Genomic DNA, 52692 nt, shown 5'->3' with positions numbered 1-52692 from the left:
TCGAGGGATGGTTGCGGTCTCTCCGGACCATCCATTCCAGTTGCGCCAGATAGTCCGGTGCGGGATTGAACAGGCGGTTTTCGCCCATGACCAGGAAGCCCAGCCGGTCGCACCAGTCCAGCACCTCCTTGGCGGGGGCATTGTGGGACATGCGAATGGCGTTGCAGCCCGTCGCCTTCAGGCGTTGCAGGCGCCAGAGCGCCAGCGCATCCGGGATCGCGGTGCCGACGCCGGTGTGGTCCTGATGGATGCACACGCCCTTGAGCTTGGTCTCGACGCCGTTGAGGATCATGCCGCGTGCGGGATCGAAGCTGACGGTGCGGAAACCGATGAACTGGCGCCGCGTATCGACCACTTTGCCGTCGTGCAGCAGGTCTATTTCGACGCTGTAGAGCACCGGGGTGTCGGGCGACCACAGCTTGACCGCGCCGGGGTTCAATTCCGCCGTGAACTTGCCCTGTTCGAGCGGCGCGACCGCCACGCTGCCAGCAGTGCGGCTGATTTCGCGGCCTTCGGGGTCGAGCAGGCGGGCGACGATCTCGGCCTGTCCGGTGTCTTCGCCGACATTCGACAGGCTGACTTCCACCGGCACGCGCCATGTGCCGTCTTCCCGATGGACGGGATCACAGTATAGGCCGTCCGTCTCGATCGACAGGGCAGGGCGGCTGACCAGCCAGACGTGGCGATAGAGCCCCGCGCCTTCGTACCACCAACCCTCGCGCGCCGTGGCATCGACGCGGACGGCGATCCAGTTCACTTCGTCGCCGAACCGGGCAAAAGGCGTGAGATCGACGATGACGCTGCTGTAGCCCGACCAGGAATGGGCCACTTCGCTGCCGTTCACCCAGATCGTGGCGAGCGTGGCGATGCCGTCGAAATGGAGTTCGAGGCGGCGGCCCTTCTGGCTCTCGTCCAGCCGCAGCAGGCGGCGGTACCAGCCGATGCCGCGCGGGCGGTAGCCCTGCGAGACATTGGCGCTTTCGCTCACGTCCTGCGCGATGGCCCAGTCATGGGGAAGATCGACGGCCTGCCAGTCGGAATCGTCGAAGGCGAGTGCCGCCGCGCCGCGCGCATTCCCCGCTTTGACGGAGAGGTAGGTGGCGTTGTGATCGGCGGGTTCGGCAACCGCGACATCGCCTTCGTGGAAGCGCCACCCGCGTTCGAGCAGCGTGCGCGAAGGGTCGGTTTCGGGCAGGCGAGGCGAGGGGCCGGGAAGAGGGGGCGGCATTGGCAAGCCGTCCGGCATGCCCGGTCCGAACTTCGGCGTCGGCGCCGCAAGGGAGGACGTGGAGAGAGCAGGCAGCAGAGTGGCGACGGCACCCGTGGAAGCGCCGCGCAGCAGCAGTTCGCGTCTGTTCATGAACCCTCGATCAGCTCGGCCACGAAGTCGTAGGAATCGCCGCGATAGTAGGAGCGGGTGAATTCGACGATGCGTCCGTCGCGCAGGAAGCCGTGGCGCTCGATCAGCAGGCCGGCATGGCCGGATTCCACGCCCAGCATCTTGGCGTGCTCCGTGCCGAAGGGCACCGCGCGCAGACGTTGGAGTGCACGGACCGGGCGGTTGCCGCTCTTCTCAAGCGCCGCGTAGAGCGAATCCCCGACGACGTCGAGGCTGGCGAGACCGTATCCGGCGATCGTCGAGATTTCGAGCGCGAGCGGCTCGTCGTCGGCGTAGCGGATGCGCGTGAAGCGCAGCACGCTGCTGCCCGGAGCCAGGCCCAGCGCCATCGACTCCTCGGGATTGACGGCGCCGGTCATGCGCGAGACCCAGACGCTGGAGGCCCGCTTACCGCGCGCTTCCATGTCCTCGCTGAACGAAGTCAGCTTCGAGAAGCTCTTCTCCACGCGCGAGGCGACGAAAGTCCCCGCGCCGCGCCGCCGCGTCAGCAAGCCTTCCTCGACGAGACCGGCGATCGTCTTGCGCACGGTGATGCGCGAAACGTCGTATTCGACCGCGAGATTGCGTTCGGGCGGAATCGCCTCGTTCTGGTCGAGCACGCCCTTGGATATCGCGTCGCGAATGATCTGCTGAAGCTGGATATACAGCGGCGCAGGATTGTCTTCGCGCAAGCGACCGATCCGGTCGGAAAATGACATTCGATCCCCCTTCGATCCATCTCTGGTAATGGCTTTACATTGGGTATGTCACGCTGACAATCGCCGCAAACGGTCGCGGTTGAAGCGCGTTTCGCAGGAAAATAATAAGACCTGTTGCGGGAAAGGATATATTTTGGTTACATTTCATTTCAAGTAGAACATGGTGAGGGCAGGTATGGGCGCGATGATGAAGGCAGGGTGCCGAATGGGGGAATGGCTGCGAACCGGCGCCATGGCTACCGCTTCGATCCTTCCGGCACTTGCGCTCGCTGTCCCGGCCCACGCGCATTCTTCTTCTTTGGCGCTCACGCCCTGGCCTGCTTCGGTGGAGCAGGGCGGGGGCAGGTTGCAGATCGTTACGGGATCCGCCGTGGCCGTGCCCTTGGGCGATGCCGACGCGGCCGATGCGGCAAAGCTGCTGGTCGACCATGCGAGACGCGCGAACGGCCTCGTGCTCTCGGCCGGTTCTTCTTCCGATAGCGCGCCCATCCGGTTCGAACGTGATCCGGCGATCTCGGGAGCGGAGGCTTACCGGTTGACCGTCACGTCGAGCGGCGCGGTCATCGCCGCTTCGGGCAAGTCCGGCTTCATCTACGGCGCGATGACGTTGATGCAACTGCTGACGGCCGATGCGGGGGCAGCGGGCGGGGGCGTTTCGATCCCCGTGCTGACCATCCAGGATTCGCCGCGTTTCGCCTGGCGCGGGGTCATGGTCGATCCCTGCCGCCATTTCCAGCCGATCGAGTCCATCTACGCCATCGTCGACCGCATGGTCGAGGTGAAGCTGAACACCCTGCACTTCCACCTGTCCGACGATCAGGGCTGGCGTTTCGAGGTCAAGCGCTACCCCGAACTCACGCGCATCGGCGCCTGGCGTAATGGGCCCGACACCGGCCATGGACCCGGCGAGCGCAACGGCGGATTCTACACGCAGGAACAGCTCAAGGCGCTCGTCGCCTATGCGGCTGCGCGCGGCATTACCGTAGTGCCCGAGATCGACCTGCCCGGACATGCGCAGGCGCTCGTCGCCGCCTATCCTGAACTGGGCGTGCCGGGGGCTCGGCCCGAGGTGTCGAACGGTTGGGGCATCTTTCCCTGGCTGTTCAACCCGAACGAAGCCGGGATGACTTTCGTGCGCAATGTGCTGGACGAGCTGATGGAGGTCTTCCCCTCGCAGTACATCCACCTCGGCGGCGACGAGGCGGTCAAGGACCAGTGGGAGCGCTCGCCCGAAGTCCAGTCGCAGATGCGCAAGCTCGGCATCGAGAGCGAGAATGCGATGCAGGGCTGGATGATCGACCAGTTCGGCAACTATCTGGCGAAGCACGGCCGCCGCCTGATCGGCTGGGACGAGATCCTCGAAGGGGGCCTCCCCGCTTCCGCCTCGGTGATGAGCTGGCGCGGAGAGAAGGGGGCGGTCGATGCGGCCAATGCCGGGCACGACGTGGTGCTCTCGCCCGCGCCCACGCTCTATCTGGACAATCTGGAATCCACCCTTCCGGACGAAGCGCCGGGGCGCATCTCGATCCAGTCGATGGAAACCGTCTATCGCTACGATCCGATGCCCAAGGGGATCGATGCGGCCAAGGCGAAGCACGTCATGGGCCTGCAGGGCAATGCCTGGAGCGAATATATCGTCACGCCTTGGCAGTTGCAGCACAAGCTGTTCCCGCGCGTGGGGGCCATCGCCGAAACCGCATGGTCGCCGCAAGTCGGGGGCGCGAAGGACTATGCGGGCTTCCTTGCGCGCCTGACGCCGCAGATCCGGCGCTGGAAGCGGGAAGGTTTCGAAGTGTCGGACAGCGCCTTCGGCGTGGCGTTCACGCCGACGCAGACGCGCGGCGCGGCGCTCGATGCGAAGAGCATCGGCGTGACGCTGACCACGCAGGCGCCTTACGGCACGATCCGCTACACGCTGGACGGCAAGGCTCCCGCCGCGACGTCTGCCGTGTACGCCAAGGCGCTCGTCGTGAAGCCGGGCACTGTCGTGACCGCCGCCAGCTTCGCGCCCGACGGTACGCCGCTTTCCGCCCCGCGCCGCTACGATACCGCACGCGAGACGCTGCTGACCTCGACATCCTCGTCGCTCACGGCCTGCCCGCGCGGATCTCAAGGATTGCGCATCCCGCTGAACGCCGATGCGACCAGCAACGGACCGGCCTACAACGTCAATATCTTCGATACCTGCCAAGCCGACGACCATGCGCCGCTGGCCCATGCGAAGTCGATCACGGTTTCGGTCGCGCGGCTGCCGCGCAACTGGGGCCTCGCGCACGAAGGATCGGCGGTGATCGGGCACTATGCCGTGACGCCGCACGGCGAACTCGTCATCAGCGCAGGCTGCCGTGCGGCGGAAAAGAGCGCCGACCGCAAGCAGAAGGAGCATTCGCCGATGCCGGGCGCCACCGTGCTGGCTTCCTTCCCGCTGCCCGACCCCAAGACCGCGCCGCAGCAGTTCACGTTTACGGCAGCGCTGCCCGATCGCCCCGAACTCGGGGACGAAACGGATGTCTGCTTCCAATTCACATCGCCGCTGTCCGATCCATTCTACGCGGTTGAGAAAGTCGTTTACGGGGAGAAGGCGAAGTGAAATTCGCAAGCAAGGTGATCGCGCTCTGTCTCGCGGGCGTTTCGAGTGCAGTCCTGGCCGCGCCGCCGTCGGTAACGTCGCTGGATGGCGACTGGCAGGCCCGCGTCGCGCCGACTGACACCGATGCGGTCAAGGCCCATCCCAAGGCTGCGCGCTGGTTCCGCTCCCAAGTGCCGGGTACCGTCCAGCAGGATCTGATCGCAACCCGGCAGGTGCCCGATCCCTTCCTCGGCACCAACGAGGCGGCGATCCAGTGGGCGGGTCTCACGGACTGGGAACTTCGCCGCACGCTGGACGTGAGCGCCGAGGCCATGGGCCGCGACAATCTCGACCTCGTGTTCGACGGGCTGGATACGTTCGCCACCGTGTTCATCAACGGCAAGCAGGTGCTCAAGGCCGATAATGGGCATCGGCAATGGCGCGTCGCCGCCAAGCCCTTCCTGAAGCAGGGCCGCAACGAGATTCTGGTGCGCTTCGCCTCGCCGATCCGCACCTTGCAGCCGATGGTCCTGGCAGAGGCGCACCCGCTTCCCGCCGAGTACGATTCCGCTTTCGGGGATGAGCCCAAAGGCAAGCAGACCTCGGCCTATATCCGCAAGGCCAAGTACCATTACGGTTGGGACTGGGGCCCGCGCATCGTCAACCAGGGCATTTCCGGGCCGGTGCGTCTGGAAGCCTGGGACGAAGCGCGGCTCGCCGCCTTCGAGGTGGTGCAGGAAGCGCTCGGCAAGGACGAGGCGCGGCTGGTGGCGAAGTTCCGCGTCGTCGCCGACAAGCCGGGCAGGGCGCGCTTCGCCGCGCGCGTGACCGGACCGGACGGGCAGGCGCTCGCGCCCGTCGAACGCGAGGCCTCGTTCGATGCGGGCGAGAGCGTCGTCACCGTGCCGTTTACGGTCGCCGCGCCGAAGCGCTGGTGGCCGGTGGGTTACGGCGATCAGCCGCTCTACAAGGTCGCGGGCGAGATCGCTTCCGGCGCGGGCGCCGGAGCCAAAGCGGCGCGTAACATCGGTCTGCGCGAGGTCGAACTCGTGCGCGGAGGCGGTGCTTTCGGCTTCCGCGTCAACGGCGTGACGGTCTTCGCCAAGGGCGCGAACCTCATCCCCTTCGACATGTTCCCCTCGCGGGTCACCGATGCGAAGATGCAGTCGCTGCTGGAGGATTCGCGCGCGGCGAATATGAACATGATCCGCGTCTGGGGCGGCGGCTACTATCTGCCGGACAGCTTCTACGACATGGCGGACCGCATGGGCCTGATGGTCTGGCAGGACTTCATGTTCGGCGGCGCGGTGCCGCCCGCCGATGTCGCCTATCGCGAGAACGTGCGGATCGAGGCCGAGCAGCAGGTGGAGCGGCTCGGCTCGCACCCCTCCATCGTGATCTGGGCCGGCGGCAACGAAGTGATCTCCGGCTGGGAGACCTGGAGCGACCGCAAGGCCTGGAAGAAAGCCGTTGGCCCCGACGAACACGAGCGCATGGCCACGGCGATGACGGTGCTGTTCGACCGCGTGCTGCGCAAGGCCGTGACCGATCATTCGCCGACGACGCCTTACTGGCCCGGCTCGCCTTCGACCGACTACGAAGGTCCGGTCGATACCGATGCCGCAGGCGATCGCCACTTCTGGGATGTCTGGTCCGGCTCCAAGCCCGTCGAGAACTATACGCTGTCCTGCCCGCGCTTCATGTCTGAATACGGCTTCCAGGCGATGCCCGTCATGGCGACGATCCGCGGTTTCGCGGGCGATGCAGCGCAGGCGCCGGACAGCCCGGTGATGAAGGCGCACCAGAAGTTCCTCGCAGGCGAGGGTAACGAGCGCCTGAAGTTCTACCTTGATGCAAGGCTGCGCCCGGCGACGGATCTGGCAGACTTCGTATACCTGACGCAAGTCAACCAGGCGCAGGCGATCGATATGGCCGCGCGCCATCACCGTGCCTGCGCGCCTGTGACGCTGGGCTCGCTCTATTGGCAGCTCAACGATGTCTGGCCCTCGATCTCATGGGCGAGCGTGGACTATGACGGTCGCTGGAAGTTGCTGCACTATGCCGCGCGGCGCTTCTTCGCACCCCAAGCAGTGGTGGCCGAGCACAAGGTAGGCGCAACCAAGGTTACTTTCGCTTCGGATGCGACCACCCCGGTTGCAGCGGAGTGGCGCCTGACCGGCTATGCCATGGACGGCACGAAGCTGGGCGAAGCGGGCGGGGCGGTGACGCTCGCACCGACGACAGCGACTACCGTTCCCGATGTGTCGGACGCGCAAGTCTTCGCGAGTGCTGCGGCAGAGGCGAGCTATGCGGTGGCGGAACTGGTGATCGGCAGCAAGACCGTCTCGCGCCAGATCGTCGAGCGCGCCTTGCCCAAGGCCATGGCCTATCCCGCGCCCGGCCTTTCCATAACTTGGGAAGGCAAGGCGGTGACGATCACCGCCAAGGCGCTGGCCCGCGCGGTCATGCTCGATTTCGGCGCGGTGGACGCGCAGGTCTCGGACAATGGCTTCGACCTGCTCCCCGGTGAGAGCGTGCGGATCGAGATCACCTCGAAGGCCGATGCGGCGGCGCTGCGCAAGGCGCTGGTGCTTCGCACTCTGGCGGGAGAAAAGTGATGAGGCCGCTGTTCCCAATCACGCTCGCCATGGTTCTGGCTGCGCCTGCCGCCGCTCAGGACTTGTCGGGTGAGGCCGATCCCGCCGTGCTCGCCGCCATCGCCAAGGCCGATCTGGACGAGAAGGCCGACCAGCTCCAGAGCACCGCGCCCGCCGCCAAGGCAATGGGGCTGCCTGCCTACGACTGGTGGAACGAGGGCCTGCACGGCCTCGCCCGCAACGGCGTCGCCACGGTGTTTCCGCAGGCGGTCGGCCTTGCCGCTACTTTCGATCCGGCGCTGATGGAGAAAGTCGGCACCGTCGTCTCCACAGAAGCGCGCGCCAAGTTCAACGCCAAGCCCGTGGATGCCGACCGGCGCATCTACGAGGGCCTGACGATCTGGTCGCCCAACATCAACATCTTCCGCGACCCGCGATGGGGCCGTGGGCAGGAGACTTACGGCGAAGACCCGTTTCTCACCGGCTCGCTGGCGGTCGGTTTCATCAAGGGTCTGCAAGGCCCTGATCCGCTCCACCCCCGCGTGATCGCGACGCCCAAGCATCTCGCGGTCCATTCCGGCCCCGAAGCCGGACGCGACAGCTTCGACGTGGACGTCAGCCCGCAGGACCGCGAGGCGACTTATCTCCCCGCTTTCCGCAAGGCGGTGACCGAGGCCAACCCGCTCTCGCTCATGTGCGCCTATAACTCGACGCACGGCGTGCCTGTCTGTGCCGACGATGCCCTGCTCAACGGTACCTTGCGCCGTGACTGGGGCTTCAAGGGTTTTGTCGTTTCCGACTGCGATGCAGTGGCGAACATCTGGATGTTCCACAATTACCGCTACGACGCCGCCGAGGCTTCCGCTGCGGCGATCAAGGCGGGGACCGATTTCGACTGCGGCACTACCTATGCCGCGCTTACCCAGTCGGTCGCCCGCGGCCTGCTGACCGAGGCCGAGGTCGACCGCGCGCTCGCCCGTTCGCTCGAGGCCCGCTACAAGCTCGGCATCGCGTTCGGTGCAAAAAATCCATGGGGCAAGATCAAGCCGAGCGAAGTCAACACGCCCGCGCACCGCGCCCTCGCGCTCGAAGCCGCGCGCAAGTCGGTGGTCCTACTCCAGAACGAGAACGGCCGCCTGCCGCTGAAAGCGGGAACCCGCCTCGCCGTGATCGGCACCAATGCCGACGACCTGTCGGTGATCGAGGCCAATTACCACGGCACCGCCGCCGATCCGGTGACGCCGCTCGAAGGCATCCGCCGCCAGTTCGGCGCAGCGAACGTCGCCTATGCGCAAGGCTCTGTGCTGGCTGAGGGTGCGCCTGTCGTAGTGCCGGAAACCGCGCTTCTGGCGGAGGGTAAGCCGGGTCTGCGCGCCGAATATCTGGACATGTCGGGCAAGCGCGTGTTCGTGCGGCAGGATCGCCGCGTGGACTTCAACCTCACCCGCACCGCGCCGAAGGGGCTCGACGCCAAGGGCTTCAAGGTCCGCTGGAGCGGCTCGCTGGTGCCGCCGGGCGCGGGGACCTATCGCCTCGCGCTCGACATTCCGGCCTGCTGGAAGGACTGTACGCGGCATGACGACGTACGCCTGAGCATCGGCGGCAAGCAGCTCCACGCCGGCGTGCTCGGCAAGCAGAGGGTCGAATTCGACGTGACCCTCGACGGCACGTCGCAGCCGATCATCCTCGAACTCGATCATTACGGCGAGGACGAGGGTCTGCGCCTCATGTGGCTCCCGCCCGCCGAGGCCCAGCGCGCCGAGGCGGTGAAGGCGGCTTTGCAGGCGGACGCCATTGTCGCCGTACTCGGTCTCTCGCCCGATCTCGAAGGCGAGGCGCTTCAGGTGCAGGTGCCCGGCTTCGTCGGCGGCGATCGCAGCGATATCGCGCTGCCCGAACCGCAGGCCAAACTGCTGGAGGCGCTCCACGCCACCGGCAAGCCTGTGATCGTCGTACTGACGAGCGGCAGCGCGGTCTCGGTCGATCCGGCCATGGCCGATGCCGTGATGACCGCATGGTATCCGGGCGAGGCGGGCGGCACCGCCATTGCCGAGACTCTTGCCGGAGCCAACAATCCCTCGGGCCGTCTGCCGGTGACGTTCTACAAGTCTACCAGCGACCTGCCCGCCTTCGTCGACTATTCGATGAAGGAGCGGACCTATCGCTACTTCACCGGCAAGCCGCTCTGGGGCTTCGGCCATGGTCTGAGCTACACGACTTACGGCTACGAGGGCGCCAAGGTTTCCGCGCCCGCGCTGGGCCAGCCCGTGACGGTCACGGCCACCTTGCGCAACCTTGGAAGCATGGCGGGGGAGGAAGTGGTGCAGGCCTATGTCGTGCCGCCGGTGATCGAGCCGCGTCCGATCATGACGCAGGGCGTGTTGCAGCGCCAGCTTGCCGCCTTCACCCGCGTTCCGCTGGCGGCGGGCAAGTCCCGGGAAGTCTCGCTGACTATCGATCCGCGCAGCCTGTCGGTCGTGGACCGTCGGGGCACGCGCAAGGTCGTGCCGGGCGACTACAAAGTGTGGATCGGCGGCGGACAGCCGGGTGACGGCGCGGGCGCATGGGTGCAGTTCACCCTGACCGGACAGGCGCAGGAGCTGCCGAAGTGATGAACGACACGATGAACCTCGACCGCCGCAGCACGTTGGCAGGCGCCATGACCGGTGCCGCCGCGCTCGCCATTCCGGCCGCGGCCCGCGCGGCGACCATTCCCATGCCGCAAGGCGGAGGCCGTCCGCCGCTTTCCGAGCGCCGCTACGTCAGCCGCGCGGTGGAGGCCGAGATCGACCGGGTATCGCGCAAGATCGCCGATCCCAAGCTGCGCGCGATGTTCGTGGGCTGCTATCCGAACACGCTCGACACCACCGTCTACATGGACAGCGTGGACGGCCGTCCGGACGCTTTCGTCATCACCGGCGACATCCCCTGCCTCTGGCTGCGCGACAGTACGGCACAAGTGCTGCCCTACCTCCATCTGGTGAACAAGGACCCGGCGCTGACCGCGCTGTTCCGGGGGCTGATCGCCCGCCAGTCGTGCTCGATCCTGATCGATCCTTACGCCAACGCATTCATGCGCGATCCTTCTGCGAAGACCAATCTGTCGTGGGCGCTGAAGGACCAGACCGAGATGAAGCCCGGCGTAGCCGAGCGCAAATGGGAGATCGACTCGCTGTGCTATGCGATGCGGCTCGGCTTCCGTTACTGGCGCCAGACGCGGGACAAGCTGCCTTTCGACGAAACCTGGGCCGAGGCCTCCCGCGCCTGTGTGCGAACCTTCCGCGAACAGCAGCGCAAGGGTTCGTCCGGACCCTACCGCTTCCTGCGCACCAGCAACCGGCCGACCGAGACGATGCAACTCGACGGCTGGGGCGCGCCCAGCCGTTCGGTCGGGCTGATCCACTGCGGTTTCCGCCCTTCCGACGATTCCTGCACGTATCCGTTCCTGATCCCGGCCAACCTCTTCGCGGTGACATCGCTGCGCGAAATGGCCAGCGTGGCCGAGCAGGCGCGGGGCGACACGGCCCTTGCTGCCGATGCTCGCGCCATGGCGGACGAAGTGGAAGCGGCGCTGCGACAATGGGGCACGATGCTGCTGCCGGACGGCCGCCGGGTCTGGGCCTACGAAGTGGACGGCTTCGGCAACGCGATGTTCATGGACGACGCCAACGTCCCGTCACTGCTCGGCCTCGCCTTCCTGGAATGCGTGCCGGCCACCGATCCGCTCTGGCGCACTACGGCAGATGCCTGCTGGTCGGACGCGAACCCCTACTTCTTCCGGGGATCGAAGATCGAGGGCATCGGCGGGCCGCATGTCGGCCTTGGGCAAGTCTGGCCGATGAGCCTGATCGTGCGGGCGCTGTCGAGCAGCGACCCCCAGGTGATCCGCGCGATGCTGCGCATGTTGCGCGACACCGATGGAGGCACCGGCTTCATCCACGAGGCGGTGGACAGCAACGACCCTTCGAAATTCACGCGCGACTGGTTTGCCTGGGCCAACGGCCTGTTCGGCGAACTGCTGGTCAAACTGGCCGATACCCGGCCCGAACTGCTTTCCGCGCCGCTCTGACGCGCGACCGCCTTTACTAAGGACTGACGATGGATTTTTCCCGCCGCCGTTTCCTCACCACTTCCGCCGTCGCGGCGACTGCGATGACCGCCGATGCCGCGCAGGCCGCGCGCCGCGCCGCCGGTGAAGCCGCCGCGCCGCAGCCGTCGGGCGCCGTTCCCTCGGCCCGGCAGTGGAACTGGCACGCGCACGAAATGTACGCCTTCGTGCATTTCGCCATGAACACCTTCACCGACAAGGAATGGGGCTACGGCGACGAGGATCCGAAGTGGTTCAACCCCACCGATTTCGACGCCGATCAGATCGTCGCGGCTGCCAAAGTCGCGGGAATGCGCGGCGTCATCCTGACCGCCAAGCATCATGACGGCTTCTGCCTCTGGCAGACCCGGCTCACCGAGCACTCGATCCGCAACAGCCCCTACAAGCAGGGCAAGGGCGATATCGTTGCGGAAATGTCGGAAGCCTGCCGCAAGGCGGACATGCTGTTCGGCCTCTACCTCTCGCCCTGGGACCGCAATCACGCGGAGTACGGTCGCCCGGCCTATATCGACTATTACCGCAAGCAGCTTACCGAACTCTGCACCCGTTATGGCAAGCTGTTCGAAGTCTGGTTCGACGGTGCCAACGGCGGTGACGGCTACTATGGCGGCGCGCGCGAGGCGCGCAAGATCGACGCGCCGAAGTATTACAACTGGCCCTCGATCGTAAAGCTGGTCCACGAACTCCAGCCTGAAGCCTGCACCTTCGATCCGCTTGGCGCCGACGTCCGCTGGGTCGGCAACGAGGACGGCGTGGCGGGCGATCCCTGCTGGCCGACGATGCCGAACGTGCCCTACGAACAGGCCGTGGGCAATTCGGGCCTGCGCGGCGGCGAGATCTGGTGGCCTGCGGAAACCGACGTGTCGATCCGGCCCGGCTGGTTCTACCATGCGGACGAGGACTCCAAGGTCAAAAGCCCGGCGCGCCTGATCCGCCTCTACGACGAATCCGTGGGACGCGGCACCAACCTCAACCTCAACCTGCCGCCCGACCGCCGGGGCCGGATCGCCGATCAGGACGTGAAGATTCTGAAGTCGTTCGGCGATGCGATCCGCGCGACATTCGCGAAGGATCTCGCGCAGGGCAGCGTCGCCCATGCCAGCGCCTCGCGCGGGGGGCGCTTCGCACCGGCCAATGTGCTGGACGGCCAGCGCGAGACGTACTGGTCCACGCCGGACGCGGTGCTCACCCCGACGCTGACCCTGGACCTTGCGCCGGGCACACGCTTCGATGTGGTTCGCCTGCGGGAATATCTGCCGCTCGGCATTCGCGTCACCCGTTTCGCGGTCGAAGCCGAAATCGACGGACAGTGGCAGCGCCTTGCCGAAAAGGAGTGCATCGGCGCCCAGCGCATCGTCCGCCTGCCGCAGCCGATCGCGCCGCGCCGGGTGCGGCTAGTGGTGCTCGAAGGCAGCACGGCACCGGCAATCTCGGAATTCGCGCTGTTCGCCAGTGTCGCGCCGGTGGACGTACCGGCGATCGTCTCGACCGATCCGACCGTGCTCGACACCACGAAATGGACCATCGTTGCGGCCAGCGCGCCGGGCGCTGAGCGTCTGCTCGACAACGACGCGGCGACCATCTGGAAGCAACCCGCGCCCAAGCCGGGGATGCCTGCAAGCGTGACGGTGGACCTCGGGAGCCGCACGTCTCTGGCGGGGTTCACGCTGACGCCGTCGCGGCAAGTCATGGCCGATGCCGCGCCGCCCAAGGGCTACGCCGCCGAGATCAGCACGGACGGCAAGACCTGGACACGAGCGGCCACGGGCGAGTTCGGTAACATCGCCTACGCTCTGGCCACCCAGCGGATCGCTTTCGCGAATGTGGTGGAAGCACGATACCTGCGCCTGGCGTTCGCGGAAACGGCGCTCACCGCAGGCAACCTCGCCGTGGCGGGTATCGGCGGGTTCATCGCACGTTGAATGGAATTGTGGAGGGCTCGCTCGAGCGTGGGCTCTTTCGCCCGGACAGACTGTCGGCTCCGCAGTGGTTCGGTCGGCCGGCATTCCACCTGGGCGGGCCTCAACCAAGTTCCGTTTGCCGGCGATGGGAGACTCGCCGGCATCCTGAATGCCCTGCGCTGGAAAACTCTGCCTTCCAGACAACTGTGCTCGGAAGACCCAGCGCATCCGCGTAAATGCCTGCACCAGCGCCATGAGCATCTAAATTTCTGGGAAAATTTCTAACCCGAGGTCCACGATAGTCCATGAAAACCGCTTCTGGTGAAGCGCCCATCATGGTCCCTATCGTGGGCCCGGGCTGAAACTTGGACCTACGAGCCGCAGAAAACTGCTGGCCCGTGGCGGAGACGGAGGGATTCGAACCCTCGGTACCCCCTTAAGAGTACGACGGTTTAGCAAACCGCTGGTTTCAGCCACTCACCCACGTCTCCGCATGCGGCCTAGGCCCGTGCACCTACGGTTTCCGGGATTTCTTGTCAACGCAGTACGCGCGAAAAGCGCGTAACCCGCAGAACTCGGGCGCACAGAGCGCGGCACAATCTGTTCACGGGGCGTTCGCGCCAAACTTTTCCACAGCAAACACCCGAATCACCACGAGAAATGGAGGGCTCCATGCCTGACCAGAGCGCTAGGCCGCGCGACCTCATCATCCCGGTCAAAGGCATCTACTTCGACCAGATCGCGGCGGGCTTGAAGTCGCACGAGTTCCGCTTGCAGAACGAGCATTGGACCAAGCGCCTCGAAGGCCGGACCTATCGCCACGTCGTTATGACGCGCGGCTATCCGAAGGGCGGCGGTGTGGAAGGCGTGACCCGCCTGACGAGGGTGTGGCGCGGCTACGACCTGCGCACCATCCAGCATGAGCACTTCGGGACCGATCCGGTCGCCGTCTTCGCGCTCGATGTTTCGGAGGCGGCGGTATGAGCGAGAACCCCTATCTGGAAATGTCGCCTGCCGACGACATCCACGAACGCCTGCGCGCCGCCGTCGAAGTCGAGCAGTCCTCCTACCTTTGGGTTCCGGAGCACTCCATCGCCTTCACCCCGCGCCTTCTACCGGTGATATGCGGTGATGGCCGAGCCTTGTTCAGTATCGCGACGATCAATCAGCGGCCCGCATACTGGATCATTCGGGGATGCAGCACTTGGGGCTGTGGATTGGATCGAGATGATTCGGAAGGGCCCGACTTTGCCGAACTTACCGATGATATCATGTATGCGCTGGAGGATGCTTTCGGGCGCGGCCGATGTGGTTATTGCGGCAACAGCCTGTTCCACCCCCGCGAAGAGCGCATAGAGAACTGCCAGTGCGAGGAATGCGACGACGAATACGTTGCGGAATGGCCGGAGGTCGATGACGAGGGCGGATGCTCATGGTCGCGCCAGGACTGGCCGGACGGCTTCGACGCGGTTCCTCACCCGCTCAGTTCGATGGGCAATCTACTTGCCATCACGGGAGCTATTCGCGATGACCATGCCTGAGACCACCCAGAGCGATCTTGTCGAGCGGCCACGCCGCGTCCAGCTGCGCCGAACGAAGGGATGGCGGATGCCGGAGAACACCGTGAAGGTGGATCGGACGCACCAAACGTTCGGCAACATCTTCACCGTGGGCTGCAACCCCAGGCATTTCAGCGCTGCGCTGCCTGACACCTGTGAAACCGTAGAGCAGGCCGTAGAGTGCTTTCGCTACTATGCCAACACTTGGATGGCCCTGACGCAAGGGAGGTGGATCGAACCACTTCGAGGAAAGAACCTCGCCTGTTGGTGCAGACCGGGCGCGCCCTGCCACGCAGATATTTTGTTGGAGCTAGCCAATGCTTCCTGAACGCTACGAAACGAAGATTGATCGCGAAACGTCTTCGGGATGCTGGATTTTTACCGGGTCTGTCACGGCTAACGGATATGGCAGGGTTTGGAATGGCACCAAAACCGATTGGGCTCATCGAGTTTATTACCGTTTGGTACGAGGTGAAATACCATCCGGCCTAGTTCTGGACCACCTTTGCCGCAACAGGCGCTGCGTGAACCCCAGCCATTTAGAGGCTGTATCCGATAGAGAAAACACAATTCGCGGTGATTGCCCCGATGTGACACGCCAGCGGCATCGCGCCAAGACGCATTGCAAACGTGGCCATCCCCTGTTCGGCAGCAACCTCTATCGAAATCCTAATGGCCGCCGCGTCTGTCGAGCCTGTAACGCCGATCACAAAGCGACGTACTTGGCACGCAATTCCGACGTGCTCCTGGAACTCGCGAACAAGGAAGCCCACTTATGACCCCTAACCCCGAGCGATCAGAGAGGCTTCTTGCGCTGGCGGCGCGGTGCGAGGCGGCAGAAGGGCCGGATCGCGACATTGACCGCGCGCTATGTCCGCTTGTCAGCATTCGCGTAGTCGACGAAGGGCGCCTGTTGGGGCGTTGCTATTACGATGAGAACGGGCACGGCGTCCCGCTTCCGCTATTCACCTCCTCCCTGGACGCGGCGATGACGCTGATCCCCGCCCAATACCGCCTCGGGACGCTCATGGAGTTCGACAGCGAAGGACGGTGGGCCGCCAAGCTGTTCAACCGTGGCAAGCCGGGCGGGTTGCCTGCTGCCGGCGGATCGTCGGCTGCGCTTGCGATCGTTGTCGCGTGTCTCCGCGCCCGCGCCGGCCAAGCCACCCCACACACGGCAGAGGAATGATGAGCCGGAGGCACAGGCTCCGGCTCATCCCAGGCTTATGCGGCTCGCATCAGTTGTTGCGGATCGTCGCCGTAAAGGTCTCGCATCCAACTGTGGATCTGCTCATTCACGATCCGATGTAGCACCTTCAGACGCTTCACGTCGGATGGATGCGCCTTTTCGGCTTCTGCTTTCGCTATCGCCTGTTCCAAGCGCTTGCGCTCTTGGCGCAGAAGTGTGAACAGCCTTTCCTGCATGGTCAGGCCTCCCGGGCATCAAGGCTGCGCATGGCAGACATTATGTCGACGAGACGGACTGGTTCGGACGCGCCAGGCGGTCGCCTCAGATCAGGACGATCTTCGACTGCACGGGCGTCGGAAGCCCACGACGCCAAGATTGCGCGTTTGACTTCCGGCTCAAGCTGGGGGCGTTCCATGAACTCGAATGGATGATGAAATTTGGAGAGGGACATGCGTTGCCTCCTTTCTTCCAACTCTCCTCACATTGGCGGTGATTCCGCCGCGCAAAATATTTGCATTCTGGATCTCGAGGTCAAGGGCCTTTGCGCAGTTCCTTCAATCTGCCCGTAGCCCATTCTGCGCGGAGGTGCCCAGAATGATCGTCACCACTCACAAGAGCGATGGCGTCGCCGGTGGCTGCTCTCCTTGGCGCATGAACCAACGCTCCAGCGTCCGATCAACAATCAACGGCCCGGCCCAAGTCTGGCAGAGCGCAAATGCTTCGTCCGGCGATCCGTCGGTCCACGTCGCCCAGTCCGCCTCCGCGAGGATCGTCGGCATGCGATCATGGACGTCGGCCATCTGCTCGCAACCATCCACCATCACCATCGAGTAGGTGTTCCCCCATTCATCGGTCGGCCGCCAGATCCCGGCTACGGCAAACAGCTCCTGATCGGGCAGGGAGTACCAGGTGCGCGTCATCTGCCCGGCGGCGCCCTCGGCCTCAGCCCAAGCCGTAACCGGGATCAGGCAGCGTCGATCCCGGAAGCTGTCCCGCCACATCGGGTTGCCCCGCAACTTGTCGTCTCGCGCATTGTTCGTGGCAGTGGGCTTCAGGGGCTTGCCGGTCTTCTTGCTCACAGCGTGGCGGGGGAAACCCCACGTCATGGTGCGCACCTCGCCCTCAGCGACGACGATCCCGGTGTACTTCGGATAGACCTCGGCGGCGAAGTTCGGCGCCCCCACGCTTTTAGCGCGAAACAGGTGCGCTACGGCATCGGAAGGCTTGGTCATCCTGTACAGATTGCACATCAACCGATGCTGCGCCGCTTCACAAGAAACGTCAACTAAGCCTTGAGTTGTGGCGAATTGGCATAGTCGCGCCGCAGTACCTTGAGGGACGCGGCTGCAAATTCGCGCATGATCCGCTGCCAATAGGGCCCAGCGTCCTCCCACGGGCTCCAGTCTGTGTGGGTGTCCGCGCTCTCTTGCGTGGACCACATGGCCTCCGCCATCTGCTCGACCAGCGCTTCCTCGTCGTTCGCGGTGCAGATACGGCAGGTCATGACCTTCGCCTCTCGTCCTCGATGCGCTTTCGCACCTCCGCGAACATCATGAGGGTAGGCGTGTCATTGACGCCCTTGGCGCGGGCAGCCGTTTCGATCAGCCGCTCGGCTATCTCGATCGGCAGGTTCACAGTGCGCTCCACGACAAACTCCATATGAGAACGAATAGTGAACATGCTATAGGACGGGAACGCTGATTCGTGAAAGGGCCTTCCCATGGCAATCGACCAATTGACGCTTCCCCTCTCGGATGAAGACCTTGTAAGGCTGGCCGAACACCGGCACGCGCAGGCCGACCGCGAAGGAGCGACAATCGACGATTACGTACAGCTCGCGGACATATTCCCGGCGGTTCTTCAACGGCTCCAGGATAAAATTAAGCAGGCGGGGGAGTTCATTGAGATCTCTCGGCTCCGCGACGCTGAGTTCGAGAGCATCTGCTACTGAAAGAGGCCGCCCCCCGAAAAGGGGGCGACCTCTGACTTGGGCGGGCCGGGGGAGGTGTACCGCCGAAGCAGGGATTAACATGTCGCAAGGGCGGTTGTTCCCAGCCCGGCGAGTGATACATTTCTGAGGCTGAACGGATGGACGTGTCAGCAGCTACCTCTCCCACGCCGCAGCGCCACCCCGCGCTGCGGCGTTTCTCGTGTGATGTCCTTCAACAGCGGGTCACAAAGATGTGGTGATTTTTAACCACTCGTTTCTGAATGGTCGTGCTGGTATTGCTCGATCCAACTGCGGCAGCGCGGAGGGACGCGCCCCTTCAGTGAACAGAGGGGCGGGCGTGTGGGGGGCGCTCGCCAGCCGGTATCAAGCCCGGCCCGCAGCTAACTCTCCGGCGCCACAGCCTCATCCCTCGTTACAGCGTCATCGCTAAACCCCGAAAAGAGCCCGGGGCATACACCGCCCCGGGCATTCAGGATTGGGTCGTCGTGCGCGCTTGCGCAGATAGATCGGCTTGTCTGCCAAGGAGTTACCCTCGCATTAGCCGGCGTTACAACTCCAAAGGTCGATAAAGGTTCCCGGGTGATATAAATATGTGAATTGGGCGACTAGCAGCGCGTGGTAATCCGATCGCTCTAAAGAAAGTCGGCGAGGAGAATCGTGATGTGGATTAATCATTTCGGCATTCTTCTAGCAGCCGTCGTTTTGGGAATTTCCTTAGCGGCTACAGGCATACTCGCCGACCAAACGTTCAATTCACGCATCCGCAGAGCAATGGCCGCTTGCGGTTGCTGCGTGATCTTGGTTGGCGTTGTGGCACTTTGAAACAAAAAAGCCGCCCCCGAGAAGGCACGGCCTCGTATCAACCGGGGGGGCACCGGTCGATAAACCATGACAGCCGGCGTTCTTGCAAGGAAGCCTCGGTTCGCGCTTGAGATCGCGGGCCGGGGCTAGTTTTGGGTCGCAGCGCGCCGGAGCGCGCGTGAGTCGCATCAGGGGGAGGGTGTACCTGATTACGCCCGGTCACCTTGTGCGCTGACTGTGACACAGTTGCGAATTGCAATTCGTTAATCCTGGTGCGTTGAGGCGCGAGCCTGCGCATCGTGATCCCGGATCGCATCGATCTTGGCCGCGCACTTGTTGAACGCCTTGATGTAGATGCCTCGGCTCTCGATGATCGAAGCGACCGTCTCCTGCGGCACGTCCTGCACGGTGCAGCGCTCCATCAGCCCGGCAGGAATGCCGTGATAGGCCGGGGGCGGCGCCGACGCGATATCACTTCTGCTGTTCGAGCACGCGGCGCAGGTCATCAGGCAGGCGGCGAGCCATGAGTTCGCGAACTTCCGCATTGCTTTTCTCCAGTTGCTGGATCTGGGCGGCCGAAGCAACGCCTTGCTTTTCGATGAGGGCGAGCTTGTCCTGAAGCAGGAGCGCGTTCTTCTGTTCCAGCGCGCGTAATCGATCCTGCTCGGCGATCCGACTGGCCCAACCCTTGTTCGCGGTGACCAGCTCGGCGTTCCGCTTGTCGAGCGTGCCGATCTGATCATTCTGTCGCTGGATATGCAGATAGCCCGCGATCGTCGCTCCTATGCCGCAAACGGCCAGCACGCCGACCATGGCGAACAGTTCGGACTTCCAAGGGGTCAGAAAGCTGATGAGCCATTTCACGGCCTGTCCTCCTCGTGAGCTTTCGCGGCCGCCACCCTCTTGTCGGTGTTGGCGCGCAGTTTGACCCCCAGCTTTTCGTAGACGATGCGTTCGAGCATCCGGATCGTGACGTTGGCCCCCAGCCATCCGAACAGACCGACGATCGGGCCGGTCCACAAAGGATCTAGGCCCATCGCCAGGCAAAGCAGCATAACGAGGAAGCCCACAAAGCCGGACGACACGGCCTCGGTCATGGCCCGCAGCCAGTTTAGCTTATTGCCCTTGTCGTGCTCGCGCATGGCGTGCCCTAACAGGCCGCCGACCGCCGCAAGCAGGGTGTAGGCCGCTGCCGTGAGCCAGTCGGATAGTGAAAAGTGTTCCATGTGCCCCCGTGGTGGCTCAGCGAGCCCATTCGCCGGTCTTGCCGTGCAGCCAGGTCAGGAACTGGCCGACGGTTTTGCCCTTGAGGATCGAGGGGTTCGCATTCGTCGCTGCGGTGCCGGCAATCAGGTCCGCCCGCGCGTCGACGTCGGAGCCGATCACCTTGGCAGCCATGCCCGCGCCGAAGAAATGGGCCGCGTAGAGGGAGGCCTTGTTGATCGGGATGCCCTTCGCCTTCAGGATCGCGACGTTCTTCTCGGTGAAGGTCTTGGCGCGGGCGGTCTGCTCGCTTTCCGGCGGGGTGAGGCCACCGAACGCCTTGCTCGCATCCGCGCCCCACTTGCCGCCCTCGCCGATCCAGGTCGACTTGATGAACTGGTAGAGGCCGGACGCAGTGGAGGTCTTCGCCTTGATGTACGGGCGATTGCCGCTCTCGATCTTGGAGAGCATAGGCCAGTAATCGTCGGGAATGTCGGTCATGGGTACCTCTCTGGGCACTCCGGCCCGGTCGAGCACGGCGTGGATGTCATCCACCTGCATTTGGGTGAAGCCAGCGCCTTTTGCTGTACGCGCTGCGGCGAATATCGGATCGCGAGGGTCGGCCATCCCAAGGGTCCATGCGCTTGCGAACAAACCGTGATTCTGCTAGGAAAAACGGGCCGGAAACGCTGTTTGCACCAGCGCCCGGCCCTAACCAAAACGCTACTTGGAGAAGCGATATGGCTCCCCGCGAGATGCCCAGCAAAGAGGAGCTTTGCAAGCTTCTCGACTACAATCCTGGCACCGGCACGCTGACTTGGCGGCCGCGGCCCCGCGAGATGTTCAGGAGCGCTCGTGCTGAATGGGCATTCAAGGTGTGGAACAAACGCTACCCTGGCACGAAAGCCTTCACGTTCGTAATGCCAAATGGGCATTTGCAGGGTCGCATTGGTGACGTTGGTTATCTCGCCCACCGGGTAATTTGGAAGATGATGACCGGCATCGATCCCGTTGAGGTCGATCACATCAATGGGGTACCCGGGGACAATAGATGGTCCAATCTCAGGGAGATAACTCACCTTGAGAACGGCCGAAATCTCGGTCGCGGAAAGCACAACACCAGCGGCACAACGGGTGTGAGCTTCAGTAAGGTCATGCGCAAATGGCAAGCTTACATCCAGGACGAGTCCAGCAGGCGAGTTGTTCTGGGCTATTTTGACCGAATCGAAGACGCCGTGAAAGCGCGCCGCGAAGCCGAGGCCCGTTATGGCTACCATGTCAACCACGGGCGCCGCCCAAGCTATTCGCTCCAATAGCAAGGACGTTGCCGGGATCGTTGAACAGGCCAGGCCGGGAGATGGCGCGGACGGCATCGAAGGCGGCCTTGCGCGGATCGTCCATGGCAATCAGGCTTCCGTCTGCGCGTCGACGATCGACTGAATGCGGGCCACGTCTCCGTCGATCAGGTTCCGGGTGTTGGTGATGACACTGATCACGTTGCGAGCCTGCTGGTAGGCCATGCTCGCAGGGGAGAGGTCGGCGATGAGCGCTTCCAGGTCTTCAGCGAGCGTCGCAACCTTGCCAGCCTTGAGGGCGGCGGCCACGGCCTGCGAGCCTTCGAGCGACTTGATGTCGCGTTGGCGCTGAAGCTCGGCAATCTGGGCGTCGATTTCGGAAACGGTGGGATCAGCCATGGTCAGGCTCCTTCGGGCGGATAGAGCAGGCCGATCACCCGCTTGTTGATGGAGGAAAGCTGGCCCGCGAGAGTGGAGACGGTGCACTCAAGCTGTGCGATACGGTCGGCGAGGGAGGGATCAAGCTCGCCTTCGCCCTCGGCAGTGGTCGCCAAGCTCTTGATGACCTGCAAGTCGCAGGAGGTGGTGGCGAGCGCACACGAAGTCGCGGTGACATCGGTCGAAATTTGAGGGAGGCCCATGGGTCAGGCTCCTTCGGACGGCAGTGGCATGGGAATGGGCGCGGCGACCGGCGCGTCATCCGCTTCCACGCCGTCCAGTTCGTCCAGCGTGTCCGCGACGTTGATTCGCATAGTCTGGCCGGTCAGGTTCACGAACAGCCCGGCGCGGATGCCGTTGGGATCGTCGAGCACTTCGCGGCGGCCCTCGATGCGCGACCGAGCGAAGATCATGCGGCCCTGCCGAAGAACCGTGGCGGCGTCCTCGCCTTCGCCGACGAGCACCGCCTCGATGATCTTGACCTCGATCGGGTTCACCATGCCGCTGGCGTCGAGGACGGTCTTCTTCACGAAGCCGTACTGATCAGAAAGCTGATCGATCGCCGGGCCAGCGCCCATGTCGTACATGATCGCGCTGGGGTTGATGCCGTCGCATGGGCGCATCACGGCGATGATGCATCCGGCCGGGATCTCAAGCCGCTCACCGGCGGCAGTCTTCAGGTGCAGCATGAAAACTCCTTCCGCCCGAGCATGCCTGGGGAAGGGCGGTCAGATTACCGCCGTCAGTAGTTGGTGACGTCCAGCACGGCCCACGAGTATTGGTTGTTGCGGTAGTCGTAAGGTGACGGCGCAGGAGGGCTTGGCGGCACCGGGAAGAAGGCGGTGCTGAAATAGGTCTGTACGCTTCGCGACGTCAGTGCGTTTCCAGAGATCGCGACACCATACCGAAACGATGCGAGGCCATCGATATAGCCTGGCTGAGTGCCGCCCTGCTGTTGGATCGTCCGGGTGTTCCGTTGCGTGACGTTCCCCATAACGACGGCGTAGGTTGATCCGGCCGCCATGGTGGCAGATGGTCCAGATGCCGCAGTCCAATCCAGTTCGCCACGCAGGGTGGTGGCGACGCGGGCGTAGCGATGGCGGCTGTCGTACTTCACCACTCCTCCAGGCTTGATCCGCATGCCCCAGCCCGGCCCAAGCACCGGTGGCGAACCGAATTGGTAGACGGTGAGGTTGACGGCTGACCCGGTGACATAGCTGCCGATCCGGAAAGTCCATGTGTTCGCGGTATTGTCGCGGGTGACGTAATGAACGAACGTCGGAGCGGTGCAAGCGAACGCCAGCACCGGCAGTTCAGCGCCGGAATAGACCCATTGCGTATAGGACGGGCTTGTCGCGCTGGCGCTCACCGGCACGCTCTGGGTCTGTTTCGAGATCAGCGCCATATTGGCATAGAGGTCATCGATCTGGACCGACCCGGTGGCCCGGTTCTTTATCCTTGTTCCCCAGCGCGCCATTACCGGACCCAATACGTGATGATGGTGTTGAACGTGGAGGAGCCGAACTTGTAATTCCACGACAAGGTCGTTCCGGAAATGCTGACCTCTGGCGCATATCCGGTGCTACCCAGAACGGATGGCGGCTCCAGCGTGGTCAAGGCCCATTCAACCACGCCGGTAGCGAACCCTGCATCCGTGACCGACCCGTTGACGCCATTGGTGCTCACCTGGCCGATAATCCGACCCATGTTGGTGAAGGGGTTCATCTCCTCGGCACCGTTGCGCTTAATGCGCATGCCCCATTCGCCAGCCATCAGGCGAGGTATCCAAGTTCGATCGTCACGCCGGCGGCGCTGTCGGAGATCGTGTTTGTGACACGGCCTTGAGCATCAAAGGCGACCTGCCATGAGCCGCCCAACCCGGACGGCGTGATCATGCGGACCCGGTCCATGCGCAAGGTCATGTCGGCACGGCTGCCGTTGTTGTTCGTCTTGATGCCGCTGACATACCCGTTCACGTCAAGCTCTACCCCCCACTGGCCCATCACCGTGGTCAGGTTGTTGCTGATCGTCGTGATCGCCGTCTGCTGGCTCGTGATGGTCACGCCCTGGGTGCTGACGGTGGTCGAGAGGGAGGCGTATTGGGTGGTCAGGGTGGAGAGCGCCGTTGCTTGCACCTCAATGCTCGCCCGGCCGCTACCCGGCGAATATGCAAGTGGGGTTGCGGCGCCCTGCCGGGTTTCGGCAAGCTGCGGGCGAGTGAACCAGGCGAAAGAGGTCGGACTTCCGCTGAGCGTCGGCAGCTTGCGCATAATGAAGTCTGCAAACACGGCGGTAGGAGGCGCTTGCACCGGCGCCGCGAGGCTTAGCACGCTCCAGTTGATTGTTGCCGTGCCGCCGGTTGCGGGCGTGATTGCTCCGGACGTTGGGGCGCCCAGCGCCCCCAAATTTCCATCGAGCCATTGGATATAGATTATCACCTGGCACGCTTGCGCGCAGGCCAGAACCGACGGATCGTACCATTTACCCGGCGTGATCGCGAGGCGCTGCGACCAGTTGGCATAACCCGTTGAGCCGTTGTTGGGCTGCTGGATTCCGAGATTGTTCTCACCCAAGAGCTGGAAGTTGGTGCCTGCTAGGTTGCGATCACCGTTCGCCGTCATGTTGCTGGTGCGAAAAGTCCATCCCGCAGTGCTAGCAGCGATATCCGTATTGGTGAGCAGATTGCCGCCGCCCGCATTCACCTGCGTTTTCAGGGTCGCGGTGTCGCCCTGAAGTGAGGTGATCGCGGTCTGCATTGTGGTGATGCTGCTGCCCTGAGTTGAAACTGTGGTGCTCAGGGACGCATATTGGGTCGTCAGTGTGGAGATCGCGGTGAAAGACTGCACGATGGAAGCGTTCGCGGTGAACGGCGTCCACTGACTGCCCCGCTCCATCTTCACCAAGCGGAATCGGATCGTTTTGCCCGCCACCAGCGCCGCAACTTCGCCACGGCATCGCACGCGGATGAGTGCCGTGTTCGCCGGGACAGTGACGGTGTTGGCGAACTGGGCGCGCTGCGTATTGGTGTTGTCGAAGTCGAAGTTGCCAGATTTGCTATTTGTGGCGGCAAACGCGAGCGTCGCACCCCCGCTATCGAGGCAGTAGATATCCACCCGCACGTTTGCGTCTGCGGCACCGGATCTGGCATCGCACGAAACGGTGATCGGCGTCCCGCTGAGTGGTATGTCGGTGGTTATGTCGTACTGCGCGATTTTCACGAGCGCGCCCGTGGACATGTCCATCAACAGGTTAGGGCCGTAGCCGCTACTCGTCGAAATCGAGGCGCCCGTCGGCAGCGCCCACCCGGTAGACCCATTTTCAAACCCGCCATTCGGAAGCAGGTTGGGGTTGCCGCCAGCATTCACCGTCGTGGTCAGCGTGGCGATCTGCCCGGCCTGCGTCGACGAGGCGGTCTGAAGCTGGGTGATCGACGAACCCTGCGCCGATACCGTCGAGCTCAGGCTTGCATGGTTGCCCTGAAGCGTCGTGATCGCCGTCGAGTTCTGGCTGATCGTGGAACCCTGCGTCGAGACCGTCTGCGACAGGGTCGATACGCTGCCCTGAAGGGTGGTGACGTTCTGCTGCAGGGTGGTGATCGAGCCGCCTTGGGTGGAGACGGTCTGTTGCAGGGTCGAGATCGACCCCGCCTGTCCCGAGACCGTCTGCTGCAAGGTCGTGATGCTGGAGCCCTGCGCGGAGACCGTATTCGAGACGGTCGAGATTGCGCTGGCGTTGGCGATGATGTCGTCTTGCGCCGCGAGTATCTCGTCGCCCTGCGCCTGGATATCGTTCTGCGCCTGCGTCAGCGCTGCCTGAGTGGCGGCGGCGTCCGCCTGCACGGCGGCGATGGTCTGTTGGGCTGCGGCAATGTCGATCTCGGCTTGGGCGACGTCAGCGTCCAGCTGGGCAAGCGCTTCGTCTTGGTCCTGAAGCTGGTTCTCGATCGTGGTGATCTTGCCGACGCCGGTGACGACCTGTTCGAAGATCGTGGTGTCGCCGTCGATAGTGCCGACACGGTAGCTGATCCGTACGTCGTAGGCGGTTTGGCTTTCCAGCGGGGCTATGACGTGCCGCACGGTGTCCACGGCCGATAGGATCGCGGAGTTCGTCCAGCCAGCGTCCGGCGTCTCGCCTGCGGTGTGCAGCCGGTAGTCGATCACGATGGCGTCAGCGGACGGCATTTCGCTATCGCCCGCCACCAGCAGGGCGGGGAAGCCCTCGCCGGAGGTGGTGCCCGACACGGTCCATTCGGTCTGGACGGGCGCGGGGGGCTTCAGGTCAGGCGCTGTTGGTGACCAGGGGGCGGGCGGGGTGGTCGTCTCGCCCAGCGCGAAAGCGTGCTTGGCGAAGGTCTCGGTTTCGACGGTGAACGTGACCTTGCCCGTCGCAGGGTTGATCCCGCGCTGCTTGATCAGCACCGGCTGATTGTCCAGGCCTTCCTCTGGGACGTTGAGGTTGACCACGTCACCGGTTTGCAGGCCGATGAACTCAGGCCCGACGGTCAGCGACCAAGGCCCGGCCTCGCGGCTGTTGACGATCTCGTAGGCCGCGAGCTGGCCCGGCTGCTTGGCTTCCGCGCCGGAGAAAACCTGGACCAGCGGGAAATCGATTTCCTTGGTGCGCTGGCCCTTGTCGGCCGTGACGTAGTCGGGAACCGTTACGGCGGTGCCGCTGATCACCGACCAGTCGCTGTCCTCATCGACATAGCGGGGAATGACCGTGTTGAACCGATCGCGACGGCTCTTGGTGGCTGCGATCGACAGGTTGTCGTGCAGGTGCCGGCTCTCAATCGTCGCAACGGCGGTTCGGGGCATCGAAACCAGGCAGCCGATCATGGCGGCGGTCTGCGTTGGAACCGCGCCGCCAGCCTGAAGGATGCGCTTCAGCGTGTCCCACTTGCTGTCCGTCGTCCACTCGACCCCGCCGACCTTCCAGGCGTTGGCATCGCAGACGTTGGCGCATTCGACGAACTCGGCAACGCGGATGTTCGCGACGGGCGCGCCAATGCCGCAGGTGCGCTTGCCGTTCTGCCAGCGGCCCAGCGCCCAGGTGAGGGCGTGCAGGCCAGGGTTGTCCGACCAGACATACGTCGATTCCTGGAGGGCGCGGCAGGAGCCCGAGCCACCGGGATAAGTGCTGTCGAGACGGGGGTCGTAGACCTTGACCCACTTGCCGATCCACGCGGGCTCAGGCGCGCCGGCGCCGTACATTTCGCCCTGCTTGTTGTAGCGCAAGCACCACATAGCGTGGGTGATGCCGGAGAGCTTGTGCTGCGAGGTCCAGCCCGGAGCCGTCCCGCCGCCCAGCGAAAGGGCCAGCGCCGAAGCCATCGGACTGCCGCCCAGATGGATCTTCTGTCCCTGGTAGTCGCGATAGGTGCCGTTCGCGTTACCGGTGGCATCGAAGGTCACCACCTCGTTATCGGCAGTGAACTTTTCGATGCTGTCGATCTGACCGCCGATGCTGAGTAGGGCGCCGAACCAGAGCAGGTCGTTGAACTTGGTGTAGCCTGGGCGGGTGTTGGTGTTGGCGTAGATGCGCAGGCCCGACATGCGGGTTCGCCCCATCGCGTACGGCAGGCCGCTTTGCGGGTTCGTAGTGAAGTTTGTTTGGCTGCCTTGGCTGGAAAGTCCGGGCGCGGTTGCCGCCGACACGGCGGACAGGACACCGGCCGCTAATCCGCCGTATGCACCGATTGCAGTGAGCGTAGCGGCTGAGACGCCAGCGATGCCGCCTGCGGTTGCCGCTGACGTTGCTGTGGCGGCGACAGCGGGAGCGGCGGCGCCGGCGGTAGCAGCGACCAGAGCCACGGCAGCGACGACCATCCCAGCGGTGCGCAGGGTCTTCGACATTACAGGACGCTCCAGGCGCGCAGGATGGATCCAGGATTCGGCTTGAAGGTCACGAGGGTCGGCTGATCCTCATGGAAGCAGAAGACATTGCCGTTCCCGGCGTAGAGCCCGACGGTGCCGATTGGGCTGTCCCCGACTAGTTCGACGACGTCGCCAAGCAGCATCCGCGCCGGGGTGATCGGGATCAGGCAGAGGCCGTCAGCCATCTCGGCTAGGCTGGAATATCCAAGCCGGTTGAGGGCCTTCGCCGCGCCGAGCATGGTGGTGTATCGGCCAGCCTTGCTGATCGCGATCTTGTAGCCGAGTTGTTTGAGGTGGAACGCGGCGACGCGTGCACAATCGACCCGTCCCCATTCGAAGGGCTGGTCCCGGAACTTCGCCATGGTCGCCTCGATCGCGGCGTGCCGGCGCTCAAGCGGGGTCATGCGCCGTTCACCTGCTGCGCGGCGCTCACTGCCCATAAGGAGCCAGACCGCGCGGTGCTGCCGCTCTTCGGCGGCTTAACGCCCCAATAGAGGTTGACGTCGGTGCCGGTCATGAACTCCAGGCCGAGTTCACCGGGCCAGATCGATTGGTGCCACCCGTTGGACGCACGCTGTCCCTCCTCGACTTCAAACAAGCGCTCGAAAACGCTGACGATCGTGAACTCGACCGTGCGGGCACCGGACTGATCGACCTCGATCTTCGGAACATCGATTTCCCCGAGGAACACGGTTTCCGGCTGACCCAGGACGATACCGGTGATCGGATCGACGGCGCCGACCATCAGCCGGGCGACGCTTCCCTGCATGGCCGGGTTGGCTAGCGCTGCGGTCGCTGGAAGGTCTGGCGGCATGAGCGTCACGCTGATCTCGGGCGCGCTATCGCCGATCTCTTCGTTGAGGTCGGAGATCGTTGCGATCACCCCGAACGTCTCGTCACGGCCGACGTAGGTTTCGCCGTCGATGACGAGGCTTGCGGAGCCATCGAGCAGGCGGATGGTGTAGTTCGGCAGCTCGATCCGTAGGGCGCCGAAGAGGGTAACGACCGGCTGCGAAAGCGCAGTCTTGAGAGCCGAATCCACTACGCCGCCTCCATCACAGAAAACGCGAAGGCGCGGGCGTTGTCCAAACCGATCTGCCAGGAGAGTTCGTCACCGGGCAGCACCAGACCCTCGATCATGGGCTGGGCAATCTCAACGATGTCGTTGGTCGAGAGGGGTGTGCGGAGCATGGGGAAAATCGAAGCGGTGAAGGTACCACCCGCGCTCGCGGCCCCGGCAGCGGTGAACATGTAGATGTAGCGTCGGCCGGAATGGATTATGCTGAAGAACTGCCCTTCCTGAACCTGGTAGCCAGCTGTCAGCCCCTTGAGCGGAATTGATGTTCCGCTTGCGACGTTCGCGCTTACCAGCGGTGCGCCGGGCGTGCCGGGGTCGAAATCAAGCAGCGGCCAAGGCAGGATGACGGTGGAGAGGCGGCCTTGCAGCAGCCGCGACAGGTAGACCATCCCGCCGTCTTCGATGTCGAGCGGAGGCATCTCAAGCTTGAGCCCGAAGCGGGTTCCGACACGGTTGATGCGCTGCTCAGGGCCGCCCAGGAAAGGCGTCAGCACCGTCCCGAAGTCGCGCAGCAGGACCGTGTAATCGGTCGGCATGGGGCAGGAAGGAAGGGGGATCGGCATTGCGCCTGAAAGGGTGCGCGATGGGGTGCTTTTCCGTTACCGCCATCACCGGCCAGGGATGCGCCTGCGGGCTTGCCGCGCGACGTCCGTACCGGCATCGGTGCGGGCCTGGACGGCTGCGGCCATGCCGATGGGCTGCGCCACCGCTGCGGCCCCCTGCTTCACCCTGGCGTCGAAGTAATCGTTGGCCTCTACCTGGACCACGACAGTCTGTTGAACCGGTCGAGGCGCTGAGCCGGCGGCGGTGACGCCTGCCATAGAGGCGGCTGCGCGGGCGTTCGACATCGCGGCAAGGTTTTCGACGCCGATCCGCTTGACCGCATCGGCAGGAACGACGAACTCGCCCTTGTGGACGATCCCTGCGGCCTGATTGGCAGGACCGTCGCCGGTATACCCACCTGAGGCGAAGCCAGGGATCTTCACTGACGCGGCCGCGCTGGCGAGCGATCCATAGTCCACGCCGCTGAGAGACGAGGTGCTTCCACCGATCCCGAACAGCGAGAAGATTCCGCCTCCGCCCTTGCCGATCAGAGTTTGCTGGACTGCGAGTTTGATCAGATCCTGAATGATGCCATTGATCACGTCGCCGGCAACACCGCCCAGCTTCACGTAATCTGCCGTGGCCTGACCCAGGCCATCGCTCAGCCGGTCAAGTGCGCTGAGTTCGATGTTCTCAGCGGCATCCGCCATGTTCGCCGTGGTTTCGCGAACTTCTCGCCGGCGCTGCTCCAGGGGGGATTCGTATTCACGGTTGGTGCGCTCGACCTCGAAGCCTTTGAGGCTGGCAAGCATGTTCAGCCGGGCTTGCGCGATCTGCTTCTGCGCTTCGGTAGCCGTCTGGCTGGCGAGCACGCCTTCCAGTTCCGCCTGCTCCTGATCATATGCGAGATCCAAGAGCCGGAGTTCGATAGCGCGGCGCTCTTGCCTGGTGTTGGATAGTTCAGCTTGCGCCCGCAGTAGGTCTGCATCGTTCTTGGATGAGGCCTGTGTCACATCAAGGGCGTCGCGGCGGCGGTTCTCTTCCGCGATCTGCTGAACCCGCTGCCGTTGGAGGTCGGCAATCTGGTTGACGGCCGCAGTGCGATCGGCAAGCTCCTGAGCACTCAGGCGGCCAAGGTCGTGCTGGGTCTGGTACTCTGCAATCCGCTGAGCTTTCTCGCTGTCGATCTGCTGAAGATTGAACTTCAGGACATCACCGGTGGCCACAGTGAGCGCGGCCTTTGCGGCATTGATGTCGTCTTGAAGCGATGCGGCGTCTCGCTGCTTGGAAGCGTCGTCACGAATAGCACGAAGACGCTCCTGCTCGGCTTTTCTAGCCGCGGCTTCCGCTTTCCGCTGTGCGGACTTCTGTTCCGATGCCGACGGGCCGGGGGTGTACTTTGCGGGCGCTGCATTGCGGATGGGATTGCCAGATCGATCGAAGTACCGGCTGATAAGGTCGTTCGCGGCCCGCTCGCCCATTTCGCCGCGCAGGCGCCGATCCGCCGCTGCTTGGCCCTCTCGATAACGGCCCTCGAAGTTCGTACGGCCGCTCTCCTGACCCCACAGTCGCTTGTTGATCCACTGTTCCACTCGGGACTCGCCGCCCGAGAGGGCGCCCGTGACATTATCGAGGTCGCGGAGTTCCCGACCTGGGTCAAAGCTGACGTCGCCGATCCCCTCTTTCATGTAGGCGAAGAAACGCTGCGCCGCACTCATGACGGGATTGAAGGCGTCGGCCAGGCCCTCAATCGAGGCGCGCACGGCGATGCCCATTTCTACCGCGTCATCCTCCAGTTGCTTGAAGCCGTCGCTGCCATCGGTGATGAAGTTGGCCAGCGCTGTAGAGAACTGCCCGCCGCGATCGAATGCGCCGAAGGTGATGATCGCAGCATTGTAGACCTGCGTCATGGCATCGTCGAATGTGACCGGCAGCTCGCGGAACTCGGCGTCTATGCCGGCCGTGAACTTCGTGTTCGTGAGAGCATTCAACAGCTTGTCCGAGGTGAGTTTGCCTTCCTCGCCCAGTTGCTTGATCGCGCCGATCGGAACACCCATGCTCTCGGTAAGCAGGCGGGCAAGGCGCGGTGACGCTTCCAGAATGCTGTTCAATTCATCGCCGCGCAGCGCGCCGGCAGCCAAGGCTTGACCGAACTGGAGTGTGGCGGATGCTGCTTGGTTGGCATCAGCGCCGCTGATCTTCAGCGTCTTCGAAAACGTCTCGGTTGCGCGCGCGGCGTCGTCCTGATCGGCCCCGATCTCCTTCGATGCGCGTGAGAAATTGCCATAGAGCGCGGCCGTTTCTTCCAGGCCGGAGCGCGTGTTCGCAGCGATCCGCCGGACATCTTCCTGCGCCTGGGCGAACGATCCGAAACCAGTTGTCGCCAACCGAAGCTGAGCGTCGAGGGTTTTGGCGGTATCTGCAATGTCGAGGAAGGCCCGAGCCATCGCTGCGGCAGAGACGCCCGCGAACGCTCCACCCAATACACTTAGGCTCCGCTCCAGAGCTACCGCCCCGCGCGAGACCGACGAAAAGCTCTGATCGGCGGCGCGGGCGTAGCGGGTGAGCTCGCTGATCGCGCGATTATTGTCGACGAACAGGCGGAGCGTAACGGGATCAACTTCAGCCATGGCGGTAACGCTAAGGCTTGCCCGATGGCCAGATTACCGCCTACGTCTGTCGGCTTGCGAAGGAGAGATTCGTGAAGACTTGCCCTTACTGCCGGATGCGGATCAGCCCGAAGGCGGTAAGGTGCCCGTTCTGCCAGACAGATTTCACCGCGGAAGAGGTATCAGCGGGCAGGCGTGAAAACCGGAAGCGCACCGAGCGCTATCTGCTACTGATCCTTATCGCGGCAGGCGTTGCGGTATGGTGGTTGAGCCAGCCAGGCAACGTGGAGAGTTTGGCCGACTACAGCGCCAGACACGATGCGGGGGTAGCGGCGAACTAGCCGCCTACCCGATGAGCCTCAACAAATCGACGAAGCCTCTCAGGATCGCCCGGCTGCCTAGGCTCTGATCCGGGCGCTGCATGCGCTTCATTGTGAGCCTCCAACGCCTCCAGATACTCGCCGAGCGAAAGGTCCTTCCAGTCCAGGCCGATCCCGCCGCAGTTGGCTATCACTTGGCCGCGTCTGAAGGGCTCCGGCCCGCCGGTTCTTTTGGCGCCGTATCCTTTTTTTTTAGATCGATGCCTTTGACGGTTGCGTTCAGCACGTCCCATGCAAGAATGGCGCAGCTTTCGAAACTGGCCTGGATCTGCTCGTTGACGAGCCGGTTCGCCAGCTTCCCGTCAACCTCGAAGCTTTCGCCGTCACGCTCGCCCGATTTGCCTGCCTTCAGCGCCTGTTCGAGGATGTTGTGCAGGTCGCCAGCGAAGATACGGGAGCCAGGCAGGCGGACAAGATTGCCATCGCCATCCACGCCGATTCCGGCGGAAAGCTCGTCGTATATCTGGAACATCGAGACGGGATATTCCCGGACCCGCAGGTGCGGAGAGAGCGGCCCCTTTTCCACCGCCAGAACAGCCGAAAGCGGCAGGTAGAAAGTGAACCTGCCGCCCGCGAAATCCCGCTCGATTGCCGTGTCCATCAGGTGGCGGCGGTCCAGGTGAGGGCGCCTTCGCCTTCCAGCGTGATTTCCGCGGTGCCCGCGCTGTCCTGCGAATAGGACTGGTTGCGCGTGGTCATCAGGGCGGTGCCGCCATAGGTGCCGATGAGGTCGCCGCCGTCGGTGCCGTCGTCGCGGTAAAGCTCGATCGCGTATGTCTTCCGCACGCCGAACGCATCGGTCATCTCGGTTTCGAGATCGATGTTATCGGAGCCCGTGCCGCTTATCGACCAAGACGAGCCGGTGACGCGCAGCTTGCGACCGCCCGGCCGGTTGGGCTTAGCGCAGTCGCGACGATAGGTTTCGTTCGTCTGGGCGGTGCGGTTGATGGTTACGCCTTCGATGCCGCAGAGCAGGGCCAGAACGGCCGGGGGGCCGGCTGCGGTCTGAATCTTGATGAGGGCGAAGTCGGCGCTATTCGGCTCGGACACGGGCAATCTCCAGCATGGTTTGCTGGAGGGTAGGGCGGCTCAATCGTCCGAATTACCGCCGTCACCCTTGGCCTGACGCTCTAGAAACGCCGTCCGCTCGCGCATCTGCCGGCGCCTGAAATCTGCCTCAAATTCCGAGGGACTCATGGTACTGGCTTCAAGCGCGAGCATAGAGAAGTTGTTCGCCGCCGAGGCGCTGACCCGCCGCAGGTTCTCAACCGCAACCTGGACCTCGTCGTTGGTGATGACGCCCTTGCGGATGAGGATCTTGGCGATCTCCTTCATCACGAGATAGTCGACGTCCTTCATCGGATCGGCATATCAGCCCGCGAAGGCTCGCGCCACCACCGATGCGATGCCGTGCCAGGCGTCGGCTTCTGCGCCGTCTCGCATGAGGCGCGAGGACTGGACTTGGAAACGGTACCGGCGGCCGGACACCTCGAAGGCATGGTTATGGAGCGCCTCGACGACTGCTGTGTTCAGGCGCCCGGCATGGTCGCGCGCTGTCTCGACCATCGCGCCGTTCACCGGGTCATCCCCGGCGTATCTGGGCTTGGCGAAGCTGTGCAGCTGGAACGAGACCTCGGCGCGGGCAGTGCAGCCACGGCCCTGCGGGAGCGACTGCGTTCCTTCGAGCCGAATGAACGGCCAAGCGGGAGCTTCGGCGACGGGATCGATCGATGCCTTCGCAACGAGCGCGGCAAGCGGTGCATCGGCCTTCAGCGAAATTACGGCAGCGCGTTCCGTGGCGCGCAGCAGGTCATTCGCCATCGGCCCTCGCCTTCCTCGGTGCCGGCTTGAGCGCTCCGGCCTTCTTGGCGGCGCCGGCCACCTCGTTCGAGACCTCGATTTCCAGGTGGGCGGGGTAGACTGCCTCGCGCAGGTCATCCAGCTTGTGGCGGTACTCGCGGGCGAAGGTCACGGTCTGCATTATGCGTCTCCTGATTTGCTGGACTTCACAGCCCGATCGACGGCGTGGCGAACGAGCTGCTCGACCTCGCGGCGCTTCGCGTCCCGCGCGGGCTGCATGTAAGGGCGCGATTCCATCTTGGACGTTCCGAATTCGAGCGCGGCGGCATACGGCGCGTTGCTGCTGACCTCGACGACGAGTGGCGCCACCTGGTTCGTCTCGATCGCGCCAGCCAGCGTGCCGGTGTCATTGTTCGGTGCCTCGCCGGGAGCGGAAGCGACGTGCTTCTTGCCGCTCACCGCTCCGGCCGTGATGCTGATCTGGGCCTCGACCTGGATCAGCTCACCCGCGGCGAACAGGGCCTTGCCGACCTCGCGCACCATGGTCTGGCCGGCAAGCTTCTTCAGCCGCGCTGCGTGCGCTTTCCCGCCAATGAGCCGCGAGCCGGCCATTAGGCCTTGCGCCCCGTGCCGACCCACCCGGCGGCGACCGGATCGCGTTCCAGCGACGAGACCGACCACGTTCCGGCGAACGGACCTTCCAGTACCTCGATCCGCGCCTCGGTGCCCAGCGAGCCCGCCAGCGTGGCAGCGAGAACGATGAACCGGACATCCGTATCCACGAAGCCATCGGCCTGGCGCATGGCCTGCGTGGCAACGTCGATCTGGACGCTGCACGCGCGGTGGACGACGCCGCCGGGGCTGACGATCGAACCGCCGTCGTCATAGACAGGATCCGTCTGCTCGATCGTCTGCGCAGAATGGTAAGGGCCTCCCAGCACCTGCGAGAACGCGAGCCCGATGTCTGCGAAGGCTTGGTCCAGCATCAGCAGGGCACTCCAACGAAGCCCACGAGACGCGGGCCGCCGAATAGCCGGCGCTGGATCTCCTGGAACTGCTGGCCCCACGTTGTGGCGCCGTAGCCGCCCTTGGCGCGTTGAGCGACGACGCTGTCCGACAGGGTCGCGCTGAAGGTGCCGCTCTTGAAGCTGGTCGCGCCGGTCGCGGCGAGGGTGCCGGTGCCAGGCGCCTGGCCGACACCGTTGATGGCGAGCAGGTGGGCGGTCAGCAGTTCGGTCGCGTCCTGCTGCTCGTCGCCGTAGTTCTCGCCGACGCGGGCCTCTGCCTTGGTGGCCCAGGCGGCATAGGGCTCTTCGGTCAGCGTGGAGAACGCCGGATAGGTTGCTTGGAACTGGGCGAGCGGAAGGCGAGCGTAAGCCATGCTGCAAAGTGCCGGGAACGACCGTGGAAATTACCGCCATCAGCATGGAGATCGCGCCGGTGGTGCCTAAGCACTCACCGGCGCCCCCTTGGTGCGACCCGACGGGGAATGGATCCAATATAAAACCGCTGGGAATAATTGGAACGGAATTATTGTAACAAATTGCGTTGCTATAGAGTGAACCCGCCTAGTCTTTTGGCAAAAAAAATACCCGGCCCCAAAAGGGCCGGGTAAGTATAATGAGGGATCGCTTATGCTCTCCCCCTCGGGTCGCAACTGCTTGCTGCGGTAAGCAAAATTGAATGACAAGCGATTCGAACGGCTAGGTGATGGAAATTTTTAGTTAAACCGGTATCGGGAACCAATTGAACAGATTGGCGTTTATGGGCGCCATCTGCCAGGGCAAAAGGAAAAGGGCCGCCGCGACAATGCGAGGCGGCCCCTGTGTGTCGCTGACGCGGCGGGTTACTTGGCGGGCTTCTTCAGCGCCTCGACCTGCTTGGTCAGGTCGGCATTTGCCTTCTGAAGCGTTTCGAGTTCCTTGGCCGATTCCTCGCCGAGCTCGGTCATCGCGGTCTTCTCGGCTTCCAGCGCCGCGACCTGCTTGGTCAGGTCGGCGACCTGGGCGGTGAGCGCCTTGACGTCGTCACTGTCACCGGCCGCCGATGCGCTGGCCTTCTTTCCCAGATCGGGGAGTGCGCCGACGATTTCCTTCTCGTCGATCTCGACGGTTTCGCCGGGTTCGATCCAGACGGTGCCACCGTTGGTGTTGACGCCGCGAGGGCCGAGGGTGTGGTTCGTGAGTTTCTTCATGATTAGATCCCATCCCGGTAGCTGACGCCCTTGGGGCGATAGATTTCGGTCTGGCCGACGTTCATGATGCCATCGACGCGCCAGGACATCGAGGACAGCGGGTGGAGCGGCAGGAAGGTGAACGCGCCCGGCAGGAAGAATTCCAGTACGCCCGGGTTGCGGGCATAGGCGACCATGCGCTTCGTGCCGCCAGCGCCGGCCGTTTCCAGCTCACGTGCGGGCATGATGTTCAGCGGCTGACCCGTGATCGCGGTATAGGCGTTGTTCTGCTGGAGGAACGCCAGCACCGTCATGCCGGTGTCGCCCATGCGGGTCGTCGAGGCATCGAGGAAGCTGGAGGTCGGCAGCAGCAGCGTGTCGGCCAGTTCCGTTTCCTTGGTCGCCGTGTAAACGTCCGTGAGCGCAAGGTTGATGTCGCGGGCCTTCTGGTCCGGCGTCTTGGTGGCCCACGTGGTGGCCGCGCCGGTGCCGTCGGCGGGGACGTTGGCGGTCGGGACGGTCGCGTTGTTCAGCAGGCCGGTGAAGCCCTTCTCGGTCGAACCAGTCATGGCGCGGTCGTAGATGAACTTTTCGCCGATCTTGCGGGCGCCCGAGGCATCGCGCGAGTTGATGTCCACGCCCATCTTCGAGGCGCGATTCACTTCCTGGAGGCTGAGCTCGTAGCCGCAGCCTGCGAGGTGGAAGTTCGACACGCCCTGCGCCATCTGGGCCGAGGTGTTCGGGATGTCGAAGCCCTTGCCCGAGAGGTACTCGGCCTTGCCCGCCGGGCCGGTGAGCGAGGTGACGATCGTGCCGACATCCCACATGTCGCCGTCTTCGTTGGTGGGGATGTACTTGGCGTATTCGAACGCCGGGTACTTCTCCTCGAAGACCGTCGCATGGGTGCGGTAGAGGGCGGGGCGCGCGAAGCCGATGGCCTGCTGCGCGTCGGTGAAGATCTGGCCGGTCATTGAGGTGCCCCCTTAGCGGCGCACGATACGGCAGATGCCGTTCGTGACAGTTTCGTCTGCGATCCATCCGGTCGCGATGTGGGTTGCGTCGGCCGCCGTGGCGCTGATCCCGTCCGCCGCGCCCGCGCCAGTGCCGACCGTGATCGCCTGGCCATCGGAGACCGCGCCCGTAACGGTGACGTAAATCGCGCCGAGCGTGAGGATGCCCGCCGTGGCGTACTGCGGGTACGTGTCCACGGCGCCGGTCACGACGGCCGGGACGATGCCGCGATCCGCGATGGCCCAGCCCAGGAAGGTGGCCAGCGTGCCCACGGTGGTGACGCAGCCGTGATCGCCAGCGCCGCGATAGAGCGGAGCACCGAACGCGGCACCGGCGGCGGTTTCAACCGTGCGGCTGATGCGGTTGCTGGTTTCGCCGTTGGCGACCATGCCGGGATAGCCCTTGGGGTAGTCCTCGGCGTAGTTGGTCTGAATGGTGATCGACATGATCGCGGCTCCTTACGCTGCGGCCGAGGTGGCGGGGGTCTTCCAGGCGTTGCGGCGGGCCTCGGAGGCCTTGCGCTGCGCGTCGGCGAGGGTGGTCGCAGCATCGCCGACCACGATGGGCGCGCCGAGCGGCTGCACGTCACCCTTCGCGTCCTTCAGGCCATCGAAGCGAGCCTCGATGTAGTCGTCCGACTTGTCGGCCAGCGATGCATCGCCGACGACCGCGTTGACGACGGCGCGGCGCGTGTCGGCGAGGCTCTTACCCTTCACGTCGGGCATCTTGTCGCCGAGGATCGCCTTGCCTTTGGCGACGATCTCCGCCTTCGCGTCAGCGCGGGCGTCAAGGGTCGCTTCATCGGAAACCTTGGCCTTGAGGTCAGCGATTTCTGTGTCCTTGGCAGCAAGTTCGCGGTCCTTCGCCGAAATCTTGCCTTCGAGGTCAGTGACCTGCGCCTTGGCCGCATCGCGGGCGGCGATCAGGGTCTGGACGGTGGCGATGGCCGTATCGGCGTTCGCCATGTCGACGGTCAGCCCGTCGATAAGCATGGTCTTCACGGGCTTCTCCGTTTTGAAGTTGTCGAAGAGGTTGGAGGGAAGGGCGTCGCAGACGGCGAACCCGTCCTTGATGGCGCATTCGGCACCGGCGCGTCCGCGATCGACCAGCGCAACGTGGTTGCCGAAGATGGACTTCTGGCGCGCCTGGCACTTGGTGCCGTCAGGTGCAGTGAAGTCGCCGAATTCGAGGTCGCTGCTGTAGCCGTTGCTCAGCTCGCGCTTGCCGCCTTCGACCTTGGCGATGGCCTCCGCATCGGTCAGCAGCAGGTCGAAGGCGAGGTAATCACCATCGCGCATTGCACCCATGATCGTTCCGCGCGCGTGGTCGCGCCAGTTGGCGGTTGTGACGGGGGCGGCGGGGTGGTCGTCAGTGACCGGCTTGCCGATGAAGCTGCGGACGGACTTTTCGTCGAAGACGGTGCTGTCGTCACGGAGCACGTTGACCAGCGCTTGATCGCGCAGGCCGTGCTTGTTCTCCGGGTCTACCTCGGAGCCGGCATATTGATAGACGCCGGTGCGCGCCGCGCGGGCGCGAACGGCCATCGCGCCGCCTTCTATGCGGCGGGGGGCGTCAAGGGTGAGGCTGTCCCGGAATTGCATGGGCCCGAGCATATGCTCCGGGTCTTGACGGCATTACCGCTGTCGCTTTTCATGCGATTCAGGTGGTGATTCGGAGGATGACCATGGCGATACATGGCGGCAGATGCCCCAAGTGCGAGAACACGATCGCAAACGTCTATATTCAGCCGGTCGATGCGAAGGTTCCGTTCTCAACGGACGGATACAAGGCTGTATCGTACCAGTGCCCTTCCTGCCGGACTATCCTCAGCGTCCAGATGGACCCCATTGCTCTCAAGATAAGTACCGCTGACCTGGTTGCCTCGAAACTTTCAGGCTAGTCGAACGTCACCACGGCTTGAGATCGGCAGCCGCAATAGGGCAGCCTCCCCGGCAAGTCCTGCGGCGCCGTCTCATCTGTGTATTCCTTCCCATCCCGCGCCTGGTGATCCGCGCGCGGGTGGGCCTTCCGGCTATGCCGCCAAAGCCACGTATCGATTCCAGCCTCCCGCCGCCGCTCATCCGCAAGGGCACTGGTCAGCTTGTTGAGCTGGTCCGAGGCGATGCGGGTCGACCGGCTCCGGCTCATACCCACGCTGTCCCGGATCGTCTTCGCTACCTCGCGCGCCGGCGTCCGGTTCCGGAGCCCGTCGAACACGGCATTGCTGATCTTCTGGCGTGTCACGTCGGACACGTCCTTGACCAAGGCAACGTTCCACTCGATCGAGGTCTCCAGGCTGGCGCGCACGTCGCCGGCGCCGAGCATGGTGTCGAGATCCACGCCGGTGGCAGAAAGGACTGCGCCTCGCCACTTGCCGCGGAACCATTGCTCGGTTCTCAACGCCCAATCGCGCACCTCAGGTGTCAGCAGCAGCACAAGCCGATTGATCTGCTCGGCAGCACCGTCGATCTCGGCGCGGACGTCAGCCGGCGCGTCCGTCGTCATCTCGGACACGGTGGCGGCATAGGCGGCTATGATGCGCTCGGCGGCAGCAGACCATGCCTGGACGACCGGCAGGTATGACGAGCGGAACAGGTTCGTCGCAAGCGTTCCCGGAGGATCGATGTCGCGCAGGACGATCGAGCGCTTGCGCATGCCCGACTTGGCCCGGCGCGCCATGGCTGCGAGGTCGTAGGCCACCTATTAGGCCTCCGTGATCGACCGCTTCCAGTCGAGGTTAAGGGGCTCGAACAGTTCCGGCCCGAACTCCAGCGCGCCCGCGTAGGGCTTGAGCGCGGTCAGGTCGGTATCGGCCGGCACATCGAACGAGATCGTGACGTGCGGGTGATACTCGTCGAAGTCGTGGCTGCCGCCTGCCTCCACCATGGAGCGGTGACGGCTCTCCAGTTCCCACGAGGTGAACAGCAGGACGACGGCGTTCTCGCCGAAGCGCTCGATCGCGCGCGGGCCGCCGGGCTTCACACGGATGCGACCCTGTTCGTCGCCTGCCCAGCTTTCGCCCATTTTCATGGGGTCCACTGCGGTCTTCGAATAGAGCACCGTCACATGGAGGTCGTCGGCGGAGAGCGTGGACTTGAAGCCGTTCTCCTTTGCCCAGGCGATCAGCGCGGCACCGTTCAGGAGCTTGCGTTGGACGTAGAGCGGGCGAGGGGCGGCATCGGCGAAGAACCCGGTCTCGGCATCGTTCGCGGCCCGGCGAGGCGGCGCGCTTCCATTCGCGCCGCCTGCGCCTTCGAGATCAGGATCACCTCCTTCAGCCGCTATGGCAGACGGGTCAGTCCCGTCGTCGTCCGGGTTCAACCCGAACCTCTCGTTTTCGGGGATTTCCTGCAAGGCCTGGTCGAGACCGGGGATATACTCCCGCTCGATCATCAGGTTCTGGAGGCCCTTCGCGAATGCCTCGTCGGGAATCGCGCCGGTCGCCTGCAGCTTGGTCACCGCGTCCATGGTGACGTTGAAGGTATCTGCCTCTTCCTTTTCGGTCGGAACCGAGAGCGGGGCGAACTTCCAGGTCACCTTGGCCGGATCGGCGCCCGCCGAGCGGATAAGGAATGGGTCTAGCTGCTCAAGGCAGGGCCGGGTCTCCAGCTTCTGGCCGGAGACAACCGCCTTGTTCCAGTTGTCCATGTCGTGCTGGCCGGTGGCGTTCATGCCAGCGGGGGAGCGGCCCAGCAGGCGGGTGAAGGGGATGTCGGACACTGCGGAGACGCGCTGGTCGAAGGCGTCCATCATCGCCGGGATGCCCGCCCACGTCACCTGATAGTCGGTGATCGTCTCGCCTGCGTCGTCCTGCCCGCCCGAAGAGCGGTAGACCGTGGCATTGAGGCTGCTTTCGCCCAGCGCAATGACCTCGATGCGCTTGTTCAGCTGCTCTGGATCGCGGCTGTCGAGGTCGGGGATACCGATGCGCAGAAGCTTGGCCTTGCGGACCAGTGCAGCGAACCACGCCTGCGTCTCGTCGGAACGGGTAACCTCGGTGTAGACGCGCAACAGACGGCTATCACCCCAGAACGCCTCGTCGTCGGCCACTGCCGAGCCAGCGGGCAGGCGCGCGCCACGAAAGCAGATAACGCGGCTCGGGTGGATGCGGACCTGATCGCCCTTGTCACCCTGCATTTCCCACATGGTGGGTTCGCCGTAGCGCTGCGAGGCGAGGTCCTTGATCCAGTCCTTGCCGGTGATCTGCCAGCGGGAGACGACGTTGATGGCGACGATGCCGCCCTTGCGGACCTGATCGGGCTTCAACTCGCTCGCATGGTCGCCAGCGGTGATGATGATGAGAGCGCCGCCGCCGATGCCGCGCAGGTTCTCTGCTTCCTGCACCTTGGCCTGGAGCGAGAGGCGCCGCTCTTCCGCCTCGATCGCCTCGATGACCTTTGCGTCGGCCTGCCAGTCACGCCACTCGCGGACGCGGTCCTCGGCGGGGATGCTGATCACCTTTTTCATCATGCCGGACGCCATGTAGGCGGCGATGGCAAGCTGGTGGGTGAAGATGCCGGGGAGAGCGGTAGAGCCTGCGAGGCCTCCGCGAGTGAAGGGGTTCAGGCGGCCGACTGCCTCGATCGCGCCTCGGAGACTATCGGTGATCCAGGCCATGCGGGGAGGGTATTCATGCTTGGTCGGATAGATTACCGCCTTTACCGGAGGTGTGCATGACGGAAGCGCAAATTAAAGAATTCGCCGAGATGGGGATGAGTGAGCGAGGCTGGATATCAAATTCCTACGCCCAGATTGAATATTTACTCGGCGACCTGATCGTGCACTGTCGAGAATTCCCGGTTTACAACGCCCAAACTGGGACGGTCAGCCACAGTGCGGCGAAACGGGTGAAGAAAGTCCGTGCCATATTGGCCCTAGACGGCCCCCTGTCGCCCTTTGCGGATAAGATGACCGAGGTCTTAGATGCGTTTGAGGGCAACGACGATGTTCGCAACCTGCTGGCGCACGGATTCTGCTCTATACACTATACCCCTACAGGCGACGCGGGTTTTGTCTTCCGAAAGTTTGACAGAGCCGCCGCTGCTGAAGCTGAGGACGATGCAGCTGCTATAATACGAACTTTTCGTCTCGTAGACCTCCAATATCACCGTGCGCAAATGGTCGAACAAGCGCAGAATGCATTGGCTGTATTTGTCGGCATGTATAACAGCCTTGGCTGGAACGGATCACTATAGCAGGTTGTCCATCGAATAACCGGCCTTACCCATCATCAGCTCAGTCATCGCCCACACCAGCGCGTCGGCGCGGTCAGGTGAATTGTCGCCCACGTAGCCCGCAGCGGTGAAGTTGCACATCTGATCCTCCAGGTCGGGGAAGCTGCCGACGTGGCTGACCTTGCCCTGCTCGTAGAGCGCGGCGATGGGTTCGGCGCGGATCACTTTGCCGCGCGTGGCGGTCACCTCCTTGAACCGGGGCATCCGTCGGTCACCGGCAGCGCGCAGGACTGCGCCGACCATCGCGCCGCCAAAGTTGCGCTCCGCGACCACGCAGTCCGCGCCCCACTTCTCGACCTTCTCGGCGACACGGCGGCCCCAGCCTTCCGGAGATAGGTTGCATGTGGCGTCCTCCAGCACATAGGCCCGACCGTCCACGCCCTTGCCCGCGACCACGATGCCGATGTCATCACCCCCGCCGTCGCCCTTTGTGCCGGACGGATCGACCGAGACGACGATGCGCTGCATGTCGGGTAAGGCGCCCTTGGCGACGCGGAAGCGATCGATGCCCGGTATCTCGCCACCTTCGGTCTGCCGGTCCTCAAGCGTCCAGAGCGCGCCATTCACGTCGCTGGCCCATTCACCAGCCTCGAAGCGCAGGCGCTGGGCCGCGCTCATGGACGCCAGCACGTCGAAGTATTCCACAGGCAGGTTGTCCGCGTTGTCCGACGGGTTGACCTTCATCTCGGCGTAGTCGTCGGGGTTCGGCAGCGCTTCCTTCGTGCCGGGTTTAAGCTTGGCTCGAAACAGCTGGTAGGACCAGTGCAGCTTGCTCGGCGGGTTGCAGTCGAAGTAGGCCTTGAGCGCGAGATGCGTCCGGCCGGTGGCGGCGGCGATCTCCGGAGCCAGCTCGCACTTCTGCGCCAGGCGGGACATTGCCATTTCAACCGAGCCCCACGGGATCTGCGAGGACTCGTTGAAGTAGAGCGTCACATACTCGGCGCCCAGGATCTTCTCGACGCGTTCCTTGTCGTCGAGGCCGGCGATCCAGATCTGCGAACCGTTCGGAAGCTCGATGTAGAAGTCCGTCCGATCGTAGCGGACACGCAGGGCCGGGAAGCACAGCTTCAGCACCTTCGGCAGGGTGTCAGCCCATACCGAGGTCTTCGCGTGGTTGAAGCGGAAGCGGAAGATGGCGTGCCGGGAGCCTGGCGCGTTGATCGCGCGCTGGATGATCGCCCGGCAGAGGATGAAGGTCTTGCCCGAACGCGAGCCGCCGCGGAGCATGATGTTGCGCGCAGTTGATGCAAGCAACCGGTTGGCTTCGCGTTGACGCGGCGTAAGGCGTGCTGTCACTGTTGTGTCTCGAGGCCGGTGGGCTGGCCGCATTGATATGGGGGGCAAAGTTGAGGCAACTTGTTACCGCTGGGGTTATGGGCGGCGCTGGAGGGATTGTTGGAGCGGCCACCGGCTTCGCCATAAACCATGGCATGACGGAGGGATCCCTGTTCTCGCTGGCTGGCGCGATCATCGGTGCGGGTGCTGCAGTCTACGGGGCGTTTCTCACCGTCCAGATGACAGCACGAGATGATGCTCGGAAGGCTCGCTCGTACCTCAAGGCCAGCGCGGACAGTATCCGGATATCCGCTGCCGAGTTGCTGCAGCCATTCGAACCCAACCCCGAAGAATACGAGCCATTTCGGCTGAGGTTTGAGGCTGTGACGGAGGCGGTGAATTCGATTCTCTTTGAGGCCCCTCATCTCTCCGATGATGAGCTTCTTCGTCGGGCCGGTTGGATGTACGAGATGCAAAAGCTGCGACGCGCCATCCTTGAAGGCAAGACTGCGTTGATCCGCCTGCGCGACGACCCGGATCTGCAAAATGGGCACCAGCAAGCTTTCCCGTCCAGATTGCAATCGGTTTCCGAGACCGCGATGAGCATTCAGTTGTTGGCGCAACATGCAATCGCTGCCTTGGATCGCCATTAACCTCAAAGCTCCGCGTCCTCTTGCAAGACCGTCACTACGATGCCGCCCGTGTGCTCGACCTTTTCCTTGAAGGCCTGCACGTCGATGTGCTTGCCGATCAGGTCGATGCGCTTGATCCGGTCGCTGATCTTGATCTTCGTCACGGTGCCGATGCCCTCGGCCAACCTTTCGACCTCGACACCGGCCACGAGGCCCTGCCGCCAGATGAGCGGCCACTCGTGGACGGGCTTCACGCTGCCGTCTTTGCGGTAAAGGTCGGCAAGGTCTGCCTCTACCTCTGCACCGAGGCGAGAGAGCACCCAGTCGGCATTGATCCGGGTCCGCTGCGAGCGTTCAGCTTGGGCGGCTGAGACGGCTGCCGCGACTTCAGCATTCTTCAACAGGCGCTCACCCTGCGAATAGGCCGTCTTCGCGCTGTATCCTGCCCGAATGGCTGCCTGAGTGGCGTTCAGGTCGATCAGGTACTCATTGACGAATGCGGACTGCCTTGCGTTCATGCCGCTGCACTCCGCGCCCTGATCTCGGCAATGGTGTCGAGCATCTTCTGACCCCGCATGCGACGCTCGGGGTATGGCGATTCCAGCGCGAGCCGCGATGTGTGCTCAACCGGCCCGTATCGATCCGTCAGAACCGCACCCGCTTCGATGGCGAGCGTCTTCTTCGACAGGGCGATGTCGAAGTGCACCCACGAGGCATTGCGGTGTTTTCCGAATGACAGCGTGGGGTGGCCCTGGATCCACTTCCGCTGCACGCCGATCCGGTCGACCATCACCAGCAGCTCGTCGAGCGTGTCCGCCCAGAGGTGGCACATCACCATGTTGCCGAAGCGGTGCCGAACGTCATCCACGTAAACCGTCATCGCGCAGCCTCCTCCTTCAGGAACCGCTTGCGTTCCGCCGCCATGCGCTTCGCCCCGATCGCCTTGCGCCAGGCGAGCACCGTGGACTTGCCCCAGATCTGTTCGACCCGGCGCCATCCGTGTTTCTTGAACTTCTCCATGAACTCGGGCGGGATCGGCTTCGGTGCGGAGGTGGGCAGGAGCTTACTCTTCGACATCGGAGGCCTCGTCTTCGTCTACGATTGCGAACCCGTGGGAGGCGGCGAGCTTGAAGTGCTCGAAGGCGCTCTCACGGGCTTCGGGGGTGGCGCGGTTCCAGGCGCGGACGATCAGGGTGCAGAGCGTGCTGTCCGTGTCGTCGTCGGCGAAGTTGGCTCCGGTCTCATAACGGCGCTGGGTCACATGCTCCCGGAGGGCGTTCACCGGCAGGTGGTCAGTGCTGGCACGCTTGAGCAAGGGCAGGGCTTCGTCCTGGGGGAGCGAGGCAACCGCGGCGTAGTGGTCGACCGACAGGGTGCGGTCGCGCAGTGCCGGCGGGAACGTGGTCGCGGCCTTGAGTGCGTCCTTCAGGCGCTTCGGGGCAAGCCCGAGGTTCTCCGACAGGAAGTCGAAGCCGGATTGCGTCAGGTATCCAGCCTCTTTGCCTTCGGCCATCCAGTCGGCAAGTCGCCAATCGCAGTCCCGTCGCTCGTCAGCCAGGCTGCGGCCGCGCTCGATCCATTCTTCCTGGGTGGTGGCCGGGGCGCCGGCGGCAATGATGGTGGTGATCGCGTTCATGCGGCGTCGTCCTCGCGATAGAAGCGTGCCCATCCTCGGGCATGCTGGCGGATGCGGTCCCAGCGTGAGCCCATCTTCCAGGCGTGAGTGTTGGTCGGCAGGACGGTGGTTACCGAGCCTTCCTCGATCACGACGCGGTGGCCGGTGCCGAGGCGAACATACTTGGCGCCGAACCCAGCGGCGGCGAGGATCGCCCTCGACGAAAGCAGGGTGCGGGCCTGTTCCTCGGTGGTGATGCCGGGGACCCGCTCAATGCAGCGGTCGATGGCGTTCTTAGTTATTAGGAGCATTGCTTTTTCTCCCTCTTCCGCCTGCCATATGCTCGGTGCGCTTCCTGCTGACATTTTCTGCAGAGCATGCGGTGCTTGGTTTTCAGCAAGTTTTCCTGCGTGTATTCGTGGCCTCTACGACAATGGGTTGCCCCGTGATCTCGGTGGCGACGCTTCGCCACCATGTCCGCGACATTGTCCGCATTCGTGCCCTCGAAGAGATGTGATGGATTCACGCAGGCTGGATTGTCGCAACGATGGCACATCAAGCCCGTCGGCCATGAGCCGTGCGTTAGAAGCCACATCACCCTTGTGGCCCTAACGGCGTTGGGGATCGTTCCATCCGACTGCTTGCCTGGAGATATTACGCCGTAGCCGCTCGATTTAGCGCCGGTCCACAGCCAGCACTCGTCATCGCCGCGCTTATCAACCCTCTCCCAAAATCGGTCAGCCAAAGGCCTGGGTTTACGGCCAACTCCTACCACACTGCGCCTCCCTTGGTGATGTGGATCATGCTGCCGATTCCTCGGCCCATTCCAGGCCGTTCGGTCCTTCGACGAGCCAGCCCTGCTGGACCCCGATGCGCTTGAGGCCGGGCATCAGCGTCTCAGGGTCGGGCAAGGGTTCGCCGACGCCCAGCTTCTCCGGAGCGACCAGGCGGAGCACCGGCGGGGTCTTCGGCCGGTTGTGCCAGGAAAGCGCGTCCTTGGTCGCCTCGATCACGGCCGGGACGATCTTCGCCGGGTGGTCACACGTAAGGCGGGCCGCGCGAACGCCGTCCCGGAAGATGTGCAGCGGCAGGTGGGCGAGCGCGTCGTAAGCGGCATCCAGCCAGTCTGCCGCCTCTTTCGCGGTCATCCCGGCCGGCTTCACCAGTGCGAGGCTGGCTGACAGCATCGCGATCATTTCGACTTCGGGTTCATCGTGCACCGATTGCGATCCTTTCTTCCTGCTCCACGCGCTCGCGGCGTTTCCGGGCGGCCAAGTCCAGGCCGATCTCTCGGACGGAGGCACGCTCCGGGGGCTGTTGCTGGGTCTGCGGGACCTGTCCGGCCGCGCGCTGCTGTTCGGCCTGCAGGGCCTTGGTGATCCACTCGATCGGGCTCGAAGGCGCGGGCTGGGCGGTCTGGCAGCGAGCCAGCACGGCGAGCACGGCGCCATCCGAGTAGGTTTTTCTCCACCGGCCAATGATCGAGCGGGCTGCGGGCTCTTTGTGGCCAGAGGCCATCAGGAGCTTGAGGCCGGTGCGGAAGATTGCTCCTGCGAGGTCCAGAGCCAAAGGCTCCGGCGCGTCGCGCCCGTCTCCGATAGGAGACGGAATATCTTTGGTTTCTTGGTTTCCTTGTTCTTTAGTTGTCCGGTGGCTGTCCGATGCCTGTCCGGATGGCTGTCCGTTTTCCTGTCCGGTCTTTGCCTCTACGTCCTGATAAATGGCGTAGTTACAGATGGTTATGATGGTTCGGCCTTGTCCGGTTTCCCGTTCGATCATCTGTTCGTTTTCCAGATGCACGAGAAAACGCTCCACCTTCGATGGGGCCCAGCCCCAAGCCTCTGCGAGCTGGGAGCGTGAGGCGCAGAGCTGGCCGCGTTGCAGTTCAACGACCTTCCCGCTGACCCTGAACTTGGTCGCCTTCCAGCACCCGGTGAGCAGCAGCCACGTCCAGGCTCCGAGGCGTTCGGAATCGCCCGCGAAAAGTGGGTGCTCCTTCATCTCGCGGAAGATGACCGCAAAGCCGCTCACTGGCCGGCGCCTCCGACGCGGATCACGAACTCGCCGGTGCGCGTGGAGGCAAACTCCACCGTCGGAGTGGCGAAGTGCTTGTCGTCGATGCCGAGGGCCTGGGCGATGCCGTCCTGATAGCTCTTGCAAGCAGCCACGACGTTGTCCTTGTCGGGCAGCGGTCCGGTGCGCTTGGCGTGGACGATGATGTGCAGGCCGATGGTCTCGCTTGGCGTGAAGTCGGCGCGCGCGGCGAGGGCAGAGCCCCAGGCCATCTGCTTGTGCGACTTGACCTTGCGGGCCTTGGCGTGCGGGCTGCGTGTGCGTCCGTTGGGCCAGAGCAGCTTGTCCGGATAGGGGAGGCGCAGGATCACGCCGCTGCCCTCAGGGCTGCTAGGAGCATATCGGATCCATTGCGGATGCGGCGCTCTCTCGCCCGCTTGTAGGCCATGTCGTGATCGTAGACGCCGGCGCCGGGGCCCTTGGGCTTGCCGGGCGCGCCATCGACGACCTGGGCCAGCTTCTCGCGCTTCTGGCGGAGGTTCTCTGACATATGGACAGCGAAGACCTTCGGCGGCTGCCAGTTGGTCTCGGCCACGAAGAGCGGGAGCTCATCGGCCCAGCGCGAAACCTCCGCGCAGAAGTCGTCGAAGTCCTCGATGTAGGAATCCAGGCGGCGCTTCGTCTGAAGCGCATGCATGACGGTCGAGTGGTCGCGGCCGACCACATTCCCGATGTCGGGATAGGAGTAGCCCCATTCGCGCGCGGTCATGTAGATGGCGTACCGAACGGCGCAGAGGTGCAGAGGCCGCGCGGGACTGATTACCTCTTCCATGTCGGTGCCGGAGAGGCGGCAGGCGATCGTGATGATGTCAGAGATCCGGGGGCGCAGCATCAGTTGCTCCCCCAGTTCCAGGGCGTCATGCTCTCATGGCCCTTGGCGCGGAGGTCGGCGCGAAGCTGGTCGGTCATGGCGCGCTTGAGGGCGCGCTGCTGATCCCGGCCGACCTGGCCGAGGGCGCGCGCTGCTTCGGCAGCCGGGGCGGGCGGCGACGTCTCGCGCCGGAAGAGCCGGCCCAGCATCACTCCATCCCCAATGCGCTGAGGTAGGTCTGGAGCAGCATGTCCATTTCGCGGCGATCGTCCGGCTTCATCTTCCGGAGGCGAACGATCTGGCGCATGATTTTGGTGTCGTATCCGACGGCCTTGCCCTCTGCGTAGACGTCCTTGATGTCGTCTGCGATGCCCTTGGCCTCCTCAGCCAAACGCTCAATACGCTCCAGCAGCAAGCGGAGGCGGTCGTCAGTCACTTCGGCCATGTGAATGGTCCTTTCAAAGCATGATGGGTTCGTCGCGGGCGCGGTCAGCAATCCAGGCAGACCGGCCAGCGACGGCAGATTCGAGAGAGGCTTGCGCGGCAGACAGTTCGGCCTGCTCAGCTTCGATCTTCGCCTTCGCGCGGCGGACACGCTTTTCAGCGAGGCGCACGAGGGTTTCGTGATCGTCGAGGCTGGCCGGTGCCGGCATCAGGCGACGGCCTTGAGCTTCGCGGCCTTGCGGTTCAGGGTGACGACCTCGCACTCAGCCAGTTCACGGCCGCCAGGGCTCTCCGGGTGGTGGGCCTCGCCCTTGGCCGCCAGAAACTCGCGCGCAGCCTTCTCGATCTCGTCGTGGCAGATGCCCTCAGGAACGGTGACGATTGCGTGACCGGCGGGCAGCAACAGCGAAAGCAGCTCATCCGGCAGGACATCAACCAGGGCGTCCAGCGCGGTGAGCGGCATGACCGTCTCGCCAGCGGCATAGTTGCGGATGCTGTCCAGCCCGAGATCCGCGTCGGCAGCGATCATCTTGAGCGTGAGGCCGTAGCGGGTGGGGTCCTGCGCAATGCGGAACATGCGCTTCTGGCGGTCGAGGATTTGCGACTTGCGATCCATGATTGTCGTCCTGTCAGAGTGCATTAGGCTGCGTATGAGCAGCGAAATCGAAAGAGCCCGCCCGGCCTTGGAGGGGGGTGTGGGTTTCAGACCGGGCGGGCAGGGCCACGACCTCGCGGGCAGGGGCCTGCGGGGTGTGGGTTGGGAGATCGTGACCGGGGACGCGGAGGTCGGCTTCGAAGGCTTCGCGCTCTTCGTCGGTCAGGGGGCGGATTTTGCGGAAGCCCAGGCAAAAGAACCCGGACTTGGGGAACTCGCTGAAATGCAGCCAGACGGCTTGATCGATCGATATGACCGTGTGAACCGATCCAATGGTCGGGCCGCCATCCTTCGACATCCAATGCTTCGGATCGGGACCGTTCGAAACGCAGAGCGCGAGATCGCCGACCTGCCAGTCATCAGCCATGGCTCAGACCCTCACGACTTCTGGATTGGTCTGGACGGACCCGACACGGCGGCGTTCGAGTTCTGCGATGAGGTCGGCAGTGGACACGGTGTGGAGCGGTCCAACGTCTACGATCTCGATAGCGCGCGCTCGGTTCGGCGAACGGCGGATGCGGCCCCGGTCTTCGAGGGCAGCAAGCAGGCGATGCACACCGCTCTTGGACGCGAGGCCCACAGCGTCCCGCATTTCCAGGAAGCTCGGCGCTACTCCGCCCGTGCTCTCGATATAGCCCGTAAGGTAGGAGAGCAGGCGGCTTTGCTTTGTGGTGAGGCCGATCATGCGGCGGCATCCCGAGGCTCGACGATCATTTCGCCAGGCTTCGTCTTCCCGCCAGTCGCATCGCTGATCTTCACAGCCAGCGGAAGCGAGGGCTGCCTTTGACCGTAGACGATCTTACGAATGGTGGTTTCCGCTTCGCCAACTCGGTTGGCGAACTCGGCGACGGCCACTTTCTCGGCCTTGAGATAGTCGAGCAGTTTCATGCGCCCTGATATGCCCAATATGGGCACATTCAGCAAGTCTAAAATGTGCCCAACTGGTCCACTATCGCATTATGCCCTTTCTGGGCACATAGGCCGCATGGCAGCGAACAATATATCGGTGTTCCGGAAGAAGCGGGGCTTGTCTCAGACCGAGCTGGCCGAGCGCATCGGTACGACGCTCAACATGCTCGGCAAACTGGAGCGGGGCGACCGCTCGCTGGACCAGGCTTGGCTGGACAAGATTGGTGGCGCCCTTGGAGTTGCCCCGCACGAACTCATTGCCCCTGATGTGGCGGTAAAGGCGATCGCACCAGTTTCGGTCTTGGCTCCTTCGTCAGAGGAGGTGGTCTATATCCAAAAACTGGACCTGTCCCTTTCTATGGGGCCAGGAACGCATATCGAGGATTGGGTAGAGGCGGAGCCGGTCGCGTTCGACCTGGCTTTTATACGGTCTGTCACCCGAACTGCATCAGATCGGCTCAAGCTGGTGACCGGCATCGGCGACAGCATGTATCCGACCCTGAACTGGGGTGATGTGATCCTGATCGACACGACGGAGCGCCAGCTGGCACGCCAGGATGGTGTCTATTGGATCGATGTGTACGGCGCAGCAGGGCTGAAGCGTTTACGGAATGTGGGGAGGGGTCGGGTACTGGTGATCTCCGATAATCCGACGGTGCCGGATATGGAAGTTGATGCGGCTGATTTACGAATACAGGGTAGGGCAATCTGGCTGGCGCGCGGAATTTGAAGTCAGTAAGATTGCCGTAGGAAGTAATTATACTATAATGCAGCGGGGGCTGAATGGCAGAGTTTGAAAAGCTAAGGATCTCACTGGCGCGTACGGAGCAAGGTCCTTTGCTGCAAGCAATTGGCCTAGATGAGTCTCACCGTAGTCGCAGTCAGTTCTTAATAGACGCGTTTGGCGAGGAGCGTTCATTCCTGCATTCGCGGACTGGTCGAAGATTTGACTTTATACCTCTGGAGGTTGACGGGCCGTATGTTGGGGGCATTTTCCGTCGAGCCGCTCCAGTTCCTTTGCATGATGAAAGCCTTGAGACATACGAAGCTGAGAACTTTGAAGGAGCAGTATTTGTACTTTCGGTCGCGAAGGATCAAACTGCTTGGATGCAATTCAACCGCAAGCTTGGTGCGCCGAAACCTATACTGACGTCATTTTTTGATTACATTTCGACTAAGACTGATATCGCAGACTGGTCTGTTTATGTGAAACATTTTGAGGATGAACGAGAGTATTTCGAGGTGATCCGGCGCGAGAGGCATAAGATTGCCGAGATCGCCTTTACTTTCATTCCTCCTAATGCGCTAAGCGCAGACGACGAAGTTTACAATTTCGTGAAAGCGGTGCAAATTGAGGCTCATCCTGACGTCCAAAAACACGTCTACCGAGCCGAGCCCGGTAAAATGAATCCTGATACAGATCATATGAATGCGAGTGCACGCATTGCCATGGCCGGGGGCGGTGACGCCGAAGTTCGAGATCGAAAGCGACGGCTGCTGTATGGCACTGCTAACGGCAAGGTGACAAAAGAGGTCCCGGACGAAGAATTACCCACCCCTAATCACGCCCCGTTCATGAAGCGCGTGAGAAACTGGCTCTTCGGTGATGAAGTATAAGCGTTCTTTCGTTTGGCGCATCGGCATCCTTTTCGCATTTATTGCGATCATGGGAAGCCTTAGCGTTAGCAGGCCAAGCGTCCTGCCAAAGAACGAGTTTGTCAAAGCTTTCATGGGGCCAGACTTAGTATCGGTTCTTGTGGTGGCGCTAACCATCACTTTTGCCTCAGTCGCAAATATTCATTTAACTATCAGTCGCATGATAGGCTCGGCCTCAAATAAAGACGCAGCTGAAAAAGCGGCCAGGAAAGT

General features: G+C 63.5%; 68 protein-coding genes, 1 tRNA gene and 1 pseudogene (1 of these 70 only partly in view). 18 read left to right on the top strand and 52 right to left on the bottom strand.

Going from position 1 to position 52692, the window contains the following annotated elements; genetic code table 11:
• Both galA and RT424_RS10430 read right to left on the bottom strand, forming a co-directional pair.
• Nucleotides 1-1360: pseudogene (gene galA / locus RT424_RS10435) on the bottom strand (beta-galactosidase GalA) (its annotated part extends 1541 nt beyond the left edge of the window); the annotation flags it as partial.
• On the bottom strand, nucleotides 1357-2097 hold the full coding sequence (locus RT424_RS10430; RefSeq protein WP_313437373.1) for a GntR family transcriptional regulator: 741 nt from the start codon (nucleotides 2095-2097) through the stop codon (nucleotides 1357-1359). The pseudogene galA and the gene RT424_RS10430, both read right to left, overlap by 4 nt.
• A 160-nt stretch (nucleotides 2098-2257) precedes the next feature.
• On the opposite strand from RT424_RS10430, the gene RT424_RS10425 reads away from it, so the two are divergent.
• The 5 genes from RT424_RS10425 to RT424_RS10405 are packed head-to-tail and all read left to right on the top strand — an operon-like array spanning nucleotide 2258 to nucleotide 13293.
• Nucleotides 2258-4687 (top strand): family 20 glycosylhydrolase, encoded by a 2430-nt coding sequence (locus RT424_RS10425; RefSeq protein WP_313437370.1) that lies wholly within the window; start codon nucleotides 2258-2260, stop codon nucleotides 4685-4687.
• Nucleotides 4684-7284 carry a beta-mannosidase gene (locus RT424_RS10420; RefSeq protein WP_313437367.1) on the top strand — a complete coding sequence of 867 codons (2601 nt, stop codon included), beginning with the start codon at nucleotides 4684-4686 and terminating at the stop codon, nucleotides 7282-7284. Before RT424_RS10425 ends, RT424_RS10420 begins: the two co-directional genes overlap by 4 nt.
• Entirely contained in the window at nucleotides 7284-9875 is a 2592-nt protein-coding gene (locus RT424_RS10415; protein ID WP_313437365.1) for a glycoside hydrolase family 3 C-terminal domain-containing protein, read from the top strand. The genes RT424_RS10420 and RT424_RS10415 overlap by 1 nt, the downstream gene beginning before the upstream one ends.
• The gene (locus RT424_RS10410; protein ID WP_313437362.1) at nucleotides 9875-11332 is read left to right on the top strand and encodes a glycoside hydrolase family 125 protein; all 1458 of its coding nucleotides are present in this window, start codon (nucleotides 9875-9877) and stop codon (nucleotides 11330-11332) included. Before RT424_RS10415 ends, RT424_RS10410 begins: the two co-directional genes overlap by 1 nt.
• Nucleotides 11333-11361: 29 nt before the next feature.
• Entirely contained in the window at nucleotides 11362-13293 is a 1932-nt protein-coding gene (locus RT424_RS10405) for an alpha-L-fucosidase (RefSeq protein ID WP_313437359.1), read from the top strand.
• Between the two features lie 378 nt (nucleotides 13294-13671).
• Here RT424_RS10405 and RT424_RS10400 read toward each other — a convergent pair.
• Nucleotides 13672-13763 (bottom strand) — tRNA-Ser (locus RT424_RS10400).
• A gap of 181 nt (nucleotides 13764-13944) precedes the next feature.
• Here RT424_RS10400 and RT424_RS10395 point away from each other — a divergent pair.
• From RT424_RS10395 to RT424_RS10380, 5 genes are read left to right on the top strand one after another with little or no spacing between them, the layout of a single operon-like run.
• Nucleotides 13945-14256, top strand: coding sequence for an ASCH domain-containing protein (locus RT424_RS10395; protein ID WP_313437356.1), 312 nt, complete (start codon nucleotides 13945-13947; stop codon nucleotides 14254-14256).
• Complete coding sequence (locus RT424_RS10390) at nucleotides 14253-14813, top strand: hypothetical protein (RefSeq protein ID WP_313437354.1); 561 nt, start codon at nucleotides 14253-14255, stop codon at nucleotides 14811-14813. Before RT424_RS10395 ends, RT424_RS10390 begins: the two co-directional genes overlap by 4 nt.
• Entirely contained in the window at nucleotides 14806-15159 is a 354-nt protein-coding gene (locus tag RT424_RS10385; RefSeq protein WP_313437351.1) for a DUF4326 domain-containing protein, read from the top strand. The genes RT424_RS10390 and RT424_RS10385 overlap by 8 nt, the downstream gene beginning before the upstream one ends.
• Nucleotides 15149-15610, top strand: coding sequence for an HNH endonuclease signature motif containing protein (locus tag RT424_RS24525; RefSeq protein WP_409521467.1), 462 nt, complete (start codon nucleotides 15149-15151; stop codon nucleotides 15608-15610). Before RT424_RS10385 ends, RT424_RS24525 begins: the two co-directional genes overlap by 11 nt.
• Entirely contained in the window at nucleotides 15607-16020 is a 414-nt protein-coding gene (locus RT424_RS10380) for a hypothetical protein (protein WP_313437348.1), read from the top strand. The genes RT424_RS24525 and RT424_RS10380 overlap by 4 nt, the downstream gene beginning before the upstream one ends.
• A gap of 35 nt (nucleotides 16021-16055) precedes the next feature.
• Here RT424_RS10380 and RT424_RS10375 read toward each other — a convergent pair whose 3' ends face one another.
• The 4 genes from RT424_RS10375 to RT424_RS10360 form a co-directional block, all read right to left on the bottom strand.
• Nucleotides 16056-16256 (bottom strand): hypothetical protein, encoded by a 201-nt coding sequence (locus tag RT424_RS10375; RefSeq protein WP_313437345.1) that lies wholly within the window; start codon nucleotides 16254-16256, stop codon nucleotides 16056-16058.
• Nucleotides 16257-16628: 372 nt separating this feature from the next.
• On the bottom strand, nucleotides 16629-17270 hold the full coding sequence (locus RT424_RS10370) for an SOS response-associated peptidase family protein (RefSeq protein ID WP_313437342.1): 642 nt from the start codon (nucleotides 17268-17270) through the stop codon (nucleotides 16629-16631).
• Between the two features lie 35 nt (nucleotides 17271-17305).
• Nucleotides 17306-17524 carry a hypothetical protein gene (locus RT424_RS10365; RefSeq protein ID WP_313437339.1) on the bottom strand — a complete coding sequence of 73 codons (219 nt, stop codon included), beginning with the start codon at nucleotides 17522-17524 and terminating at the stop codon, nucleotides 17306-17308.
• Entirely contained in the window at nucleotides 17521-17700 is a 180-nt protein-coding gene (locus RT424_RS10360) for a hypothetical protein (RefSeq protein WP_313437336.1), read from the bottom strand. Before RT424_RS10360 ends, RT424_RS10365 begins: the two co-directional genes overlap by 4 nt.
• A gap of 40 nt (nucleotides 17701-17740) precedes the next feature.
• On the opposite strand from RT424_RS10360, the gene RT424_RS10355 reads away from it, so the two are divergent.
• A complete protein-coding gene (locus RT424_RS10355; RefSeq protein WP_313437334.1) occupies nucleotides 17741-17971 on the top strand; it encodes a hypothetical protein in 231 nt (76 codons plus the stop codon).
• A 1064-nt stretch (nucleotides 17972-19035) separates the two neighbouring features.
• Here RT424_RS10355 and RT424_RS10350 read toward each other — a convergent pair.
• Genes RT424_RS10350 through RT424_RS10335 form a run of 4 tightly spaced genes read right to left on the bottom strand, consistent with a single transcriptional unit; the run spans nucleotide 19036 to nucleotide 20602 of the window.
• A complete protein-coding gene (locus RT424_RS10350) occupies nucleotides 19036-19278 on the bottom strand; it encodes a hypothetical protein (protein WP_313437331.1) in 243 nt (80 codons plus the stop codon).
• On the bottom strand, nucleotides 19244-19585 hold the full coding sequence (locus tag RT424_RS10345) for a hypothetical protein (RefSeq protein WP_313437328.1): 342 nt from the start codon (nucleotides 19583-19585) through the stop codon (nucleotides 19244-19246). The genes RT424_RS10350 and RT424_RS10345 overlap by 35 nt, the downstream gene beginning before the upstream one ends.
• Nucleotides 19586-19632: 47 nt before the next feature.
• Complete coding sequence (locus tag RT424_RS10340) at nucleotides 19633-19998, bottom strand: phage holin family protein (RefSeq protein ID WP_313437325.1); 366 nt, start codon at nucleotides 19996-19998, stop codon at nucleotides 19633-19635.
• 16 nt (nucleotides 19999-20014) lie between these two features.
• On the bottom strand, nucleotides 20015-20602 hold the full coding sequence (locus tag RT424_RS10335; protein ID WP_313437323.1) for a hypothetical protein: 588 nt from the start codon (nucleotides 20600-20602) through the stop codon (nucleotides 20015-20017).
• A 113-nt stretch (nucleotides 20603-20715) separates the two neighbouring features.
• Between RT424_RS10335 and RT424_RS10330 the strand changes: the two genes are divergently transcribed.
• Nucleotides 20716-21291 carry an HNH endonuclease signature motif containing protein gene (locus RT424_RS10330; protein ID WP_313437320.1) on the top strand — a complete coding sequence of 192 codons (576 nt, stop codon included), beginning with the start codon at nucleotides 20716-20718 and terminating at the stop codon, nucleotides 21289-21291.
• A 90-nt stretch (nucleotides 21292-21381) separates the two neighbouring features.
• On the opposite strand, the gene RT424_RS10325 is transcribed toward RT424_RS10330, so the two are convergent.
• From RT424_RS10325 to RT424_RS10210, 24 genes are all read right to left on the bottom strand, one after another.
• Nucleotides 21382-21669: a hypothetical protein gene (locus RT424_RS10325; protein ID WP_313437318.1), complete on the bottom strand. Its 288-nt coding sequence runs from the start codon at nucleotides 21667-21669 to the stop codon at nucleotides 21382-21384.
• Nucleotides 21670-21671: 2 nt separating this feature from the next.
• Complete coding sequence (locus RT424_RS10320; protein WP_313437315.1) at nucleotides 21672-21911, bottom strand: hypothetical protein; 240 nt, start codon at nucleotides 21909-21911, stop codon at nucleotides 21672-21674.
• A gap of 3 nt (nucleotides 21912-21914) precedes the next feature.
• Nucleotides 21915-22397 (bottom strand): hypothetical protein, encoded by a 483-nt coding sequence (locus RT424_RS10315; RefSeq protein WP_313437312.1) that lies wholly within the window; start codon nucleotides 22395-22397, stop codon nucleotides 21915-21917.
• 53 nt (nucleotides 22398-22450) lie between these two features.
• Nucleotides 22451-23185, bottom strand: a complete 735-nt coding sequence (locus RT424_RS10310; RefSeq protein WP_313437309.1) for a hypothetical protein — start codon at nucleotides 23183-23185, stop codon at nucleotides 22451-22453.
• Complete coding sequence (locus RT424_RS10305) at nucleotides 23185-23481, bottom strand: hypothetical protein (RefSeq protein ID WP_313437307.1); 297 nt, start codon at nucleotides 23479-23481, stop codon at nucleotides 23185-23187. The genes RT424_RS10310 and RT424_RS10305 overlap by 1 nt, the downstream gene beginning before the upstream one ends.
• Nucleotides 23481-27560, bottom strand: a complete 4080-nt coding sequence (locus tag RT424_RS10300) for a hypothetical protein (RefSeq protein ID WP_313437304.1) — start codon at nucleotides 27558-27560, stop codon at nucleotides 23481-23483. The genes RT424_RS10305 and RT424_RS10300 overlap by 1 nt, the downstream gene beginning before the upstream one ends.
• Entirely contained in the window at nucleotides 27560-27985 is a 426-nt protein-coding gene (locus RT424_RS10295; RefSeq protein ID WP_313437301.1) for a DUF6950 family protein, read from the bottom strand. The genes RT424_RS10300 and RT424_RS10295 overlap by 1 nt, the downstream gene beginning before the upstream one ends.
• On the bottom strand, nucleotides 27982-28623 hold the full coding sequence (locus tag RT424_RS10290; protein ID WP_313437298.1) for a hypothetical protein: 642 nt from the start codon (nucleotides 28621-28623) through the stop codon (nucleotides 27982-27984). Before RT424_RS10290 ends, RT424_RS10295 begins: the two co-directional genes overlap by 4 nt.
• Nucleotides 28623-29195 (bottom strand): hypothetical protein, encoded by a 573-nt coding sequence (locus tag RT424_RS10285; RefSeq protein ID WP_313437296.1) that lies wholly within the window; start codon nucleotides 29193-29195, stop codon nucleotides 28623-28625. The genes RT424_RS10290 and RT424_RS10285 overlap by 1 nt, the downstream gene beginning before the upstream one ends.
• Nucleotides 29196-29267: 72 nt before the next feature.
• Complete coding sequence (locus RT424_RS10280) at nucleotides 29268-31832, bottom strand: tape measure protein (protein ID WP_313437293.1); 2565 nt, start codon at nucleotides 31830-31832, stop codon at nucleotides 29268-29270.
• Nucleotides 31833-32321: 489 nt separating this feature from the next.
• Nucleotides 32322-32717: a hypothetical protein gene (locus tag RT424_RS10275; RefSeq protein ID WP_313437290.1), complete on the bottom strand. Its 396-nt coding sequence runs from the start codon at nucleotides 32715-32717 to the stop codon at nucleotides 32322-32324.
• A gap of 74 nt (nucleotides 32718-32791) precedes the next feature.
• Nucleotides 32792-33241 (bottom strand): phage tail tube protein, encoded by a 450-nt coding sequence (locus RT424_RS10270; RefSeq protein ID WP_313437288.1) that lies wholly within the window; start codon nucleotides 33239-33241, stop codon nucleotides 32792-32794.
• 39 nt (nucleotides 33242-33280) lie between these two features.
• Nucleotides 33281-33550, bottom strand: coding sequence for a hypothetical protein (locus tag RT424_RS10265; protein WP_313437285.1), 270 nt, complete (start codon nucleotides 33548-33550; stop codon nucleotides 33281-33283).
• A gap of 12 nt (nucleotides 33551-33562) precedes the next feature.
• Entirely contained in the window at nucleotides 33563-34012 is a 450-nt protein-coding gene (locus tag RT424_RS10260) for a DUF3168 domain-containing protein (protein WP_313437282.1), read from the bottom strand.
• Nucleotides 34002-34172, bottom strand: a complete 171-nt coding sequence (locus RT424_RS10255; RefSeq protein ID WP_313437280.1) for a hypothetical protein — start codon at nucleotides 34170-34172, stop codon at nucleotides 34002-34004. Before RT424_RS10255 ends, RT424_RS10260 begins: the two co-directional genes overlap by 11 nt.
• Entirely contained in the window at nucleotides 34172-34603 is a 432-nt protein-coding gene (locus RT424_RS10250; RefSeq protein WP_313437277.1) for an HK97-gp10 family putative phage morphogenesis protein, read from the bottom strand. The genes RT424_RS10255 and RT424_RS10250 overlap by 1 nt, the downstream gene beginning before the upstream one ends.
• Nucleotides 34603-34977, bottom strand: a complete 375-nt coding sequence (locus tag RT424_RS10245; RefSeq protein WP_313437274.1) for a hypothetical protein — start codon at nucleotides 34975-34977, stop codon at nucleotides 34603-34605. Before RT424_RS10245 ends, RT424_RS10250 begins: the two co-directional genes overlap by 1 nt.
• Nucleotides 34977-35372 (bottom strand): DUF4054 domain-containing protein, encoded by a 396-nt coding sequence (locus RT424_RS10240; protein ID WP_313437271.1) that lies wholly within the window; start codon nucleotides 35370-35372, stop codon nucleotides 34977-34979. The genes RT424_RS10245 and RT424_RS10240 overlap by 1 nt, the downstream gene beginning before the upstream one ends.
• A gap of 465 nt (nucleotides 35373-35837) precedes the next feature.
• A complete protein-coding gene (locus RT424_RS10235) occupies nucleotides 35838-36185 on the bottom strand; it encodes a hypothetical protein (protein ID WP_313437269.1) in 348 nt (115 codons plus the stop codon).
• Between the two features lie 2 nt (nucleotides 36186-36187).
• Nucleotides 36188-37135, bottom strand: a complete 948-nt coding sequence (locus RT424_RS10230; RefSeq protein WP_313437266.1) for a DUF2184 domain-containing protein — start codon at nucleotides 37133-37135, stop codon at nucleotides 36188-36190.
• A 12-nt stretch (nucleotides 37136-37147) separates the two neighbouring features.
• Complete coding sequence (locus RT424_RS10225) at nucleotides 37148-37621, bottom strand: hypothetical protein (RefSeq protein WP_313437264.1); 474 nt, start codon at nucleotides 37619-37621, stop codon at nucleotides 37148-37150.
• A 12-nt stretch (nucleotides 37622-37633) separates the two neighbouring features.
• Entirely contained in the window at nucleotides 37634-38776 is a 1143-nt protein-coding gene (locus tag RT424_RS10220; RefSeq protein WP_313437261.1) for a DUF2213 domain-containing protein, read from the bottom strand.
• 295 nt (nucleotides 38777-39071) lie between these two features.
• Nucleotides 39072-39875 carry a phage minor head protein gene (locus RT424_RS10215; protein ID WP_313437258.1) on the bottom strand — a complete coding sequence of 268 codons (804 nt, stop codon included), beginning with the start codon at nucleotides 39873-39875 and terminating at the stop codon, nucleotides 39072-39074.
• A 3-nt stretch (nucleotides 39876-39878) separates the two neighbouring features.
• A complete protein-coding gene (locus tag RT424_RS10210) occupies nucleotides 39879-41792 on the bottom strand; it encodes an anti-CBASS protein Acb1 family protein (protein WP_313437255.1) in 1914 nt (637 codons plus the stop codon).
• Nucleotides 41793-41848: 56 nt separating this feature from the next.
• Between RT424_RS10210 and RT424_RS10205 the strand changes: the two genes are divergently transcribed.
• Complete coding sequence (locus RT424_RS10205) at nucleotides 41849-42370, top strand: hypothetical protein (RefSeq protein WP_313437252.1); 522 nt, start codon at nucleotides 41849-41851, stop codon at nucleotides 42368-42370.
• Here RT424_RS10205 and RT424_RS10200 read toward each other — a convergent pair.
• Nucleotides 42365-43636 carry a phage terminase large subunit gene (locus RT424_RS10200; RefSeq protein ID WP_313437249.1) on the bottom strand — a complete coding sequence of 424 codons (1272 nt, stop codon included), beginning with the start codon at nucleotides 43634-43636 and terminating at the stop codon, nucleotides 42365-42367. The two genes, RT424_RS10205 and RT424_RS10200, sit on opposite strands and share 6 nt — an antisense overlap.
• A gap of 203 nt (nucleotides 43637-43839) precedes the next feature.
• Between RT424_RS10200 and RT424_RS10195 the strand changes: the two genes are divergently transcribed.
• Nucleotides 43840-44337: a hypothetical protein gene (locus tag RT424_RS10195; protein WP_313437246.1), complete on the top strand. Its 498-nt coding sequence runs from the start codon at nucleotides 43840-43842 to the stop codon at nucleotides 44335-44337.
• A 2-nt stretch (nucleotides 44338-44339) separates the two neighbouring features.
• Here the strand turns inward: RT424_RS10195 and RT424_RS10190 are convergent, their stop codons facing one another.
• From RT424_RS10190 to RT424_RS10170, 5 genes are read right to left on the bottom strand one after another with little or no spacing between them, the layout of a single operon-like run.
• Nucleotides 44340-44834 carry a terminase small subunit gene (locus RT424_RS10190; protein WP_313437243.1) on the bottom strand — a complete coding sequence of 165 codons (495 nt, stop codon included), beginning with the start codon at nucleotides 44832-44834 and terminating at the stop codon, nucleotides 44340-44342.
• The gene (locus tag RT424_RS10185) at nucleotides 44831-45196 is read right to left on the bottom strand and encodes a DUF4031 domain-containing protein (RefSeq protein ID WP_313437240.1); all 366 of its coding nucleotides are present in this window, start codon (nucleotides 45194-45196) and stop codon (nucleotides 44831-44833) included. Before RT424_RS10185 ends, RT424_RS10190 begins: the two co-directional genes overlap by 4 nt.
• The gene (locus RT424_RS10180) at nucleotides 45193-45393 is read right to left on the bottom strand and encodes a hypothetical protein (protein ID WP_147222467.1); all 201 of its coding nucleotides are present in this window, start codon (nucleotides 45391-45393) and stop codon (nucleotides 45193-45195) included. Before RT424_RS10180 ends, RT424_RS10185 begins: the two co-directional genes overlap by 4 nt.
• A complete protein-coding gene (locus RT424_RS10175) occupies nucleotides 45380-45952 on the bottom strand; it encodes a hypothetical protein (protein WP_313437230.1) in 573 nt (190 codons plus the stop codon). The genes RT424_RS10180 and RT424_RS10175 overlap by 14 nt, the downstream gene beginning before the upstream one ends.
• Nucleotides 45949-46242: a hypothetical protein gene (locus RT424_RS10170; protein WP_313437228.1), complete on the bottom strand. Its 294-nt coding sequence runs from the start codon at nucleotides 46240-46242 to the stop codon at nucleotides 45949-45951. The genes RT424_RS10175 and RT424_RS10170 overlap by 4 nt, the downstream gene beginning before the upstream one ends.
• A 35-nt stretch (nucleotides 46243-46277) precedes the next feature.
• Between RT424_RS10170 and RT424_RS10165 the strand changes: the two genes are divergently transcribed.
• Entirely contained in the window at nucleotides 46278-46448 is a 171-nt protein-coding gene (locus tag RT424_RS10165; RefSeq protein ID WP_313437225.1) for a hypothetical protein, read from the top strand.
• 283 nt (nucleotides 46449-46731) lie between these two features.
• Here RT424_RS10165 and RT424_RS10160 read toward each other — a convergent pair whose 3' ends face one another.
• Genes RT424_RS10160 through RT424_RS10110 form a run of 11 tightly spaced genes read right to left on the bottom strand, consistent with a single transcriptional unit; the run spans nucleotide 46732 to nucleotide 50802 of the window.
• Nucleotides 46732-47151, bottom strand: a complete 420-nt coding sequence (locus tag RT424_RS10160) for a hypothetical protein (RefSeq protein WP_313437223.1) — start codon at nucleotides 47149-47151, stop codon at nucleotides 46732-46734.
• Nucleotides 47141-47962, bottom strand: coding sequence for a hypothetical protein (locus tag RT424_RS10155; RefSeq protein ID WP_313437220.1), 822 nt, complete (start codon nucleotides 47960-47962; stop codon nucleotides 47141-47143). The genes RT424_RS10160 and RT424_RS10155 overlap by 11 nt, the downstream gene beginning before the upstream one ends.
• The gene (locus RT424_RS10150) at nucleotides 47959-48315 is read right to left on the bottom strand and encodes a hypothetical protein (protein ID WP_313437217.1); all 357 of its coding nucleotides are present in this window, start codon (nucleotides 48313-48315) and stop codon (nucleotides 47959-47961) included. The genes RT424_RS10155 and RT424_RS10150 overlap by 4 nt, the downstream gene beginning before the upstream one ends.
• Nucleotides 48312-48836 carry a helix-turn-helix domain-containing protein gene (locus tag RT424_RS10145; protein ID WP_313437214.1) on the bottom strand — a complete coding sequence of 175 codons (525 nt, stop codon included), beginning with the start codon at nucleotides 48834-48836 and terminating at the stop codon, nucleotides 48312-48314. Before RT424_RS10145 ends, RT424_RS10150 begins: the two co-directional genes overlap by 4 nt.
• Nucleotides 48836-49024 (bottom strand): hypothetical protein, encoded by a 189-nt coding sequence (locus RT424_RS10140; protein ID WP_313437212.1) that lies wholly within the window; start codon nucleotides 49022-49024, stop codon nucleotides 48836-48838. Before RT424_RS10140 ends, RT424_RS10145 begins: the two co-directional genes overlap by 1 nt.
• The gene (locus tag RT424_RS10135) at nucleotides 49024-49260 is read right to left on the bottom strand and encodes a DUF2312 domain-containing protein (RefSeq protein WP_313437209.1); all 237 of its coding nucleotides are present in this window, start codon (nucleotides 49258-49260) and stop codon (nucleotides 49024-49026) included. Before RT424_RS10135 ends, RT424_RS10140 begins: the two co-directional genes overlap by 1 nt.
• 13 nt (nucleotides 49261-49273) lie before the next feature.
• Nucleotides 49274-49468, bottom strand: a complete 195-nt coding sequence (locus tag RT424_RS10130) for a hypothetical protein (protein ID WP_313437207.1) — start codon at nucleotides 49466-49468, stop codon at nucleotides 49274-49276.
• Nucleotides 49468-49875, bottom strand: a complete 408-nt coding sequence (locus RT424_RS10125) for a hypothetical protein (RefSeq protein WP_313437205.1) — start codon at nucleotides 49873-49875, stop codon at nucleotides 49468-49470. Before RT424_RS10125 ends, RT424_RS10130 begins: the two co-directional genes overlap by 1 nt.
• A gap of 13 nt (nucleotides 49876-49888) precedes the next feature.
• Nucleotides 49889-50281 (bottom strand): hypothetical protein, encoded by a 393-nt coding sequence (locus RT424_RS10120; protein WP_313437203.1) that lies wholly within the window; start codon nucleotides 50279-50281, stop codon nucleotides 49889-49891.
• A 3-nt stretch (nucleotides 50282-50284) separates the two neighbouring features.
• Nucleotides 50285-50599: a hypothetical protein gene (locus tag RT424_RS10115; protein ID WP_313437201.1), complete on the bottom strand. Its 315-nt coding sequence runs from the start codon at nucleotides 50597-50599 to the stop codon at nucleotides 50285-50287.
• Nucleotides 50596-50802: a helix-turn-helix transcriptional regulator gene (locus tag RT424_RS10110; RefSeq protein WP_313437199.1), complete on the bottom strand. Its 207-nt coding sequence runs from the start codon at nucleotides 50800-50802 to the stop codon at nucleotides 50596-50598. The genes RT424_RS10115 and RT424_RS10110 overlap by 4 nt, the downstream gene beginning before the upstream one ends.
• A gap of 97 nt (nucleotides 50803-50899) precedes the next feature.
• Here RT424_RS10110 and RT424_RS10105 point away from each other — a divergent pair, with 97 nt between their 5' ends.
• From RT424_RS10105 to RT424_RS10095, 3 genes are all read left to right on the top strand, one after another.
• Nucleotides 50900-51553, top strand: coding sequence for a S24 family peptidase (locus RT424_RS10105; protein ID WP_313437197.1), 654 nt, complete (start codon nucleotides 50900-50902; stop codon nucleotides 51551-51553).
• A 53-nt stretch (nucleotides 51554-51606) separates the two neighbouring features.
• Nucleotides 51607-52440 (top strand): hypothetical protein, encoded by an 834-nt coding sequence (locus RT424_RS10100; RefSeq protein WP_313437194.1) that lies wholly within the window; start codon nucleotides 51607-51609, stop codon nucleotides 52438-52440.
• The coding region (locus RT424_RS10095) for a hypothetical protein (RefSeq protein ID WP_313437191.1) at nucleotides 52430-52692 on the top strand (263 nt) is incomplete at its 3' end. The genes RT424_RS10100 and RT424_RS10095, both read left to right, overlap by 11 nt.

Source organism: Novosphingobium sp., from assembly GCF_032093395.1.
Classification (GTDB): domain Bacteria; phylum Pseudomonadota; class Alphaproteobacteria; order Sphingomonadales; family Sphingomonadaceae; genus Novosphingobium.
Note: the sequence above shows the minus strand (reverse complement) of the source record. Positions and strands in the feature narration are given on the sequence as shown.

Bases quoted from the DNA above. Each gene is read 5' to 3' on its own strand.
- RT424_RS10430 (WP_313437373.1), bottom strand. From the start codon at position 2,097: ATGTCATTTTCCGACCGGATCGGTCGCTTGCGCGAAGACAATCCTGCG.
- RT424_RS10425 (WP_313437370.1), top strand. From the start codon at position 2,258: ATGGTGAGGGCAGGTATGGGCGCGATGATGAAGGCAGGGTGCCGAATG.
- RT424_RS10415 (WP_313437365.1), top strand. From the start codon at position 7,284: ATGAGGCCGCTGTTCCCAATCACGCTCGCCATGGTTCTGGCTGCGCCT.
- RT424_RS10410 (WP_313437362.1), top strand. From the start codon at position 9,875: ATGAACGACACGATGAACCTCGACCGCCGCAGCACGTTGGCAGGCGCC.
- RT424_RS10405 (WP_313437359.1), top strand. From the start codon at position 11,362: ATGGATTTTTCCCGCCGCCGTTTCCTCACCACTTCCGCCGTCGCGGCG.
- RT424_RS10395 (WP_313437356.1), top strand. From the start codon at position 13,945: ATGCCTGACCAGAGCGCTAGGCCGCGCGACCTCATCATCCCGGTCAAA.
- RT424_RS10390 (WP_313437354.1), top strand. From the start codon at position 14,253: ATGAGCGAGAACCCCTATCTGGAAATGTCGCCTGCCGACGACATCCAC.
- RT424_RS10385 (WP_313437351.1), top strand. From the start codon at position 14,806: ATGCCTGAGACCACCCAGAGCGATCTTGTCGAGCGGCCACGCCGCGTC.
- RT424_RS24525 (WP_409521467.1), top strand. From the start codon at position 15,149: ATGCTTCCTGAACGCTACGAAACGAAGATTGATCGCGAAACGTCTTCG.
- RT424_RS10380 (WP_313437348.1), top strand. From the start codon at position 15,607: ATGACCCCTAACCCCGAGCGATCAGAGAGGCTTCTTGCGCTGGCGGCG.
- RT424_RS10375 (WP_313437345.1), bottom strand. From the start codon at position 16,256: ATGCAGGAAAGGCTGTTCACACTTCTGCGCCAAGAGCGCAAGCGCTTG.
- RT424_RS10370 (WP_313437342.1), bottom strand. From the start codon at position 17,270: ATGTGCAATCTGTACAGGATGACCAAGCCTTCCGATGCCGTAGCGCAC.
- RT424_RS10365 (WP_313437339.1), bottom strand. From the start codon at position 17,524: ATGACCTGCCGTATCTGCACCGCGAACGACGAGGAAGCGCTGGTCGAG.
- RT424_RS10360 (WP_313437336.1), bottom strand. From the start codon at position 17,700: ATGTTCACTATTCGTTCTCATATGGAGTTTGTCGTGGAGCGCACTGTG.
- RT424_RS10355 (WP_313437334.1), top strand. From the start codon at position 17,741: ATGGCAATCGACCAATTGACGCTTCCCCTCTCGGATGAAGACCTTGTA.
- RT424_RS10350 (WP_313437331.1), bottom strand. From the start codon at position 19,278: ATGACCTGCGCCGCGTGCTCGAACAGCAGAAGTGATATCGCGTCGGCG.
- RT424_RS10345 (WP_313437328.1), bottom strand. From the start codon at position 19,585: ATGGTCGGCGTGCTGGCCGTTTGCGGCATAGGAGCGACGATCGCGGGC.
- RT424_RS10340 (WP_313437325.1), bottom strand. From the start codon at position 19,998: ATGGAACACTTTTCACTATCCGACTGGCTCACGGCAGCGGCCTACACC.
- RT424_RS10335 (WP_313437323.1), bottom strand. From the start codon at position 20,602: ATGGCCGACCCTCGCGATCCGATATTCGCCGCAGCGCGTACAGCAAAA.
- RT424_RS10330 (WP_313437320.1), top strand. From the start codon at position 20,716: ATGGCTCCCCGCGAGATGCCCAGCAAAGAGGAGCTTTGCAAGCTTCTC.
- RT424_RS10325 (WP_313437318.1), bottom strand. From the start codon at position 21,669: ATGGCTGATCCCACCGTTTCCGAAATCGACGCCCAGATTGCCGAGCTT.
- RT424_RS10320 (WP_313437315.1), bottom strand. From the start codon at position 21,911: ATGGGCCTCCCTCAAATTTCGACCGATGTCACCGCGACTTCGTGTGCG.
- RT424_RS10315 (WP_313437312.1), bottom strand. From the start codon at position 22,397: ATGCTGCACCTGAAGACTGCCGCCGGTGAGCGGCTTGAGATCCCGGCC.
- RT424_RS10310 (WP_313437309.1), bottom strand. From the start codon at position 23,185: ATGGCGCGCTGGGGAACAAGGATAAAGAACCGGGCCACCGGGTCGGTC.
- RT424_RS10305 (WP_313437307.1), bottom strand. From the start codon at position 23,481: ATGGCTGGCGAATGGGGCATGCGCATTAAGCGCAACGGTGCCGAGGAG.
- RT424_RS10300 (WP_313437304.1), bottom strand. From the start codon at position 27,560: ATGTCGAAGACCCTGCGCACCGCTGGGATGGTCGTCGCTGCCGTGGCT.
- RT424_RS10295 (WP_313437301.1), bottom strand. From the start codon at position 27,985: ATGACCCCGCTTGAGCGCCGGCACGCCGCGATCGAGGCGACCATGGCG.
- RT424_RS10285 (WP_313437296.1), bottom strand. From the start codon at position 29,195: ATGCCGACCGATTACACGGTCCTGCTGCGCGACTTCGGGACGGTGCTG.
- RT424_RS10280 (WP_313437293.1), bottom strand. From the start codon at position 31,832: ATGGCTGAAGTTGATCCCGTTACGCTCCGCCTGTTCGTCGACAATAAT.
- RT424_RS10265 (WP_313437285.1), bottom strand. From the start codon at position 33,550: ATGAAGGACGTCGACTATCTCGTGATGAAGGAGATCGCCAAGATCCTC.
- RT424_RS10260 (WP_313437282.1), bottom strand. From the start codon at position 34,012: ATGGCGAATGACCTGCTGCGCGCCACGGAACGCGCTGCCGTAATTTCG.
- RT424_RS10255 (WP_313437280.1), bottom strand. From the start codon at position 34,172: ATGCAGACCGTGACCTTCGCCCGCGAGTACCGCCACAAGCTGGATGAC.
- RT424_RS10250 (WP_313437277.1), bottom strand. From the start codon at position 34,603: ATGGCCGGCTCGCGGCTCATTGGCGGGAAAGCGCACGCAGCGCGGCTG.
- RT424_RS10245 (WP_313437274.1), bottom strand. From the start codon at position 34,977: ATGCTGGACCAAGCCTTCGCAGACATCGGGCTCGCGTTCTCGCAGGTG.
- RT424_RS10240 (WP_313437271.1), bottom strand. From the start codon at position 35,372: ATGGCTTACGCTCGCCTTCCGCTCGCCCAGTTCCAAGCAACCTATCCG.
- RT424_RS10235 (WP_313437269.1), bottom strand. From the start codon at position 36,185: ATGAAGAAACTCACGAACCACACCCTCGGCCCTCGCGGCGTCAACACC.
- RT424_RS10230 (WP_313437266.1), bottom strand. From the start codon at position 37,135: ATGACCGGCCAGATCTTCACCGACGCGCAGCAGGCCATCGGCTTCGCG.
- RT424_RS10225 (WP_313437264.1), bottom strand. From the start codon at position 37,621: ATGTCGATCACCATTCAGACCAACTACGCCGAGGACTACCCCAAGGGC.
- RT424_RS10220 (WP_313437261.1), bottom strand. From the start codon at position 38,776: ATGCAATTCCGGGACAGCCTCACCCTTGACGCCCCCCGCCGCATAGAA.
- RT424_RS10210 (WP_313437255.1), bottom strand. From the start codon at position 41,792: ATGGCCTGGATCACCGATAGTCTCCGAGGCGCGATCGAGGCAGTCGGC.
- RT424_RS10205 (WP_313437252.1), top strand. From the start codon at position 41,849: ATGACGGAAGCGCAAATTAAAGAATTCGCCGAGATGGGGATGAGTGAG.
- RT424_RS10200 (WP_313437249.1), bottom strand. From the start codon at position 43,636: ATGCTCCGCGGCGGCTCGCGTTCGGGCAAGACCTTCATCCTCTGCCGG.
- RT424_RS10195 (WP_313437246.1), top strand. From the start codon at position 43,840: ATGACGGAGGGATCCCTGTTCTCGCTGGCTGGCGCGATCATCGGTGCG.
- RT424_RS10190 (WP_313437243.1), bottom strand. From the start codon at position 44,834: ATGAACGCAAGGCAGTCCGCATTCGTCAATGAGTACCTGATCGACCTG.
- RT424_RS10185 (WP_313437240.1), bottom strand. From the start codon at position 45,196: ATGACGGTTTACGTGGATGACGTTCGGCACCGCTTCGGCAACATGGTG.
- RT424_RS10180 (WP_147222467.1), bottom strand. From the start codon at position 45,393: ATGTCGAAGAGTAAGCTCCTGCCCACCTCCGCACCGAAGCCGATCCCG.
- RT424_RS10175 (WP_313437230.1), bottom strand. From the start codon at position 45,952: ATGAACGCGATCACCACCATCATTGCCGCCGGCGCCCCGGCCACCACC.
- RT424_RS10170 (WP_313437228.1), bottom strand. From the start codon at position 46,242: ATGCTCCTAATAACTAAGAACGCCATCGACCGCTGCATTGAGCGGGTC.
- RT424_RS10145 (WP_313437214.1), bottom strand. From the start codon at position 48,836: ATGCTGCGCCCCCGGATCTCTGACATCATCACGATCGCCTGCCGCCTC.
- RT424_RS10140 (WP_313437212.1), bottom strand. From the start codon at position 49,024: ATGCTGGGCCGGCTCTTCCGGCGCGAGACGTCGCCGCCCGCCCCGGCT.
- RT424_RS10135 (WP_313437209.1), bottom strand. From the start codon at position 49,260: ATGGCCGAAGTGACTGACGACCGCCTCCGCTTGCTGCTGGAGCGTATT.
- RT424_RS10130 (WP_313437207.1), bottom strand. From the start codon at position 49,468: ATGCCGGCACCGGCCAGCCTCGACGATCACGAAACCCTCGTGCGCCTC.
- RT424_RS10125 (WP_313437205.1), bottom strand. From the start codon at position 49,875: ATGGATCGCAAGTCGCAAATCCTCGACCGCCAGAAGCGCATGTTCCGC.
- RT424_RS10120 (WP_313437203.1), bottom strand. From the start codon at position 50,281: ATGGCTGATGACTGGCAGGTCGGCGATCTCGCGCTCTGCGTTTCGAAC.
- RT424_RS10115 (WP_313437201.1), bottom strand. From the start codon at position 50,599: ATGATCGGCCTCACCACAAAGCAAAGCCGCCTGCTCTCCTACCTTACG.
- RT424_RS10110 (WP_313437199.1), bottom strand. From the start codon at position 50,802: ATGAAACTGCTCGACTATCTCAAGGCCGAGAAAGTGGCCGTCGCCGAG.
- RT424_RS10105 (WP_313437197.1), top strand. From the start codon at position 50,900: ATGGCAGCGAACAATATATCGGTGTTCCGGAAGAAGCGGGGCTTGTCT.
- RT424_RS10100 (WP_313437194.1), top strand. From the start codon at position 51,607: ATGGCAGAGTTTGAAAAGCTAAGGATCTCACTGGCGCGTACGGAGCAA.